39 protein-coding genes and 3 pseudogenes (1 of these 42 running past the window's edge) are annotated in these 57,671 nt (G+C 69.0%); 26 read left to right on the forward strand and 16 right to left on the reverse strand.

All coding sequences use genetic code 11. From position 1 onward, the window contains the following. Positions 1–256 precede the first annotated feature (256 nt). From IE277_RS38155 to IE277_RS38175, 5 genes and pseudogenes are all read right to left on the reverse strand, one after another. On the reverse strand, positions 257–1,003 hold the full coding sequence (locus IE277_RS38155; RefSeq protein WP_189958337.1) for a hypothetical protein: 747 nt from the start codon (positions 1,001–1,003) through the stop codon (positions 257–259). A 275-nt stretch (positions 1,004–1,278) separates the two neighbouring features. Beyond that, positions 1,279–1,856, reverse strand: a pseudogene (locus IE277_RS38160) (transcriptional regulator). Between the two features lie 197 nt (positions 1,857–2,053). Further along, positions 2,054–2,470 (reverse strand): annotated as a pseudogene (locus tag IE277_RS38165) (transcriptional regulator); the annotation flags it as partial. Between the two features lie 792 nt (positions 2,471–3,262). Beyond that, on the reverse strand, positions 3,263–4,246 hold the full coding sequence (locus IE277_RS38170; protein WP_229882278.1) for a LacI family DNA-binding transcriptional regulator: 984 nt from the start codon (positions 4,244–4,246) through the stop codon (positions 3,263–3,265). A 412-nt stretch (positions 4,247–4,658) separates the two neighbouring features. After that, complete coding sequence (locus IE277_RS38175) at positions 4,659–7,526, reverse strand: glycoside hydrolase family 3 protein (protein WP_373310971.1); 2,868 nt, start codon at positions 7,524–7,526, stop codon at positions 4,659–4,661. Between the two features lie 198 nt (positions 7,527–7,724). Here IE277_RS38175 and IE277_RS38180 point away from each other — a divergent pair, with 198 nt between their 5' ends. From IE277_RS38180 to IE277_RS49800, 10 genes and pseudogenes are all read left to right on the forward strand, one after another. Next, positions 7,725–9,407 (forward strand): type 2 periplasmic-binding domain-containing protein, encoded by a 1,683-nt coding sequence (locus IE277_RS38180; RefSeq protein ID WP_189958339.1) that lies wholly within the window; start codon positions 7,725–7,727, stop codon positions 9,405–9,407. Further along, complete coding sequence (locus IE277_RS38185) at positions 9,404–10,351, forward strand: ABC transporter permease (protein ID WP_229882272.1); 948 nt, start codon at positions 9,404–9,406, stop codon at positions 10,349–10,351. The genes IE277_RS38180 and IE277_RS38185 overlap by 4 nt, the downstream gene beginning before the upstream one ends. Continuing rightward, positions 10,348–11,316 (forward strand): carbohydrate ABC transporter permease, encoded by a 969-nt coding sequence (locus IE277_RS38190; protein ID WP_189958340.1) that lies wholly within the window; start codon positions 10,348–10,350, stop codon positions 11,314–11,316. Before IE277_RS38185 ends, IE277_RS38190 begins: the two co-directional genes overlap by 4 nt. 112 nt (positions 11,317–11,428) lie before the next feature. After that, a pseudogene (locus IE277_RS38195) lies at positions 11,429–12,455 on the forward strand (LacI family DNA-binding transcriptional regulator). A gap of 216 nt (positions 12,456–12,671) precedes the next feature. Beyond that, positions 12,672–12,803 (forward strand): hypothetical protein, encoded by a 132-nt coding sequence (locus IE277_RS49015; protein ID WP_268252703.1) that lies wholly within the window; start codon positions 12,672–12,674, stop codon positions 12,801–12,803. Continuing rightward, positions 12,800–14,893, forward strand: a complete 2,094-nt coding sequence (locus IE277_RS38200) for an alpha-galactosidase (protein ID WP_189958341.1) — start codon at positions 12,800–12,802, stop codon at positions 14,891–14,893. The genes IE277_RS49015 and IE277_RS38200 overlap by 4 nt, the downstream gene beginning before the upstream one ends. Before the next feature lie 164 nt (positions 14,894–15,057). Continuing rightward, positions 15,058–16,809, forward strand: a complete 1,752-nt coding sequence (locus tag IE277_RS38205) for an RICIN domain-containing protein (protein ID WP_189958342.1) — start codon at positions 15,058–15,060, stop codon at positions 16,807–16,809. Positions 16,810–17,298: 489 nt separating this feature from the next. Continuing rightward, positions 17,299–17,439 carry a hypothetical protein gene (locus IE277_RS38210; RefSeq protein ID WP_189958343.1) on the forward strand — a complete coding sequence of 47 codons (141 nt, stop codon included), beginning with the start codon at positions 17,299–17,301 and terminating at the stop codon, positions 17,437–17,439. Positions 17,440–17,643: 204 nt separating this feature from the next. Then, entirely contained in the window at positions 17,644–17,946 is a 303-nt protein-coding gene (locus tag IE277_RS38215; RefSeq protein WP_189958344.1) for a hypothetical protein, read from the forward strand. A 564-nt stretch (positions 17,947–18,510) separates the two neighbouring features. Then, entirely contained in the window at positions 18,511–18,660 is a 150-nt protein-coding gene (locus IE277_RS49800; RefSeq protein WP_373310972.1) for a DUF5988 family protein, read from the forward strand. Between the two features lie 80 nt (positions 18,661–18,740). On the opposite strand, the gene IE277_RS49805 is transcribed toward IE277_RS49800, so the two are convergent. Then, positions 18,741–18,983, reverse strand: a complete 243-nt coding sequence (locus IE277_RS49805; protein ID WP_189958345.1) for a transposase — start codon at positions 18,981–18,983, stop codon at positions 18,741–18,743. A 302-nt stretch (positions 18,984–19,285) separates the two neighbouring features. On the opposite strand from IE277_RS49805, the gene IE277_RS38225 reads away from it, so the two are divergent. The 5 genes from IE277_RS38225 to IE277_RS38245 all read left to right on the forward strand — a co-directional run bounded on the left by IE277_RS38225 (position 19,286) and on the right by IE277_RS38245 (position 25,634). Beyond that, positions 19,286–20,665: a cytochrome P450 gene (locus IE277_RS38225; protein ID WP_268252702.1), complete on the forward strand. Its 1,380-nt coding sequence runs from the start codon at positions 19,286–19,288 to the stop codon at positions 20,663–20,665. A gap of 40 nt (positions 20,666–20,705) precedes the next feature. Next, positions 20,706–22,268, forward strand: coding sequence for a prenyltransferase/squalene oxidase repeat-containing protein (locus tag IE277_RS38230; protein ID WP_189958347.1), 1,563 nt, complete (start codon positions 20,706–20,708; stop codon positions 22,266–22,268). Then, positions 22,265–23,347: a terpene synthase family protein gene (locus IE277_RS38235; RefSeq protein ID WP_189958348.1), complete on the forward strand. Its 1,083-nt coding sequence runs from the start codon at positions 22,265–22,267 to the stop codon at positions 23,345–23,347. The genes IE277_RS38230 and IE277_RS38235 overlap by 4 nt, the downstream gene beginning before the upstream one ends. Before the next feature lie 51 nt (positions 23,348–23,398). Next, positions 23,399–24,748 carry a cytochrome P450 gene (locus IE277_RS38240; protein ID WP_189958349.1) on the forward strand — a complete coding sequence of 450 codons (1,350 nt, stop codon included), beginning with the start codon at positions 23,399–23,401 and terminating at the stop codon, positions 24,746–24,748. Positions 24,749–24,833: 85 nt separating this feature from the next. After that, positions 24,834–25,634: a class I SAM-dependent methyltransferase gene (locus IE277_RS38245; RefSeq protein ID WP_189958350.1), complete on the forward strand. Its 801-nt coding sequence runs from the start codon at positions 24,834–24,836 to the stop codon at positions 25,632–25,634. Positions 25,635–25,708: 74 nt separating this feature from the next. On the opposite strand, the gene IE277_RS38250 is transcribed toward IE277_RS38245, so the two are convergent. Continuing rightward, positions 25,709–25,987 (reverse strand): hypothetical protein, encoded by a 279-nt coding sequence (locus tag IE277_RS38250; RefSeq protein WP_189958351.1) that lies wholly within the window; start codon positions 25,985–25,987, stop codon positions 25,709–25,711. Between the two features lie 295 nt (positions 25,988–26,282). Between IE277_RS38250 and IE277_RS38255 the strand changes: the two genes are divergently transcribed. The 5 genes from IE277_RS38255 (at position 26,283) to IE277_RS38275 (ending at position 39,841) form a co-directional block, all read left to right on the forward strand. Further along, complete coding sequence (locus IE277_RS38255) at positions 26,283–27,197, forward strand: alpha/beta fold hydrolase (protein ID WP_229882273.1); 915 nt, start codon at positions 26,283–26,285, stop codon at positions 27,195–27,197. Between the two features lie 185 nt (positions 27,198–27,382). After that, a complete protein-coding gene (locus tag IE277_RS38260; protein ID WP_189958353.1) occupies positions 27,383–34,852 on the forward strand; it encodes a type I polyketide synthase in 7,470 nt (2,489 codons plus the stop codon). 15 nt (positions 34,853–34,867) lie between these two features. Next, complete coding sequence (locus tag IE277_RS38265; protein WP_189958354.1) at positions 34,868–37,789, forward strand: aldehyde dehydrogenase family protein; 2,922 nt, start codon at positions 34,868–34,870, stop codon at positions 37,787–37,789. Continuing rightward, positions 37,786–38,052, forward strand: coding sequence for an acyl carrier protein (locus tag IE277_RS38270; protein WP_189958355.1), 267 nt, complete (start codon positions 37,786–37,788; stop codon positions 38,050–38,052). Before IE277_RS38265 ends, IE277_RS38270 begins: the two co-directional genes overlap by 4 nt. Then, the gene (locus IE277_RS38275; protein ID WP_189958356.1) at positions 38,045–39,841 is read left to right on the forward strand and encodes a fatty acyl-AMP ligase; all 1,797 of its coding nucleotides are present in this window, start codon (positions 38,045–38,047) and stop codon (positions 39,839–39,841) included. Before IE277_RS38270 ends, IE277_RS38275 begins: the two co-directional genes overlap by 8 nt. A 296-nt stretch (positions 39,842–40,137) precedes the next feature. Here IE277_RS38275 and IE277_RS38280 read toward each other — a convergent pair whose 3' ends face one another. Next, positions 40,138–41,313, reverse strand: a complete 1,176-nt coding sequence (locus IE277_RS38280) for an IS110 family RNA-guided transposase (RefSeq protein WP_229882274.1) — start codon at positions 41,311–41,313, stop codon at positions 40,138–40,140. Positions 41,314–42,040: 727 nt separating this feature from the next. On the opposite strand from IE277_RS38280, the gene IE277_RS38285 reads away from it, so the two are divergent. The 3 genes from IE277_RS38285 to IE277_RS38295 are packed head-to-tail and all read left to right on the forward strand — an operon-like array spanning position 42,041 to position 43,984. Beyond that, on the forward strand, positions 42,041–42,271 hold the full coding sequence (locus IE277_RS38285; protein WP_189958357.1) for a hypothetical protein: 231 nt from the start codon (positions 42,041–42,043) through the stop codon (positions 42,269–42,271). A 25-nt stretch (positions 42,272–42,296) separates the two neighbouring features. Continuing rightward, positions 42,297–43,055: a hypothetical protein gene (locus IE277_RS38290; protein WP_189958358.1), complete on the forward strand. Its 759-nt coding sequence runs from the start codon at positions 42,297–42,299 to the stop codon at positions 43,053–43,055. After that, positions 43,055–43,984: a DUF6895 family protein gene (locus tag IE277_RS38295; RefSeq protein WP_229882275.1), complete on the forward strand. Its 930-nt coding sequence runs from the start codon at positions 43,055–43,057 to the stop codon at positions 43,982–43,984. The genes IE277_RS38290 and IE277_RS38295 overlap by 1 nt, the downstream gene beginning before the upstream one ends. A 536-nt stretch (positions 43,985–44,520) precedes the next feature. On the opposite strand, the gene IE277_RS38300 is transcribed toward IE277_RS38295, so the two are convergent. Further along, positions 44,521–45,876, reverse strand: a complete 1,356-nt coding sequence (locus tag IE277_RS38300; protein ID WP_229882276.1) for a cytochrome P450 — start codon at positions 45,874–45,876, stop codon at positions 44,521–44,523. 211 nt (positions 45,877–46,087) lie between these two features. On the opposite strand from IE277_RS38300, the gene IE277_RS38305 reads away from it, so the two are divergent. Both IE277_RS38305 and IE277_RS38310 read left to right on the forward strand, forming a co-directional pair. Next, positions 46,088–46,423, forward strand: coding sequence for a polyprenyl synthetase family protein (locus IE277_RS38305; protein WP_189958360.1), 336 nt, complete (start codon positions 46,088–46,090; stop codon positions 46,421–46,423). Between the two features lie 40 nt (positions 46,424–46,463). Beyond that, the gene (locus tag IE277_RS38310; protein WP_189958361.1) at positions 46,464–47,234 is read left to right on the forward strand and encodes a transposase family protein; all 771 of its coding nucleotides are present in this window, start codon (positions 46,464–46,466) and stop codon (positions 47,232–47,234) included. A 172-nt stretch (positions 47,235–47,406) separates the two neighbouring features. Here IE277_RS38310 and IE277_RS38315 read toward each other — a convergent pair whose 3' ends face one another. Then, positions 47,407–48,189 (reverse strand): S1 family serine peptidase, encoded by a 783-nt coding sequence (locus IE277_RS38315; RefSeq protein WP_189958362.1) that lies wholly within the window; start codon positions 48,187–48,189, stop codon positions 47,407–47,409. A gap of 740 nt (positions 48,190–48,929) precedes the next feature. Here IE277_RS38315 and IE277_RS38320 point away from each other — a divergent pair. Further along, entirely contained in the window at positions 48,930–49,613 is a 684-nt protein-coding gene (locus tag IE277_RS38320) for a scabin-related ADP-ribosyltransferase (protein WP_189958363.1), read from the forward strand. Positions 49,614–49,937: 324 nt separating this feature from the next. Here the strand turns inward: IE277_RS38320 and IE277_RS38325 are convergent, their stop codons facing one another. The 6 genes from IE277_RS38325 to IE277_RS38350 form a co-directional block, all read right to left on the reverse strand. Further along, a complete protein-coding gene (locus IE277_RS38325) occupies positions 49,938–50,225 on the reverse strand; it encodes a hypothetical protein (protein ID WP_189958364.1) in 288 nt (95 codons plus the stop codon). Between the two features lie 437 nt (positions 50,226–50,662). Beyond that, positions 50,663–51,781, reverse strand: a complete 1,119-nt coding sequence (locus tag IE277_RS38330; protein WP_189958365.1) for an oxygenase MpaB family protein — start codon at positions 51,779–51,781, stop codon at positions 50,663–50,665. A gap of 520 nt (positions 51,782–52,301) precedes the next feature. Beyond that, complete coding sequence (locus tag IE277_RS38335) at positions 52,302–53,102, reverse strand: glycine-rich domain-containing protein (protein ID WP_189958366.1); 801 nt, start codon at positions 53,100–53,102, stop codon at positions 52,302–52,304. 549 nt (positions 53,103–53,651) lie between these two features. After that, the gene (locus IE277_RS38340) at positions 53,652–54,053 is read right to left on the reverse strand and encodes a hypothetical protein (RefSeq protein ID WP_189958367.1); all 402 of its coding nucleotides are present in this window, start codon (positions 54,051–54,053) and stop codon (positions 53,652–53,654) included. Beyond that, a complete protein-coding gene (locus tag IE277_RS38345) occupies positions 54,053–56,581 on the reverse strand; it encodes a hypothetical protein (protein WP_189958368.1) in 2,529 nt (842 codons plus the stop codon). Before IE277_RS38345 ends, IE277_RS38340 begins: the two co-directional genes overlap by 1 nt. Continuing rightward, positions 56,578–57,671, reverse strand: the 3' portion of a protein-coding gene (locus IE277_RS38350) for a hypothetical protein (protein ID WP_189958369.1). Its footprint extends 865 nt past the window's final position; the window shows 1,094 of its 1,959 coding nt (coding positions 866–1,959); the start codon falls outside the window, past its right edge; its stop codon occupies positions 56,578–56,580. Before IE277_RS38350 ends, IE277_RS38345 begins: the two co-directional genes overlap by 4 nt.

Consider the following 57,671-nt stretch of genomic DNA (forward strand, 5'->3'; position numbering starts at 1 on the left):
GAGACGACGACCGAACCGGACCAGACCATTTGAGACGTGGACCAGATCGACCGAGACGGGGCACCAGGGAACTGAGCCGAAGCTCAGGAGTTGTCACCGGACAGAACCGGATGAGCTGGTGAATGGGACTGGTCGAAGCAGCCTGGTTGTCACAGAGGAGGCACGCGGCTTGTCACAAATGCTTGTTCAGCAACCTTTCTGTCACAGAAACGAAGATCGGGAGCCCCTGGCTTCCCTGCGGCGATGCCTACGATCGTCATGTGCCGTCCCGCGGGGAGCTGGGATCGACGCTGCCGGTTTCCTTGGTGGCTCGCTGAAGCTCTCGGTCGAGGAGCTGAGCAAGTTCGAGGGCTACGGCGTAGTGCGCCCCCCCCACACACACCTCGGCAAGGTGTCCGTCTGCAGCGTCGGCGACGAGCAGGTCTCGAAAGTCCTCCCGATGACCGGCCAACTCCTGCAAGGACTGCCACGCCTGGAAGCGGGCGTTGACCGCACGCAGCTGAGTGGCCTGGGCTTCGAAGCCCGCCACAAGGCGCTCCAGTGCTGCACGCTCCTGGTCCAGCGCCCGACCGGACTCCTCAAAAGCGTTGGTCGGCAACAGTCCTTGCGGGTCCTGTTTGACCAGTTGCTGATGGACACGCTGCATGCGTGACCACTTGGCGGCGCGACGGGCGAATGTCCAGAAGTCCGAGGCCAGTTCGCTAAGGAGGCGATCGGCGTGCGGCATCAGCCCGGAGCGAAGGACCGGTTGGCAGGTGATGCTGAACCTGACCGTCTCGGCCCGCTCTGCCAGCTGCCGGGCGTGATCGTTCAGGTCGCGGACACTCACATATCTGCGATAGACCAAGTGCCGGTACCGGGCATTGCGGGACGTCCGGCCGACGAACCAGCTCGGTTCCGGAGGGCGCTCATCGTTCCACTTGGGACGACCTTGGATGTAGATCAGGTGCTGTCGCACCTTCTCCGGCAACTCCGGGTCAGTCGCAACGATGTACTTACTCATCGGCCCTCGCCGGAGAGCGCGGCCGCGGTGCCTTCAGCCTTGCTCCACACCCGCTCCGGCTCGTGCGGGTGGATCGGCTGTGTGCTCATCGTGCTGCTTTCCTTCTCTCTGTTGCCGCCTGCGATTCTGTCATTTCCGCCTCTCGCGTCGACCTCCTTGAGCTGTACCGAAGCACCCTGAGATCGGTGCTGGCCTGGTGACAGTAAGCCTGCCTCTGTGACATCTATCGTGCGTCGGCACAGGAACATGCAGAGAGTGGTCGCGAGGGCGCGGACTCAGGCCGCAAAGCCGATGTTGGTGACGTACTCGTACTGGCCCCACTCAGAGCCGAGGTCGACCACGGCGTCACTCACCCAGGCACCGTCCAGTGCCTCATCGTTGTCGTCGGCCCAGGCCTCGACGATGCGGTCCCAGTGGCACACGTTGAGCGTTCGGAAACTGAGTTCGCGTTGCCTCGGCCGCGACACTTGGGACTGGTTGAGCGGATGAATCTCCACTCGGGTGCCCCTGCCCTCACGATTGAGGCGCGCGAGCAGGTAGCGGGAGACGCGTTGTGTCGGCGCACCGCTCGGTAGGCCGTCTCGATGCGCTCCAGGTTCTTCTTCGAGGGAGCGCGCTTACCGTCCTGCCACGCCTTGAGTGTGCGGTCGGTGACGGTGAGGCCGGCCTCGCGGGCCATCTGACGCGCATGGTCGGTGCGGGTGAGGTAGTTCAGACGTGCGAGCAGGCCGCGGCGTGCCGTGATCGGTGTGGCGATGAAGTTGGCGAGCGCATTGAGCTGGCGGGCGACGGCCTGGTGTCCTTTGATGCCGCTCGCACCGTATTTGCCGAACTCGATGTTCCTCTCCGGCACCTTCGTCTCCTCTGCCTGCGCGTAGTTGGCGGAGCCTCACACGCGCGTATCTTCTGGTCAAGAATACCGGCTCTGACGTGCGGAAGTGCAGTCTCACGATTTCTGAAGCCCTGCCGGATGTAAAGGAATTACACCGTGCCCTGCTTCGACGTCGCCCATTTTGAAGCTGCACCTCGTTCGGTCTCTTGCGGCAGTTTTCAGTCGTTCGTGTCGGTGTCCGTCCCGACGGTGTACAGGTCCTTGACCTTCACCTCGGTGACGCCGCGGCCCTCGGGGAACACGGCCCGCCAGTCGCCGATGACGTGCAGCTCGTCGGTGCCCATCGCGCGTACGACCATCAGGCCCTGGAAGATGTGCATCCAGTCGGTGCGGTAGATCTCGCGGTTGAAGTTGGACTCGCCCAGGGTGGAGACGAACTTGGAGTACATCGCCTTCACGTACGCCAGCGTCACCTCGTCGTTCTCGGCGATCGCCTTGTCCCGGGCGTCCTTCATCGCCACGCGGAACTTCTCCAGCAGGCCTTCCGTGGCTCCGGAGGTCCAGGATTCATGGATCTCCGGCGGCTCGCACAAGCCGTACTTCGGGCCGGACAGGCGCAGCAGCAGGCGCAGCGTCGCGCTGTCGGCGGTGTCCACCGCCACCGTGCCCACCGGAATTGACCTCTGGCTCGGCCGGGACGCCGTGGTGCAGGCGCCCGCCGCGGGGAAGGTCCTCGCTGCGGCGCCGGGCCACGTGGAACTCACCTACGGCGCGCAGGCGCTGTCGCTGACCTTCCCCCGCACGGTCCAGCCCGCGGTCACCACCGGTGCGACAGTGCAGGCGGGCGAAGACATCACCCACCTCGGCTCCGGTGCCTCCATCCACGTTGCGCTGCGCGACGCCGGCAGCCCCGCTGCCCGCGCCTGGTCCGTCCCGAGTACGCCGCCGGCTGCCTCGCGCTCACCGCCGACCCCGCCCCGCTCCTCGGCCTCCCGGCCGACTCCGGCCCTGCGCGCGCGAGGGACCTGCTCGACCGGCGTGACGCCGCGTTCGCCACCGTGCAGGAGCTGGTTCCGGCTCGTTCTCCGCAGCGCTGTTCTGCCTGATCAGAGCATGTGCGGACAGTTGCGCTGTGAGCCCAGTGCCGTCGGGTCCGAAGGCGTCCGGCCACACTCGGGCGCACCCTGCGGGGTCACCGTGGTCCGAGCCTCATTGTCGCTCACCCACAGCGTGGCCGCCGTGGCCCCGCCGCCCTTGTGCACGGTTGGGACAGTTCAAACGGCAAAGCAGCACTGATCAGGTTCGGCGAAGATCGGCTTCGACTCTCGAACCGGCACTTTAAGTTCACCCCGGATTAAACCATTCCGGTTTTGATGGTGCCTCTAGATCTCCTGGCCAACTGGCCCCGCGGTCCGGCGGCGGAGCCATCAGTCCTTCGGTGGCGCCGTGCTCTCCCGTACGGTGAGGGTCGTCGCGATCTCCAGCCCGGTCTGGGGTGCCTGCTCACCGCGGCCGAGGGTCAGTGCGAGTTCGGTCGCCGCGATGGCCATCTCGGTCAGCGGCTGGTGGACGGTGGTCAATGGCGGGTCCACCCAGGAGACCGCCGGCAGGTCGTCGAAACCGACCACGCTCAGGTCCTCGGGGATGCACAGGCCGGCTTCGCGCGCGGCCTGGTAGACCCCGAGCGCCAGAAGGTCGTTCGCGGCGAAGATCGCGGTGGGGCGGTGGGGCCGGGACAGCAGGTCGCGCGCCGCGGTGTAGCCGTCCTCCCGGGTGAGCTTGGCGTAAACCACGAGGTCCGGATCGGCCGACAGACCGGCGGCCTGCAGCGCCGAGCGGTAGCCGTCCAGCCGGGCAACGCAGCACAGCACGTCCTGCGGTCCGCTGATCATCGCTATGCGGCGATGGCCCAGCTCGGTCAGGTGGCGGGTCGCGGCCCGGCCGCCGGACCAGTTGGTGGCGCCGACGAAGGGGACGTCGTCCGGCAGTTCACGGGTCGGATCGAAGACGACGAACGGAATGCCCTTCGCCTGGAGCTGCTCGCGCTCGGCCTCGGAGAGCTGCGCCACCGACAGCACGCAGTTCGGGCGGCGGGCCACGGTGTCGTCCCAGGCTGGAGCGGGTGAGTCGTGCAGGCCGAAGCGCGAGACCATCAGCCCCACGCGGTGCTTGCTGGCCACCCGCTCCACGCCGCGGATGATCTCCACGGCCCACATGCTCTCCAGCTCGCGGAACACCAGCTCCACCACGTTGTTGCGGTTGGCCCCCGAAAGCTTGCGGTAGCCGTACCGGTCGATCAGCTCCTCGACGCGGGCACGGGTGCCGGGCGACACCCCCGACTTGCCGTTGAGCACCTTCGAGACGGTCGGAACCGATACGCCCGCCGACTCGGCGATGTACGCGATCGTCACCGGCCGGGAGGCGTCACCCCCGGGGCGTTCGCCACCACCCGCCGGTCCTTCCGCTGCGTCGTCAGCCAAAGCCGCCTTCCGATCCTTCGCGTCCTCGCCGCCCCCCATGGCCGGCCGAGCGACCGGCAGCCCTGCCCGACGTGTGCGGCACCTTGGAGGTTGCCGCACAGCCGGACCAGGCACCGGCCCGCGTCATATTAGCTCTCTCCGCCTGCAAGCGACGAAACTTTCCTGCGGCAGCCCGACGCGGCCCGCCTCGCCGGAGGCCGGGATCGCGCCGCAGGATGCGTGCAGCGGCAGCAGCACGATCCGGTGCATGGCCACGGAGCAAGCCAGCGCCACGGTCGGGCCCGGTCGTTCCCGGGTCGGCACGGGCGCGGCCCGCCCCTCGGGGGGGGCGGGCCGCCCGGTCTCAGTCCGCGACTGCGCGCGATGAGGCGCAGCGGAAAGCGGCCAGCCGGAAGTCCCCGTGCAGGGTGAGGTGCAGGTCGTGCACGCCGTCCAGCAGTGCGGGGAACTCCTGGGTGACGGTCGTCCACGTGTAGCGGCTGCCGGTGATCGGTACGGGGAGGGCCGCGAGGAGGCGTTCGTCGGCCCTGAGTTCCAAGAGAGCCTCGCCCGGCCCGGTGTCCGCGCGCGCGACCTCGGCTTCCAGGCGGACCGCGGAGGTCAGGTCGGCGGAGCGGAAGAGGGCGGTGGCGGGTCTTGTGGGGTCCGTGGGGGTGATCGCGTCGTCGTTGGTGCGGGTGGCATCGACGAGTGTGAGGTTCTCGTAGTCGTCGAAGTCGGCGGCCCAGGTGCGATGATCGACAACTGCCCGTGGTCCGGGAGCGGTTCCGGTGACGGTGAGGGGCGCGGTGAGGACGACGTCCTCGGCGGACCGGGCGATGAGGACCTCGTACGTGCCCGGGTCGGTGGTGAAGGCTCCGGTGGTGACGTCCCAGTGGGCGAGCTGCTCGGCGGTCAGGTGGAAGGTGGCCTCCTGGCTTTCGCCCGGGGCGAGCCGAACCTTGGCGAAGTCGGCGAGCCGCAGCCGGGGCGCCTCATAGCGGGCGTCCGTCGCGCGGACGTAGAGCTGGACGACTTCGCTTCCGGGGCGGGTGCCGGTGTCAGTGAGGGTGACCGAGATGTCGACCGTGCCCTCGGGGTCGATGGACGCTGCGGACAGGCGCAGGTCGTGGTAGGTGAAGTCGGTGTAGGACAGACCATGGCCGAAGGGGTAGAGGGGTGGGGTGCGGTGGTACTGGTAGGTCCAGCCGGCTTTGACGATGTCGTAGTCGAGTGGGTGGGGCAGTTCGTCCTCGCCCCGGTACCAGGTCTGGGGCAGGCGCCCGGAGGGGTCGGTTTCGCCGAGCAGGACGGCGGCCAGCCCGTGGCCGGCCTCCTGTCCCGCGTGTGAGGTCCATAGTACGGCGGGCAGGTGCGTGTCGGCCCAGTCCAGGGCGTAGGGGTAGCTGCTCATGACGACCAGCGCGGTCTGGGGGCGGACGGCGGCGACCGCCCGCAGCAGCTCCTGCTGTCCTTCGGGCAGTGCGGTGTTCGCCCGGTCCTGGGTCTCGCGGCCGCCGATCAGGGGGTGGTTGCCGAGCACGACGACGGCGACGTCGGCGCTCTGGGCGGCGGTCCGTGCTTCGACGGTGCCGTCGCGGAGCAGTTCGCGGTGGAAGGTTTCGGCGGCCTGCGGGGTCTCGGCCGTCATCCTCACCGCGCCGTCGGCTGGATCGATGGCGGCGTAGCGGCCGGTGAGGACGTTGCGCAGCAGCACGGCGTCGGGGCCGCTGGCAGGGTCGGGTTCCAGGCGGAACGTTTCGTGGATGAACCAGGACTTGAGCTGTTGCTGGTCGGCCTCCAGGTGGCCGTCGTCCTTGACGCTCAGGTAGCGGCCGGTGTCGGCATCGCGCAGTGTCAGTGCCCCTTCCCCCCAGTCAGTGGTGTCGAAGGAGGTCTTGCCGAGCAGTTCGCCGGTGGTGCGCAAGCGCAGGGCGATGCGGTCGCAGCCCTCGACCCGGACCACGTGTCCGCCCTGATCGGCGAGTGCTGCTTCCAGCCCTGCGGCGACGGTGACCTGGTAGGGCAGAGTGCCGCTGTACCAGTCCTCGAACAGGGTGTCGGACAGCAGGCCGATGACGGTGATCGTCGGGGTGCGGGCTGCGTCCAGGGGCAGCAGTCCGTCGTTCTTGAGCAGCACCACCGACTCGGTCGCGGCGAGCCGGGCCAGCTCGCGGTGGCGGGGGTGGTCGATGGCGTCGGGGCCGATGCCGGCGTACGGATCGAGGTGCTGGTCGAACTCGCCGAGCCGGAAACGCAGTTCGAGTTGCCGCCGTACGGCGCGGTCGACGTCGTCCTCGGCGATCAGGGATCGCTCGATGGCCTGACGCAGCCAGCCGGTGACGGTAGCGCTGTCCTGTTCGTGGTCGGTGAAGCTGTCGATGCCGGCCTTGAGGGCGGCGGCGAAGGCCTGGGGGTGGTCGTCGAAGTAGTGCTCGGGGTCGACGAGGTTGCAGGGTGCTTCGGCGTCGCTGACCACGAACAGCTCGTGGCCGGTGGAGACGGCCCAGCGCCGCAGTTCGTCCTCGATGAGCGGGCTGACGTGGCACGGGCGGCCGTTGACCAGGTTGTAGGCGGCCATGGCGCCGGTGGCCGCGCCGGAGGCGACGACGGGCCGGAACGCGGCCAGGTCGTATTCGTGCAGTACGCGCGGGCGCAGCCCGGAGGAGGTGGTGCAGCGGTCGTCCTCGTTGTTGTAGGCGAGGAAGTGCTTGAGGACGGGGGCAACGCGCAGGTAGTGCGGGTGGTCGCCGGCCAGGCCCCGGCAGTAGGCGGTACCCAGCCGCGCGGTGTGCACGGGGTCTTCGGAGTAGCCCTCCTCGTTGCGGCCCCAGCGTGGGTCGCGCAGCGGGTTCACCACCGGGGCCCACGCCTGCAGGCTGTTGGTGCCCGGGCCGGAGGCGGGCGGGCGGTGGTGGTGGAAGGCTCGCAGCTCGACCGAGACGGTTTCGGCAACCCGGTGCACCAGTTCCTCGTCCCAGGTCGCGCCCAGCCCCACCGCCTGCGGGAAGACGGTCGCCTCGCCCAGCCAGGCCACGCCGTGCAACGCCTCGGTCCCGGTGCGGAACGCCGCGACGCCCAGACGCGGCACCTCGGGAGCGTACTGGTGCAGCATCGCGAGCTTTTCGTCGAGGGTGAGTCGTTCGAGCAAGTCGCCGACACGCGTCCGCAAGGACAGCGCCGGATCCTGGAACGGAAAGTTTTCGACAGCGGAGAGGGATGGTGGACTCACGCAGCTGACCCCTAGCAAGTGGGATGGAACAGAAGGCGAAGCGCATCGACGCTGCCACGCGGCTGTCCGGGCCGTCAACGAAAGTGGAAACGGTTTTTTGCTTTGGTTTCTCCTCTTGTCTGACAGGAGAACGGTCGATACGGTCGCCGCCAATCGTCTAAGCGCTTCGACGCTTCTCAGGGGAAGGGCCGCCTCCACATGAGCAGTCAGCTGAATCGCAGAACCTTCGTCAGTGCGGCCGCGTCGGTCGCGGGAGCCGCCGCGATGGCGCCGCTGCTGTCCGCCTGCGGAGGCGGCTCGCACCAGAAGACCGGTGCGAACACCAAGGCGGGTCTGAAGGCGGCGCTGCCAGCCTACGTGCCCAGCACGGCCGTGAAGCCGGACATCCCGTCCGTGTCAGGTGGCGGCAACGGGGCGGCGACCGACCCGGCGTTCCTGCACTATCCCACTGACCAGGTCGCGACGGTCTCCGGAGTACCGGGCAAGGGCGGCAGCTACACCGCGGTCACCCCGTTGTGGGGGACCATCCCCCCCGCGGGGAACTCCTTCTATCAGGCCATGAACAAGGCCCTCGGCGTCGACCTGACCGTCAAGCCGGCCGATGGCAACAACTACAACACCATCGTCCCCACCATGACCGCCGCGCGCCGCCTGCCCGACTGGATCCAGTTGCCGGCCTGGTGGAACAACGCCTTCAACACCGGCGAACTGGCCGGGACCCAACTCGCGGACCTCACCCCCTTCCTGGCCGGCGACAAGGTCAAGAAGTACCCGAACCTCGCCGCCCTGCCCACCGGCGCCTGGCAGACCTGCGCGTGGGGCGACAAGATCTACGGAATCCCCTGCGTCTCCACCAACTTCGCGCTCGCCGGCGCCATCTTCTACCGCCGTGACAGCCTGGAGGCCAAGGGGATCACCGCGGACCAGGTCAAGTCCGCCGACGACGTGTGGAACCTGGGCAAGGAGCTGACCGACGCCAAGCGCGGTGTGTGGGCCTTCGACGATGTGTGGACCTACCTCTCCCTCTTCTGGGGCGTGCCGCAGCAGTGGAAGCTGGTGGACGGCAAGCTGATCCATAAGTACGAGCTGCCGGAGTTCCTGGAGGCCATGGACTGGCACTACCGCCTGGCGAAGTCCGGCTTCATGCACCCCGACGCCCTGGCGGGGAACAACGCCGGCCAGGGCACCCGGTTCTACTCCGGAAAGGCACTGATCGCCGGCGGGGGCCTCGGCGCGTGGAACCTTGCCGACTACCAGTCGGGCACCGCCGCGGACAAGAACTACCGCCGCGGCTCGTTCAACGTCTTCGCCGCCGACGGCAAGAGCACCCCGAGCATCTTCCTGGGTCCTTCCGCCAGCATGATCAGCTACCTGAACAAGCGCCTGAAGCCGGCCCAGATCGAGGAACTGCTGTCGGTGGCCAACTACCTGGCCGCGCCCTACGGAACGCGCGAGTACACCATGGTCGACTACGGTGTCGAGGGCGTCCACTACACGATGAACAACGGTGTGCCGACGGCGACCAAGGAGGGCCAGAAGTTCGTCCAGGCGACCACCTACCCCTTCCTGGCCTCGCCGACCTCCGTGATCAGCAACCAGGGCGCCGACGTCGTCACCAAGGACTACACCGCCTGGGCGGCCGCGAACGTGAAGTACGGGTACGAGCCGCTGTTCTGGAACGTGAACATCAGCTTGTCGCAGTCGCTGGCGACTGCCGCCGCCGCGCAGTCGGTGGAGGACACCATCAAGGACTGCTACCACGGCAAGAAGAAGGTCTCCGACGTCCAGGCGGCCATCTCCAGCTGGAAGTCCAGCAGTGGTGACCGCCTGACGCGCTGGATGACCACGAACGTCCTGGACAAGGTCGGGACCGGCCAGTGAGCGTCCAGCAGTCGCAGGACACGGGACGCCCTGTGCGGCTGAACTGGCGGATGAGGATACGGCGCGACAAGACGCTGCTCATGATGACCGTGCCCTCGATCGCGCTGCTGCTGGTCTTCAACTACGCGCCGCTGTTCGGCCTGGCCACCGCGTTCCAGGACTACGACCCGCTGATCGGGGTCTGGCACGGCCAGTGGGTGGGATTCGACCAGTTCCGCCAGCTGTTCCACGACCCGCAGTTCTGGGACTCGCTGAAGAACACGATCTATCTCAGTTTCGTCCAACTGATCCTGTTCTTCCCGATCCCCATCGTGCTGGCCCTACTGCTGAACACGGTGCTCAGCATGCGGGTGCGCAACTTCATCCAGTCCGTGGTCTACCTGCCGCACTTCTTCTCGTGGGTGCTCACGATCACCATCTTCCAGCAGATGCTCGGCGGCGCGGGCCTGCTCAACCAGTACCTGCGCTCGCACGACATGAGCACGTGGGACATCATGACCAACCCGCACACTTTCGCCCTGCTGATCACCGGCCAGGCGGTGTGGAAGGAGGCCGGCTGGGGGATCATCGTCTTCCTGGCCGCACTGGCGGGCATCAACAGCGAGCTGTACGAGGCCGCCGCAGCCGACGGCGCGGGGCGCTGGCGGCGGATGTGGCACATCACCCTGCCCGGCATGCGCGGAGTGATCGTGCTGATGCTGGTCCTGCGGCTGGGCAACGCGCTGTCGGTGGGCTTCGAGCAGTTCCTGGTCCAGCGTGACGCGGTGGGCCACTCGTCCGCGGACGTGCTGGACACCTTCTCCTTCTACTACGGCATCACTACCAACAACTACAGCTACGGAGCAGCTGCCGGGCTGTTCAAGAGCGTGATCTCACTGCTGCTCATCTGGGGTGCCAACAAGCTGGCGCACGCCTTCGGCGAAGACGGATTGTACCGCAAATGACCAACACACTCACCATCAGCCCCACCCGCGCCGGAGCGGCGGCTCAGGCCCGCCACAGCAGGGCCGGATCAGCACGCCCGCCGTGGGAGGAACAGCCCACCGTCGTCGGACGGACCGTCAAGGGACTGACCCTGACCGGGGTCGTCGCGGTGGTGTTGGTCCCCATCTGGATCATCTTGGTGACCAGCTTCTCCACTCCCGGGGCGATCAACCGGGCCGGAGGCCTGGTGATCTGGCCGGACGGCCTGACCGTGGAGCCGTACCGCGAGATGCTCTCCGACCCGACCGTGCGGACCTCGCTGCTGGTGAGCCTGGGCATCACCCTGATCGGCACCGCGGTCTCGATGGCCGTGTCGGTCATGTGCGCCTACGGCCTGTCCCGGCCCCGCTCCTTCGCACACCGCTTCCTTCTGTTGCTGCTGATCGTCACGATGTTCGTCAACGGCGGCCTGATCCCCACCTTCCTGGTCGTCACCGACCTCGGCGGCTACGGCAAGTACTGGGCACTGATCCTGCCCAGCGCGGTCTCGGTGTTCAACATCCTGGTCCTGCGCGCCTTCTACTCCGAGACCTCCGGCGAGCTCATCGACGCGGCCCGGCTCGACGGCGCAGGCGACTGGCGGATCCTGTGGTCCGTCGTCCTGCCCACCTCGCGCGCCGTGACCGCCGTGGTCGCCCTCTTCTACGCAGTGGGCTACTGGAACGCCTTCTTCAACGTGATGCTCTACATGCCCACCGACAGCCAGAAGTGGCCGCTGCAGTACGTCCTGCTCACCTACGTCAACCGCGGCGTCGGCCTGCCTGGCTCGGTCAACGCCGGCTTCGGCAGCGCCCACGCGCAAACCGCACCGCTGTCCCTGCAGATGGCGGTCGTGGTACTGACCCTCGTCCCGCTCCTGATCGTCTACCCGTTCGTCCAGAAGCACTTCCGCACCGGCGTGCTGACCGGCGCGATCAAGGGCTGACGTGATCGGCCGCCGTACCACCCCGCAGACCGGAAGCGGCTCCGCGCGCCCAACCCCGCCGCGTGGCAGGGGCCGCTTCCCACATCCGAGGAAATGGGAGCAGGACACCACGATGGTGACCATCGCCGACGTAGCCCGGCATGCCGGCGTGTCGACCAGCACTGTCAGCTACGTCTTCAGCGGCAAGCGCACGATCTCCGCCGCGACCCGGCGCCGTGTCGAGCGTTCCGTCATCGAACTCGGCTACCACCCCAACGCCGGTGCCAGAGCGCTGGCCGGACGCCGCTCGTACGTCCTGGCCCTGGTCGTGCCGCTGCGCACCGACGTCTACGTCCCGATCATGATGGAGATCGCCGTCTCCGTCACCATCCAGGCCCGCAGGCACGGCTACGACACCCTGCTGATCACCAACGGCGAAGGCCCCGAAGGCGTGCAACGGGTCGCCGCCAGCGGACTGGCCGACGGGGTGATCCTCATGGACGTCCAACTCGGCGACGCCCGCATCCCCCTCGTCCGCGGCCAGCGCACCCAGGCCGCCCTGATCGGCCTGCCCGACGACCCCAGCGGCCTCTCCTGCGTCGACCACGACTTCGCCACCGCCGACGCACTGTGCGCGGACCACCTCGCCAACCACGGCCACCACGAGATCGCCTTCATCGGCTACGGCCCGGGCATCTACCAGCGCCACGCCGCATACGCCGAGCGCACCCTGGCCGGATTCCGCGAACGAGCCGCACAACGCGGCCTGCGCTTCCTGCACCGCCCCTGCGAGGGCACCTACGAAAGCACGGCCGGGACCTTCACCCGCATCCTCGGCGACCGGCCCGGCACCACCGGCTTCGTCGTGCAGAACGAGGCGGCGATCGGACCCCTGCTCACTCAACCTGCTGCGAACCAGCGGACGCACCGTCCCCGAGGACGCCTCCGTCGTCGCCCTGTGCCCGGCACACCTGGCCGAACAGTACGTGCCGACCCTCACCGCCGTGACCGGCCCGGCCAGGAAACTCGGCCAAGTGGCCGTCGAACAGCTCATGCGCCGGATGACCGCGGCCGAACGCGGCGAACAACCGCCCGACGAACGCGTCCTGCTGACACCGACCCTGACCGTCGGCCAGAGCACCGGCCCCGCGCCGCGGTAGCACCGGCACCGGCCCGAACCCGGCCCACCGCACCCGCGCGGTGCCGGTCGAGCGCGCCTGCGGCAGCAGGCCTTCCCCGGCCCCGGACTTGAGGAGAAGCCCTGTATGTCCCCGCACTTTCACGACCTTCACCCCCCTGTGGGACCAGGGGCTCCCGCTGTCCCGCCCGCACGTCCGCACGGCTTGCGCGGCCCCGAGCGGACACCCGAGCCGGCGATGACCGGCCTGGACAACGAGGTCTGGTCGTACGGCGAGGAGGCGTACCCGATCCCGCGCGACTACCTGCACGTGCGCGAGCGGCCGCCTGTCCGCAACGCCGCGGATGCCGGGGCGGAGGTGGCGCTGTGACCGCCACGCCGACCCATCAGACCCTCAGCTGGGGCCACGACACGTTGCGGCTCGACCTGCGCATTGCCGCCGACGGCACCGCCCGACTCGGCCTGGGCGCGCCCTCCGACCCATCCTGGGACGGCGCGCTGCCACTGGTCGAGGTCACCGCCACCGGCCACGGCCAGTTCTGGTCCAGCCACCGCCTGGTGGACAGCACCCTCGGCACGCAGCTGCGGCACCGCGCGCACCACGCCACCCGCGAGGGCGGGTGGCATGTGCTCACCGTCGCGCTTCACGACCCGGACACCGGGCTGGTCGCCGAGGTGGTGTACCGATCCCCGGACGGCGTGCCGGCCCTGCGCGCCGAAGTGACGCTGCGCAACGAGGGCGCCGGCACCCTGCACCTCGAGTCGGTGACTTCACTGGCCCTCGGCGGCATCACCGACGTCGACCTGGACACCGCCGACGTGTGGTGGGCCAGCAACGACTGGCTCGCCGAATTCCGCTGGCAGCGCCGCCCGCTGCGCACGGCGTTGCCCCAGCTCAGCGGGCGGGTCCGGTACGGGTACGGCAAGGGCTCGTTCGCGCTGGCCGGGCAGGGCACCTGGTCCAGCTGCGGACACCTGCCGATGGGCGCGCTGTCCGACCGTGCGGCCGGCCGCGCCTGGGTGTGGCAGGTCGAGCACAACGGCGGCGGCTGGCGCTGGGATTGCGGCGAACGGCACGACACCGCCTACCTGGCGCTGTCCGGCCCCACCGACGGCGACCATGGCTGGCGGCACCCGCTGGAACCGGGCGGCGAGTTCCACGCGGTGCCGGTGTCGGTGGCGCTCGGCGACCGGCTGGACGACGCATTCGGCGCGCTGAGCAGCTACCGCCGCGCGACCCGCCGCCCGCACGCGGATCACGAGAACCTTCCGGTGATCTTCAACGACTACATGAACTGCCTGATGGGCGACCCGACCACGGCGAAGCTGCTGCCGCTGGTGGACGCCGCCGCCGACGCCGGCGCGGAGTACTTCGTGATCGACGCCGGCTGGTACGACGACAGTGCCGGCTGGTGGGACAGCGTCGGCGCGTGGGAGCCTTCCACCACCCGGTTCCCCGGTCCACGCGGCATCCACGAGGTGCTGGACCGGATCCGCGAGCGCGGCATGGTACCCGGCCTGTGGCTGGAACCGGAGGTGGTCGGGGTGCGCAGCCCGATCGCCACCGCACTGCCGGACGAGGCGTTCTTCCGCCGCGACGGCGTGCGGGTGGTGGAGACCGGGCGGTACCAGCTCGACTTCCGGCACCCGGCGGCCCGCGCGCACCTGGACGCGGTGGTGGACCGCCTGGTCGGCGAATGGGGCGTCGGCTACCTGAAGCTGGACCACAACATCGACGCCGGCACCGGGACCACCGGCCACCGCGCCGAGGTCCCGGCGGCCGGGGCGCTCGGCCACCACCGGGCGCACCTGGCCTGGCTGGACGGCGTGCTGGACCGGCACCCGCACCTGGTGCTCGAGGACTGCGCGTCCGGCGGCATGCGCGCGGACCACGCGTTGCTGTCCCGGATGCAGCTGATGTCCACCAGCGACCAGCAGAACCTGCTGCTCTACGCGCCGATCGCGGCCGCCGCACCGACCGCCGTCACCCCCGAGCAGGGCGCCGTGTGGGCCTACCCACAGCCTGAGGACACCCTGGAGGAGGTGGCGTTCACGCTGGTGAGCGCGCTGCTCGGGCGAATCCACCTGTCCGGGCCGCTGGTCGGCCTGGGCCCGGAGGCGCGCGCCCTGGTGCACGAGGCGGTGGCGGTCTACCGCGACCTTCGCACCGACCTTCCGGGCGCGCTGCCGATATGGCCGCTGGGCCTGCCGGCCTGGGACGACCCCTGGGTGGCGCTGGCCCTGCGCACCCCGACCACCACCTATCTGACCGCGTGGCGCCGCCCCGGCGCCGACCCGACCACCACCCTGCACCTGCCGCACCTGCTGGACACCCCGACAGTCGCGACACCGGTCTTCCCCGCCAACACCCGCGCCACCACCGCCTGGAACCCCGGTGCGGCGGAACTCACGCTGGCCCTGCCCGCGGTCCCGTCGGCCGTCCTGCTCCGCCTGAGCTGACCCGCGCCCACCCCCGCCCCACCTCCCGGGGGCCGCCCCACAGTGCGATGAGGGCTCCACCCCCCACCCCTGCCTGCCGTGCCTGAGCGCACGGCTGGAAACCCGCCGTTCACGCAGACGGGAGCACCACATACCTGCCCGAACACGACCCAATGGAGGGTTTCGTGAAACGGTTCCTGCGCGCCGGACGCGATCGCCTGCTCGCCCTGTCCGTCGGCGCGTTCACCGCCGCCGCCCTGTCCGTCGGCGCGTTCACCGCCGCCGCGCCGGCCGCCGCCGCCACCTCCGCGACGGTGACGGTCGACAGCACCCACTGGCTGGCGAACTACTCGTCCACCACCCCCGGCCTGAACACCCAGGTCTACGACGCCAACATGAACCGCTCGGACATTCCCGGCCTGCTCAACAACGCCGGTATCGGGATGATGCGCTACCCGGGCGGCAGCTACGCCGACGTCTACCACTGGCAGACCAACACCGCCGACGGCAACTACGTCGCCCCGAACACCGACTTCGACACGTTCATGGGCACCGTCCGGGCGGCGAACACGCAGCCGATCATCACCGCGGACTACGGGTCGGGCACGCCGCAGGAGGCGGCGGACTGGGTGCGGTACGCCAACATCACCAAGGGCTACGGCGTCAAGTACTGGGAGATCGGCAACGAGATCCCCGGCAACGGCGAGTACGGCGCGCAGTGGGAGACGGACAAGCACTCCAGCCACAGCGCCACCACCTACGCCACCAACCTCCTGCAGTTCGTCTCGGCGATGAAGGCGGTCGACCCCAGCATCAAGATCGGGGCGGTACTCACCACACCTGGTAGCTGGCCCGACGGCATCGTCGGCCCCGGCGACACCCAGGACTGGAACCACACAGTCCTGTCGATCGCCGGTCCGAAGATCGACTTCGTGATCGTGCACGACTACCCGACCAGCACCAGCGAAGCCGACCTGCTGGCCAAGCCGCAGACCAACGTGCCGAGCATGGCCGGCACGGTGCGGTCGCTGATCAACCAGTACGCCGGCAGCAACGCGCCGAACGTGAGCATCGCCATCACCGAGACGAACGCCGACAAGTACAAGGACACCGCCCCGAACGGGCTGTTCGCCCCGGACCAGATGCTGACCTGGGCGGAGCACGGCGCGTTCACCGTCGACTACTGGGCCATGCACAACGGCACCGACTGCTCCCACGTGACCACAGTGGACGGTGCCACCGACTACGACGAAGGGGGCGTGCTGGCCAGCGGCCCGTCCTGCGAGCCGGCGCTGGACACCCCGTTCGCGCCCTACTACGGCATCTCGATGATCAGCAAGCTGGCCCAGTCCGGCGACTCGCTGATCCAGGCCAGCAGCTCCACCTCGCTGATCTCCGCGCACGCGGTGCACCGCGGCAACGGCGACGTGAACGTCATGCTGATCAACAAGGACCCGAACAACAGCACCACGGTGTCCCTGTCCTACACCGGGTTCACGCCGTCCTCGGCCGCCCCGACCGTGTACACCTACCTGAAGAACGGCACCTCGATCACGTCGTCCACCACCGGCAGCGGCACCACCCAGACCGTCCCCGCGTACTCGGTGGTCGTGGTGCAGATGCACCCGAGCAGCGGCGGCAACACCGGCGGGTCCTCCGGCGCGCTGCACGCCGTCGGCTCGGGCAAGTGCCTGGACATCGCCAACAGCAGCACAACCGCCGGGACGCAGGCCCAGATCTGGGACTGCAACAGCGGTACGGCCCAGACCTTGACGCGCACCTCCGCCAAGGAGTTCCGCCTCTACGCCAACACCTCCACCCCGATGTGCCTGGACGACTACGGCAAGAGCACGAGCAACGGCATCGGCGTTATGAACAGCTCGCATGTCTCAGACCTTCTCCTGTCTCACCAACAACCAGGTGAGGCACAAGGATGATCGTCTCTGGACGAACCTGGTGAATGTCTCAGCGGCGGACGGGGACCGTTGCGCTTTCGTGACCTTCGGGCCTCGCTCACGGCGGCATTCCGCTGGGCTCGGATTGGATTGCTGGCACCAACCGGTCGGAGGACCTTCTCGGCCGCCAGAGGGTGGGCATGCTGCACACGGTGACGCCGTTGCTCGCATTCCCGCCTCCTAAATCACGCCCCGCATATTTGCCAGGACTCTGCGTGAACCGTAGGCGCGGCGATCTGTGGATAAGTTCTGAGAAACGGTGCCGCCTTGGGTATGCGATGCCCAGATAGACAAGAGGTGCCGGGAGGTAGGAAATCGACTTGGGGCTCCATCGAGGAGCGATCAATTTCAGTCGTTCGCACCGGATTGCCGGATGCTCAACTACGTTGGCCAACATGACTGATCATCACCCCGCGCCGGCCGACCCGGGTCGACCTCACCGGCCCTGGCGGCGGAACCAGCCCAGAGCTGATGGAACGGCTCACCCGGCAGGTTCTCGACCCCGCCGCCGACGAAGTGCCGCACACGCTCGTTGAACAGACCGAGGACAGGACGAACGACGTCGTGGCGGCGCTGCTGGCGCAGGCCCGGCACAAAGGGGAGGACGCGTGATCCCGACGCCGCACCGTACGAAGGGCCCCGGTGTACTCGGAGCCGAAGGCCCTGGCTGCATCGGACCGTTCGGCCGCTGGCCCAACGAGAAAGACCAGAGCGAGCCCGACGAGGAAGATCCTGCCGGAAACCGGCGGTAGGCCGCCCGGCCGCCGGACAAGATCCATCCATCACGCCCGATCGAATCGAAAGCAGCAGCACGTGATGGACCAAGCACAGAAGTCATGGGCCAAGGCCCTGGCCGAGGATATACGGACCAGCTACCCGGGCGTGCGCCTTGAACTCGGAATCGATCACGATGGTGTGAAGTGGAATGGTCTGCGTGATCTAACCGGTACGCGTGTCAACTTCGCAGTGTTCTCCGAGTTCAATGGCGACCAGGAGGGCAAGCTCTTGGACGTTGAAACGCACGGGTCTATTCCGAGCGACTTGGTTGCGAGCATGGCGGTCGAGTTCGACGGTGGCTTGTTGGGCTCGTCCAGCTTGTATCTGCTGAGAATGTCGTGACCGTCGGGCTCAGCATCGATTCGGCGCCCTCGGCGTGCCTGCGCATTCCAGTTCATATGCCCGGTCGAGTCTTTCAGCCATCGAGCGGCGACAAGCCCAATGCCATACCCGGAGTCTTCGGGCTCACCGATCCTACGAATGGCCGGCGTGGACCCGCGCAAGAACAGTAGAACAAGTTTAAACGACCTGGCCTTGGGGACGCCTCAGCGCCCCGCTGCACCCCAGCACCATGGTGTGCAGCCCCCAGGCGCTCAGAAGGCGCGGGACACCGGCGGACTCGCGCACAGAAGATCTACGAAATGCGCCGCAGCGTGCAAGAGGGCAGCAACATGACACGCTGGCCCTGCCGGCACGAAACACGCTCTTTGTCCTCTCGCGCGCCCCTTCCCGCGACCTTGCCCCCACTCGGCATTTCCCGCTTAGTTGGTCAGGAGACCTGCTGGGCAGTGGACGTGAGACCCCTGTCAGGCACCCCTGTGAGCCGCGTCCGCCTGTCCGGAACAAGGGAGGCACCCATGGTCCAGGACGCCGACCCCCTCTACCTGTCCGGCGGCCCCGGCGAATCTGGCCGAGGCTCCACCCACCCCCGTCCATCAAGATCTCACCCGCCTCACCATGCGCCGGCGTAACGGCTACGAACACTACGAAGCCGCCTCCCGCGCATCAAACCGCCGCGTCTACCGCTGGATCTACCAAACCAAGACCGCAGAGTGATGAGGAGCCCGGGTTTCCCGGACAGGCGCCTGACCGCTTCTTTCGTGACGGATCGCAACTTCTGGTAATCGGCGTGGACTTCAGGGGAGGTCCGGTACGCAGCTTGAATCCATGGTGTCCGGGTGGTCGTGACGGATCGTGAAGGTCTCCCACGAGCCATACCGCGCGGGCACATCCCGCCACGGCGAGTCGGTCCGGGCCCGCCACCAGATCCCATCGAAGACCTGCCGCCGATCCCGAGGCTTGCGCCCCATCACCGGCAACCCGGGCAACACCACCTCTAGGCACACCCATTGTGCCTGCGTCAGATCTCCACGAGCCACCCCAGGATTATTTCACGACCTTGATCAACATCTCAAACACGCCCTAGCCGCACGGGCAGTGGGGGCCGGAGAGTGCGAGATGGCGCTGGCCGGTACCTCGATGCTGATGACCGGGCCGCAGACGCTGCATTACGAGGCCGGGCAACTGACCTCGGGCGAGCGGACACTGCTTCGCATTCGATGAGCGCGCGGACAGGTACGTACGGCCTGTGGTGCGAGGACGGGCTCTCGGCCAGCAGATCCAGGAACTCCTGCACTGCCAGGTGTTGGACACGTTAACAACTCAGTCTGAGGAGAAACTGATGCCCCTTTCTGCTCCCCCTCCGGCCGTACCTGGCGCCGTGCCCTTGCTGGGGCACTCCATGGCACTACTGCGCCGCCCCTTCCCATTCCTCGCCTCACTGCCCGACTTTGGTGATGTGGTGCGCGTCAGGCTGGGCCTCAAGGACGCCTACGTAGTGTGCACGGCAGAACTGACCCGTCAGGTCTTGGCTGACGACCGGACTTTCGACAAGGGCGGACCCCTCTATGAGAAGGCAGCGGAGATCTTCGGCAGTTCTTTGGCGACTTGCCCGCATGCCGCTCATCGTCGGCAGCGACGCCTGATTCAGCCCGCCTTCCACGCCTCACAGTTACCTCTTTACGGAGCCGCGGTGGTCGATCAAATCGACAACGTCATCGACACCTGGCGCTCAGGCCAGCCCTGCGACGTGCTGGCCGACATGACGACCATCGCCTCCCGGTCCCTCATGGCAGCGATGTTCACCGACCTTGAACAAGACACATTGGAACAGATGCGCAGCGACTTCCGCATCATGGCCAGCGACATGCAACGGCGGGTGCTCATACCCCCGTTGCTGAACCGCCTCTCGGTAAGGAGTAACCGGCGATACTGGCAGGCGAAGGCCCGGCTGGACAATGAGGTCAGGCGCCTGATCAACAACCGTCGGACGGACGCGGTCGAACACGCGGACCTGTTTTCCATGCTTTTGACTGCGCGAGATCCCGACGGCACCAGCGGTGACGACACAGATCACTTGTCGACCACCGAACTGATCAACCAGGTCCTGACCTTCTTTTACACCGGCATCGAGAGCACATCTGCCACCTTGGCCTGGGCAATGCACCTCCTGGCCACCCACCCACCAGTCCAAGGAGCCCTGCACGACGAAGTCAACAAGGTCCTGGCCGGTTCCCCAGCCACCTACGACGACCTGCCCCGACTTCCACTGACGGAAAAGATCATCGCTGAGGCATCGCGGATGTACCCGACCGGCTACTTCGCAACCCGAGTCACTACGCGCGCAGCCAGGCTCGCCGACTATCCCATTCCCGAGGGCGCCACCGTCATCTACAGCCCCTACCTGCTCCACCACCAACACTCAGTGCACGCCGACCCTGAACGCTTCGATCCAGAACGGTGGAACGGTGCCACCGCCCCCTTCGGACCTCACGGCACCCTCTTCAGCTTCGGCGCCGGCCCCCGCAAATGCATCGCCGACACTCTCGCCCTGACCGAGACCGCCCTGGTCCTGGCAAGCATCGCCTCCCGCTGGCACCTTGACCCTGCACCCGGCACCCACGTCCGCCCAGCACTCGGTATCACCCTTGTCCCCCACGGACTCCGGCTCATCCCACAGCTCCGCAAAGTTGAGGTTATGGAGCGTCATTCTCATAAATGACCATCTATGCGACTTCTGCGACAGCCCCCCGGGAGAGGCCATGACTTCGCTGACGGGTAAGAAGCTGTCCGAGCCAAGCGAGCTGATGGGGCGAGCCCACGAGGCGTTGGATGCCGCACTGGACGTCGTACTCCGTACCCAACGGGCCGACGGCTCCTGGGCGGGCACCGCGGACCCCCGGATATTCGACACCGCGGTCGTTGCCTGCGCCCTGGGCCCGGGGACGTCACCGGAGCGCGAGGCACGCACCCGGGCGGTCGCCTGGCTCCTCGACGCCGAACCGCAGCGCCATCACCGCGGGGTGGAGGACATCGAGCGGTGGCTGCGCCAACTGCTGATCGTCCCGCATCGCTGCGGGACACCACCGCTGCCCCTGAACAGCCGCTTCGTCGGACGAGTGGTCCTGCTGCACGCCCTCGCCGTGGCGGCCAACGCTCCCGGCGGAGACGCCGGGGCCTTGCGTAGCGCGATACGACGGATCAGGGACGACGCTGGCGGCAGGCCCTTGCGGCAGTGGCTGCGTGTCGCCCTGCGATCGGCCGAACTCCTCACCAGGACGTCCCCGGCTCCCGCCGAACAGGTCACCGAACTCGCGGCTGAACAGCGTGACGATGGATCGTTCTGCCTGATGCCGTCGGTCACCGCACTGGCCTACCTGGCACTACGCACGACCGCCCCCAGGCACCCCTCGGTCAGACGGAGCCGAGGCTGGCTGCTGGCCACGCAACACGAGGACGGGACGTGGCGATTCGCCGAGAACGACACCTGGATCTCCGCCCTGACGGTCCGTTCCCTACGTGGTATCCCTGCCTTCGACGATCACGCCCTGCCTCCGGCAACTGAGTATCTGGTCCGGGCGCAGTCCGGCGACGGTGGTTGGTCGTACAAGCACGGTCTCGAATCCGACTGTGACACCACCGGAATGGCACTGCTCGCCCTGGCCGATACCCCGGCGGGCCGCTCGGTGGCGGCCGCCGCACAGGACTTCGCCCGCCGTGTCCAACTGCCCGAAGGCTCCTGGCGGACCTGGCAGTCCGTCGACGACCCGGCCTCTCTGGACGTCACCGCGCACATGATCAGTGGGCTCGACGCGGCAGCGCCGGGCCACCGGATCGACACCGCACGCGCCAGGGCCTGGCTCGCCGCCCAGGGACGCGCGCCGGGCGGCTGGGTAGCCGACTGGTACTGTCCGTCGGCTTACGCCGTCCACGAGATTGCTGCGGCCCTCGGCCGGGACCACCCGGTCAGCTGCGATGCTGCGTCGCGCCTGGCCACACAGCAGAACTCGGACGGCGGCTGGTCCACCCACCCCGGCGGCCCGTCGGGAGCGGCCGCCACCGGTCTGGCCCTGTCTGCGCTGGCGCACCCCGTGTCCCCGCTGCCTGAAGCGGCGGTGATGCGCGCGCTGGAGTACCTCGTCGACCGCCAGCGTAGCGACGGGACCTGGCCGGGGCTTCCCTTCATGAGCGGGCCCCGCCCGCTCCTGGTCCACTATCCGCCGGACACCCATGCCTTCACGGTCGCGGGCCTGAGCGCTGCGTGCACCAGGTACGGCGACGGTCGCGTCTCCCCCGGCCTCCGCACCTCGGGAGCGGATGCATGAGCGCGGTGCGGCTTCCTCCCTTCTACCTCCCCGCCCCCGAGCTCCTCTCCCCGCACGCCGAAATGGTGGACCGGGAAGCAGCGCGGTGGCTGGACCGGTTCGCGCTCGGCCCGGACCGCTGCGACGCGTTGTCCCGGGCCGAGGTCGGATCGCTCGCGGCAGCGTTGGCCCCCTGCGGAGAGCTCGCTCCCCTGCAACTCATCGCGGACTTCCTGATGTGGAACATCGCATTCGACGACGAATGCTGCGACGAGGGCCCGCTCAGCTCCCGCCCGCTAGAACTGGCCGACATGATGATCAGGCTTCTTCGCGTGGTGGAATCCCCTGAGATCCCTCCGTCCGGCCACTACGACGAGGCGCTGTACGACCTGCGAACACGTCTGTCCAAGCACGGCTCACCAGCGCAGGTCGCACGCTGGACCGAGGCCGTGCGCGCCTGGTTCTTGGCGGAGCTGTGGAAGGCGGGCAACGTCGCACGGGGCGTGGTGCCCACCCTCAGCGACTTCCTGGTGCAGCGCCTGTACAGCGGCGGCGGATTCGTCTGCACCGTCATGGTGTCCATCGCCGAGGGCTACGAGGTCCCCGAACAGGTGATGGCGGACCGCCGGATCCGCGCCCTGACCGAGATGGCGATCCTTGCCGGCAACGGCTACACCGATATCACCTCCCACGCCCGGGAACGCCACGACGGACAGGGCAGCCACAACCTGGTCGACGTACTGTGCCGGGAACAGGAGTGCGGTCCCGAACGGGGGCTGGTGCTCGCCGCTGACCTGCTGAACCGGGTCACCGCCTTGTTCGTACGGCTGCGCGACGATGTTGCGACGACCGCCGACGACACTCTGCGGCGTTACCTGGCATCGCTGAGTTGCTACGTCAGCGCGGCAGCCCGGTGGACGCTGACGTCCGCCCGCTACCGCTACCCCTCCCAGCAGGCCTTGGGCCCCGCCTTCGAGCCCGGTGGCTGGGTGGGCGCTCCCGAGGACACCACTCCGCTCCCCATCCCTTCAATGGCGTGGTGGTGGCAGCACGACCCGCTCTCAGAGCCCGCCCCGAGAGCGGCCCCGCCTCCCCAGTAATCACGGAAGCAGCCTCCGCCCCCGAGGCGGCCCTCTCGAAAGGCATGTCACGTGACAACCACCACGGAGTTCACCTTCGCGACCGCTCCCGGGGCCCTGCCCATCCTGGGACACGCTCCGCACCTGATGCGGGACCCCCTGGGCTTCCTGGCCTCCCTACCCGCCCACGGGGACCTGGTCGCCATCCGCCTGGGCCCCCAGCATGCGTACGTGCCGTGCCATCCCGAGCTGCTGCGCCAGCTGCTGGCCGACGACCGCACCTACGACAAGGGCGGACTCTTCTACGACCGCCTACGCGACATGTTCGGCGACGGTCTGGCCACTTGCCCGCAGGCCCATCACCGACGCCAGCGCCGCGCGCTCCAGCCGGCCTTCCGCACGGCCAGCCTCAGGAACTACATCGGTGGCATGGAAAAGGAGACCGACGCCCTGATCTCCCCGTGGCACGACGGGCACACCTTCGAGGCGTTTCCGTCCTTCCGCCACCTGAGCATGCGCACCGTGATGCGCACGCTCTTCGGCACCCTCTGCACCGACGCGCGAGCCACTGCCGTGCAGGCAGCCGTGAACCCCCTCCTCGCAGGGCTCGTCCCTCGCACCGTCCTTCCCGAAATCGTCACCCGGTTGCCCCTGCCCTCCAACCTCCGCTACACCAAGGCACTGGACGAACTGCCGGCCGTCGTGGACCGGCTCGTCGAGGACTTCCGCCACGCCCGCCCCGAAGAAGCGACCCTCATGTCGCTCATGCTCGATGCCAGGGACGAGGACGGACGGCCCCTGTCCGCCCGGGAACTGCGCGACCAGGTCGTTACGCTGCTGGTCTCCGGCACGGAGACCACCGCGTCGGCACTGACGTGGGCCTTCCTGCTACTTGCGGAGAACCCGCAGGTCCGCGACCAGCTGGAGGAAGAGGTCGACCGGTCCCTGGGCGACGGCCCCGCACACCTGGCGCAGCTGCCTATCGTGCGCCGGGTTCTCCTGGAGACCCTTCGGATGCGACCGTCGGCCTGGCTATTCACCCGGGTCACCCGCACGCGGGTCACTCTCGCCGGGCACGTCCTGGAATCCGGCGCCACCTTGTTCCTCAGCCCGCACCCCATCCAGAGCCGACCGGATCTCTTCGACTGGCCGGAGCGGTTCGCCCCAGACCGGTGGGTGCCGGAGCATGGCGCGGCCCTGCCGCACTCCTCGTCCTTCGTCAGTTTCGGCCACGGTGCACGCAAGTGCATCGGCGACGAGTACTCCCTGCTCGAGTCGGCCTTAGCACTGGCGGCTGTCTCGGCTCGCTGGCGGCTCGAGGTCGAGCCAGGCAGCGACACCCGCCCCGTGTCGACGGCGACCCCCCTCAGGCCTCGAAGCCTGCGCCTGCGCGTGACCGCACGCCATGGAGCATCCGCTTGACACGTCGTAGGAGGCCGCCATGCAAAACGACCCGCCGCCGCTCCCGGAGTCGTGCCCCGGCGGTGACGGACAACCGGGCCGCCGCATGGGGGCGGAGGCGTACCGTCAGGGCACCATCAGCCATCGCGTCCCGGAAGAACTCCACCGCCTCCACCTGCTGGAACAAGTCCTGGACCCCGGCACCATCGCCATTTTGGACCGGCTCGGTGTCGCTCCCACGTGGAGGTGCGCGGAGCTCGGAGCAGGCGCAGGGTCGGTAGCCGGCTGGCTCGCGGACCGCTGTCCGGACGGACGCGTCGTCGCCACGGACATCGACACCGATTTCCTTCGACGGACCAACGGCCCAGAGAATCTGGAGATCCTCCAGCATGACGCAGCCGTCGACGATTTCACCCCGGGATCTTTCGACCTCGTCCACGCCAGGGCGCTGCTGTCTCACATCCGCGACCGCGACGCGGTGCTGGCCAAAATGGCCGCCTGGCTGGCACCGGGAGGATGGCTGGTTGTGGAGGACGCTGTGTTCCTCCCTGCGGAAGCTTCCCCGTATCCCGAGTTCAGGGAGCTGCTCTGGGCGATCGAGACGCTCTTCGCCCAGGTCCAGGGCAGCGACGTGCGGTGGGGGCGCCGGATCCCGGCGGCGCTGGCGGGGTGCGGCCTGGTCGACGTGGGCCTGTCCGTCACGCCGTCGGTGTGCGGGAACGGAGGCATCCACCAGGAATTCTGGCGGGCGAACTTCACCCAGGCAGCCGCCGCCATCGTCCAGACTGGACTCCTCACGACCGTCGAGGTGGACACCGCCGTGAACTGCTTGGAGGATCCGGGGTTCTCGGACCTCGCTTGCTTGTTCGTCTCCGGTTGGGCCCGCAAGCCTGAACTTGTTCCTTAAGTGTCTGAACGGAAAACCCCCCAGTTCAAGGGCATGCTGACGCGTTCGTTGGCCTGGGCTTTGGGGTTGGCTGGTCAGGCTGCGGGGGCGAGGGTGACGTCGTGGCCGAGGGCTTTGAGCTGGCGGACAAGGTCGCGAGTGCGGCGGGTGGGGTCGACGAGGTGCTGGTGGTAGTCGGAGCCGAGGTCGGTGTACGGCATCTCGGGTTCGTTGAGCAGGCGCCAGATGATGACCAGGATCGAGTGGCCGACGGCGACCAGCGGTCTCTTGTGGCCGCGGCGCTTGACGATGCGTTCGATGAGCGCCCACTCGTCGTCGAAGGTGTCGGGCGGATAGCAGCGGGGCCGCGGCAACGTGAACCTCCCCTCGGGAACGGGGGTTGGGACGGCCGCTTATGTGTTCAGATCCTTCACGCCTCCGGGGCTGCCGTGGGTGATGTGTCAGGCCGACGCCCGGAGGGTGGCGGAGGGGTGGGTGTCACCTCTTCTGGAAGGAGCGCGGCATCCGGTGGCCTTCTGAAAGGGATCCTTCAACATGCCCAAACAGGCGAGAAGTTACACTTAGCCCTTTTGATCGCATCTTCCTTCGTTATGGCGAAAAACAGTGTAAAGGGGGCTTGTTGACCTTTTCGGCTCTACCGTGATCAGTGTGCCTTCTGCTGTAAACGTCCATGCCCGAGCACTTCCGGGCTACCCCGGCCCTCGCCACTGGCGGCAGGTCCCCGTCACAGGCCAGCACTACGTCGACGTCGGCTCGGGTGACCTGGTGCTCTTCCTTCATGGCAACCCGACCTGGAGCTACCTTTGGCGGAGCCTGCTCGGCACCCTGTCATCGGACTTCCGCTGCATCGCCCCCGACCTTGCTGGATTCGGCCTGTCACCCCGCTTCCTCAAACCTCAGCGGGGCGCCGACTGCCTCGAGCAGCAGCTCGCATGCCTGGATCACCTCTTCCACCACCTCACCGACGTTCAGGGGTTGCCGGCCTGCCGGTGGACCCTGGTGGTGCACGACTGGGGAGGTCCGATCGGCATCGCCTGGGCACTGCGCCATCCCGGCGTGGTGGCACGGTTGGTCGTCCTCAACAGCGTCGCTTTCCCGTGGCCTGCCGGTTACCGGCTGCCGATGCATATGAGGTGGATCAGGGATAGTGCCCCGGCCGCCGCCCTCGCGCGGGCCGGCAACGTCCTTCCCCGTGCCGCCGTACGGCTGAGAGTCGTACGGCGGCTCAGCGAGGCCGAGCGGATGGCGTACCTGCTGCCCTTCGCCGACGCGCAAAACCGTGGCACCGTCGTGGAGTTCGTCCAAAGCATTCCCCAAGGTGACGGCGATCCAGTCTGGAGACTGCTCAAGGCCCCGGACGCTGAGAGCAGCATCGCCCGGCTGCCGATATTTATCGGGTGGGGCATGCGGGACCGTCTGTTCACGCCAGCGGTACTGGACGAATGGATCCGCCGCTTCCCGCAGGCTCGGGTACGGCGCTATGGCGACGCCGGCCACTTCGTGATGGAGGACGCGGGCGGCGAACTCGACCGTCATGTCCGCGACTTCCTGCTGGGGGCGTGACGCGTGGAGGATTCCGGCCTCCGCGTGTGCGACTTCTTCCAGATAGTCCTGCCGATGGTGGCCGTCGGCTTTCCGAGCTGACGCCAACAACGCACAGGCATCCGGCAGTTGGCGGTGATCTGTGTCGATAACGGTCTCGTAGTTGCTCGATCACACGCAGGGTTTCAGGAATGGGGTGTGGGTTGATGGGGGTTTCGTGCGCCGCGGATGCGTTCGCGATCGTCGGGCTGGGGTGTCGGCTGCCCGGCGGGATCGTGGATCTGGCCGGCTTGTGGGAGGCGCTGGAGGCCGGGCGTGACCTGGTGGGGACAGTCCCGGAGGATCGGTTTGAAGCGGCACGGTTCGTCGACACCGAGATGGCGCGGCCGGGGAAGTCGTACACCGCGCGAGGTGGGTTCCTTGCAGACATCGCCGGGTTCGATGCGGACTATTTCGGGATCTCGCCGCGGGAGGCGGCGCAGATGGACCCGCAGCATCGGCTGCTGCTGGAGACGACTGTCGAGGCACTAGACGATGCGGGCATCGACCCCGCACTGTTGGCGGGCTCCGACACCTGCGTGTTCATCGGCATCTCGGACTTCTCCTACGCCGGACTTCAGATGACCAGGGCCGGGCAGCTGAACGCCTATTCGATGGCGGGCGGTGCGCATTCGATCGCGGCGAACAGGCTGTCACACTTCTTCGACCTGCACGGGCCGAGCATGGCGATCGACACGGCCTGTTCGTCGTCGCTGGTGGCGGTGGAGCGCGCCTGCCGGGAGCTGGCGTCGGGCGGCAGCCGTGTGGCGCTGGCGGGCGGGGTGAACGTGCTGCTGAACCCGAACGGGTTCGTCGGGTTCAGCCAGGCGTCGATGCTGTCCAAGCGAGGCCACTGCGCGGCGTTCTCGGCGGATGCCGACGGGTTCGTCAGGGCCGAGGGCGCGGGCGTGGTGGTACTGAAGCCGCTTGCCGATGCGGTGGCCGGCGGGGACCGGATTCATGGGGTGATCGCCGCGGCCGGCAGCAACTGCGACGGGCGTACCGCCGGGCTGGCGCTGCCCAGTGCGCGGGCGCAGGAGGACCTGCTGCGGCGGGTGTACGAGCGGGCGGGCATCGCGGCCGACGAGGTGGTGTACGTGGAGGCGCACGGCACCGGCACGCAGGCAGGCGATCCGGCTGAGTGCACGGCGCTGGGCCGGGTGCTGGGCGCCGCGCGGTCGGTGGGGCCGCTGCCCATCGGGTCGGTGAAGTCGAACGTGGGGCACCTGGAGCCGGCCTCGGGCATGGCGGGGCTGTTCAAGACTCTCGCGGTGCTGCGGTATGCCACGATCCCCGCCTCGCTGCACCTCGAACCCCTTAACCCCGCCATCGACTTCGCCGAACTCGGGCTGGAGCCCGTCGACCGGGCACGTCCGCTGCCGTCGGGAGAGAGGCGGCGCTTCGTCGGCGTCAACTCCTTCGGGTTCGGTGGGGCGAACGCCCATGTGGTCGTCGGCCCTCCGCCGGCCACCCCGCCGGGGCCGGACGTTGAGGTGGCAGGGGAACTGCCGGTGATCGCTTCCGGGCGTACCCCACAGGCGGCCGAAGAGGCGGCGCGGCGGCTGGCCGCCCGGCTGATGAGTGTCGCATCGGAGGAGTTCTACGACATCGCGGCCACCACCGGGGGCCGCCGTGCCAAGCACCGCTACCGCCGGGTGGCGCTGGCCTCGACGCCGCACGAGGCCGCGCGGATCCTGTCCGACGAGAGCGTGACGGGCGAGGCGGCCGCGCAAGGCCGGCTCGGGCTGGTCTTTGCGGGAAATGGCTCGCAGTGGGCGGGAATGGCCGCTGACCTGCTGGACGACGCGGTGTTCCGCGCCGAGGTAGAGGCGGTCGACGCCGCGCTGGCGCCCCGGCTGGGCTGGTCGGTCGCCGATGCTCTGCGACGGCCGACGGACGAGTGGGGGCTGGAAGCCACCGAGATCGCTCAGCCGCTGCTGTTCACGGTGCAGGCCGGGATCACCGCGGTTCTGCGCGCGCAAGGCGTGACGTGGACGGTCGCCCTCGGGCACAGCGTCGGGGAGGTGGCGGCCGCGTACGCTGTCGGCGCGCTGACGCTTCAGCAGGCGGCGTGGGTGGTCGCCGAGCGGAGCCGGGTTCAGGCGCTTACCGCCGGTCAGGGCCGGATGGCGGCGGTGGGGTTGCCCTCGGTCGAGGCTGAGGAAGTCCTGTCGGCCTTCCCCGGCCTGGTCGTTGCCGCCGTGAACAGTGCCAGGGACGTGACGGTCGCCGGGCCTGTGAACCAACTCAAGTCGCTGGGAGAGGAGTTGGTCGCACGGGAGGTGTTCTTCCGGCTCATGGATCTCGACTACGCCTTCCACAGCCCGGTCATGGAGCGGGTCCGCGGCCCGCTGACGGCCGGTCTCGACGGGTTGGCCCCGCAGGGGAGCACCGATGCTCTGATCTCCACCGTGACCGGTGGGCCGGTGCCCGCGAGCGGCCTGGACGCCGATTACTGGTGGCGCAACGTCCGCGAGCCGGTCCGATTCGCCGCCGCCGTCGAACACGCCCTGGACACGGGCGTCGACGTCCTGTTGGAGGTCGGCCCCCATCCCGTCCTGCGCACGTATCTGCGCCGGATCACCGCCGGACGCGACCGGGTGGGCGTACTGGCGACCCTGCGTCGCGACATCGCCGGGCCGGCCGCGCTGCGCCACTCGGTGGAAGCCCTGTTCGCCGCCGGGGCAGAGATGGACTTGGCACGCTGGTTCCCCCGCCCCGCGCGGGTGGCGGAGCTGCCCGCGTACCCGTGGCAGCGGGAGCGGCACTGGAGCGGCCCCCCGCACCATTGGATCATCAGCAGCGGACCGGGGCGGCTGGACCACCCCCTGCTGGGCGAACGGCTGCCGACGGCGGAGCCCTCGTGGCAGGGGCCGGTCGAACCGGCGCTGGTGCCCTGGCTGGCCGACCACAAGGTGGCCGGATCCGTGGTGTTCCCGGCGGCCGGTCACATCGAGCTGGCCCTGGCCGCCGGGCGGCGGGTGCTGGACGGGCCGGTGGAACTGGCATGGCTGGAGGTGAGCCGCCCGCTGGTCATCCCCTGGGGCCGGGCCGGAGACGTCCGGATGCAGGTCGCGTTCTCACCCGACGACGGCATGGTCTTCATCACCAGCACCGAGACCACCGACGGCGCCGAAGGCGATGCCCCACCGCCCCGCCCGCACGCCCGATGCCAGGTCCGCGACCTGATCGGCCGCCCGCCCGCGCGGATCGACCTGGCGGGCGTGCGCGCCCGCTGCCCCCGACGCGGTGACGCCGACGCCCTGTACCCCGCACTTGCCGCGACCGGCCTGGACTACGGGCCCGCCTTCCGGCAGCTCACGCGGCTTCACATCGGCGAGGGGGAAGCCCTGGCCGCCTACCGGCACACCACGGACCCGACGGACACCGCGCACTACGTGGCGCATCCGGCACTTCTCGACGGCGCACTCCAGGCGTGCGTGCCGCTCGTGGCCGCCCGGGTGGGCGCCGGGCAGGCATGGCTTCCGGCCTCGATCGGGGCCGTACGGGTGTGGCGGAGCCCGTCCCCGACGGGGATGGTCCAGGTCCGTGATCGCACGCGTGGGACCAGCGAACTCTGCTTCGACATCACCGTCACCGACCCGGACGGCAGTGTCACCGTCGAACTGGCCGGTGTCCGCATGCGGCGCGTGCCCAGCCCCGCGGACCGGACACCGCAGCGTTACGAGACCGTGCTGCGCGCCGCGCCCCATCTCCATCTGCCGGCCGCGCCCTCGCCGCTCGGCACCAACGACAACCTCTCCGGGGCCGTCGCGGGCAGCGTCGATGCGGCGGGGGCCGATGCGCGCTCCGTACGCTTCGCGGACTTCATGACGCGGATCAGACTGCTGACCGCTCATGTGGCCGCCGCCGCGTTCGCGGACCTGCTGCCCGCAGACGCATCCGAGTTCACGCCTGCCGACCTGGTCCAGCAGGGCATGTTGCCCGGACACGACCGGTTGGCGCAGGCTCTGCTCGGCCTGATGTCCCGGCACGGCCTGGCCGCCATCGGCGACGATGAACGTTGGCGGCTGACGGGCACGCCGGCCCCAGCACCTCATCTGGCGCGGCTGCCTCTGGACTTCCCCGCCTTGAGTGCCGAAGTACAGCTGGCCTTCCGTCAGTTGTCGCATCTGCCCCAGGTGCTCCGCGGCGAACAGGAGGCACTGCACCTGCTCACCGGCCAGGGCTCCCAAGACGCCTTCGAGCAGTTTTACGACGTGGCGCCGACCTGCCGGTTCCACAACCGGATCGTCGCGGCGCTCACGGCTCAGATCGTGCGGGCCTGGCCCGAAGACCGGCCCTTGCGGATCCTGGAGATCGGCGCGGGCACGGGTGGCACGACCGCCTCGCTGCTCCCGCTGCTGCCGCCGGAACGGACCGTTTATCACTTCACCGACGTGTCCGCGGGCTTCTTCGCCCGCGCCAGGCACCGTTTTGGCGACTACCCCTTCGTCGACTACCGCCCGTTCGACCTGAACACCGACCCTGGCGAGCAGGGATTCACCGACGCCACCTACGACCTCGTCGTCGCGGCCAACTCCCTGCACACGGCGGCCCACCTGCGCACGGCCCTTGGCCGGGTGCGGGAGCTGCTGGCCCCGGGTGGTCGACTTGTGGCCTTCGAGACTCACGACACGGACTATCTGCTGCCGTTCTTCGGCGCGCTGGGCAGTTTCTGGGGTCACGAGGACGAACTGCGGCCGGATTCGCCCTTGCTCGGCCGTAACCAGTGGCTCGATGTGCTGCGCGAGTGCGGTCTGTCCGACGCCGTCTGCCTGGGGGACACGATCGGGTCGGCGGACAGGGAGATCTCCTCGGTGCTGCTGGCCTCGGCACCCGCGAGCGAGACCGCCCCGCCCGCGCCTGCCCGGCCGGACGACGACACGCGGTGGATCGTGGCCACCGAGAGTGAACCGGAGACGCCGCTGGCCGAGCACGTCGCCGCACTGCTCGCCGGGCCCGGTACACAGTCCGTGCCGGTGGCGCCCATGCCCCTCGACCCGGCGGCCTGGACGGCGTCGCTCGCTGGTGACGGCGATCCTGGCGTGGTCGTTCTGCTCGGGGACTCCCCGGCGGACCCGCAGGCGATGCTCGACCAGGCCGTACGACGCGCTGCCGCGCTGCGCGCTCTGGCCACGGCCTGCCGGGACCTCCCGGAGGGCCTGCACCCTGCCCTGTGGCTGGTGACCCGGCCCAGCGGTGCACTACCCGCGCCCGAACGAGCCGCCCAGCCGCAGGACGCCGCCGCCTGGGGGTTGGCGCGCACCCTCGCCAACGAACACCCCGGTCTACGGGTGACCAGGCTGTCGCTGGAACGCCTCGACGACCCGGCCGCCGACGCGCACCGGCTGGCCCACGAGCTCCTGGAACCCCTCACCTCGTCCGGCGACGACGAGGGCGCGGCGGCGCGTGAGGACGAGATCGTGCTCACCGCGAACGGCCGTTTCGTGCCCCGTGAAGGCGCGTTCCCCTCCGGCGAGTACATCGAGTCAAGCGGCGACGGGCCCTTCGCCCTGGAGATCCCGGCGCCCGGTCTGTCGTTCGAGCCGGTCTGGACGCGGATCAGTCCCGTCGCTCCTGGGGCCGGTGAGGTGGTGATCGCGGTGCGTGCCGCGGCGCTCAACTATCGGGACATCATGCTGGCGACCGGCCTGCTGCCGCCCGAAGCCGCCGAGGGCATGTTCAGCGAGAACAGGCTCGGCTTCGAGTGCGCCGGGATCGTCACGGCCATCGGCGACGGCGCCGGCGACCTGACGGTCGGGGATCGGGTGTACGCGGCCGTCCCGGGCAGTCTGGCCTCGCACACGGCGGCTCCCGCGCAGGCCGTGGTGAGGATTCCTGACGGGCTCGGCTTCGCGGAGGCCGCGACCCTTCCGGTGGCCTTTCTGACAGTGCATTACGCGCTGCACGATCTGGCGCGGCTGGCGCCCGGGGAGACCGTGCTGGTGCACGGGGCCGCCGGTGGGGTGGGGCTGGCCGCCGTCCAGTACGCCCGTCTGGTGGGCGCCACCGTGATCGCCACCGCGGGCAGCCCGGCCAAGCGCGACCTGCTGCGCGCGCTGGGCGTCGAGCACGTACTGGACTCCCGCACCCTCGACTTCGCCGACCAGGCACTGCGGATCACCGGGGGGCGCGGGGTCGACGTGGTGGTCAACTCGCTGGCCGGGCAGGCCATCGACCGGGGCCTGGAAACCTTGCGGTCCGGCGGCCGGTTCATCGAGCTCGGCAAGCGTGACATCTACGCCAACAAACCGCTGCTCATGCGGCCCTTCAACCGCAACATCGCCTTCTACGGCGTCGACGTCACCGCCCTGCTGTTCGACGAGGCCGGGCTCGCGAGCGGCCGGCGCCTGCTGGCCGCGGTCGCCGAACGAGTGGCGGACGGCCGGTACCGGCCGCTGCCGCACACCGTGTATCCGGCCGCGCGGGTCAAGGAGGCGTTCACGTTGCTGCAGCACTCGCGGCACATCGGCAAGGTCGTCGTCAGCCTCGATCCGCAGGACGGCCCGGTTCCCGTCCGCACCCGGACCGAGCCGCCCCGGCTCGACCCAGACGGCAGCTACCTGGTCACCGGCGGGTTGAGCGGGTTCGGTGCCGCCACCGCCCGCTGGCTCGCCGAACGCGGGGCCCGCCATCTTGGCCTGGTCTCCCGGCGGGGAGCCGACGGCCCCGAGGCGGCCGAAGTGCTGGCCGACCTGTCTGTGCGGGGCGTGACGGCCACGCCGTACGCCGCCGATGTCACCGACGCCGCCGCCATGGCCGAGGTGATCGGCCGGATCGACGCCACCGGACACCGGCTCACGGGTGTCGTGCATGCGGCCATGACGCTGGACGACGCCCCGCTCACCGAACTCAACGACGAGCGGTTCCGCGCGGTCCTGGCGCCCAAGATGGCCGGGGCGGCGGTCCTCGACGCCCTGACCCGCGAGCGCGACCTGAGCCTGTTCTGGCTCTTCTCCTCGTTCACCACCTCTGTCGGCAACATCAAACAGTCCGCCTACGTCGCCGGGAACTCCTACGCCGAAGCGCTGGCCCGGCGACGGCACAGCCCCGGCCTGGCCCTCGCCGTCGCCTGGGGCGCGATCGGCGACTGCGGCCATGTCGCCCGCGAGGGCCTGGCACCGTCCATGGAAGCATTCGGCGCCATCCCTATCAGCTCTCACGAGGCACTGGCCGCCCTGGAGACGCTGACGGCATCTGGCGCCACTGTCACCGGTATCGGCCGCTACGACTGGGCCCGGCTGCGCCCCCTTCTGCCCACCCTGGCCGCGCCCCGCTTCGCGGCGCTGCTGCCCGCCGACTTCGAGCTCGGCGGGCACACGCGTCAGGATTTTCTGGCCGCGCTCGCCGGCCTCAACACGGACGAGGCGCTGGCCACCGTCAGCGGCGCGCTCGCCGAACTGCTGGCCCGCATCCTCCAGACCGACGTCGCCCGCCTCGATGCGCGGCTGCCGCTCCAGGACTACGGCGTCGACTCCCTGATGGCCGCCGAACTGCTGATCACACTGCGGCAGCGCCTGGACGTCGAGATCCCGCCCATGGAGCTCCTCCAAAGCGGCATCACCCTCACCGACCTGTCCCGCCATGTGCTGCTGCGCCTCGGCGTGCGCACCACCGGCACCACCAACGGCTGAAGGAGAGGCCCCGTCATGGTGACCTGTCAGGAATCCGATGGCCCGGCGGTGGAGGACGCAGAGGGCTTCCTCAGCTTCGGGCCGCTCATCGGCGGCGCCACCGTCGCCGACCGGACCGAGTGGGTCCACGCGATCCGCGCGAGCGCACTGATCGATGATCCCATCGGCGCCACCTGCTACCGCAACGCGCTGAACGCCGGACGCATGGGCCCCGACGCCCATCCCGAGACGATCCTGGGGCGCTGCGCCCTCGCCGGGCCTGAGGACATGCAGGCCGCGCTGCGCACCGCGCGGCAGGCGACCGCCGAGTGGGGTGGCAGCGCCCCCGGTCGGCGTGCGTCCCTCGCCGAGGCGTTCCGGACGCGGCTGCGGGAGCACGCCGACGCGTTGACCGGGCTCCTGGTCGAGGAGGGACATCCGGTACGGCTGGCCCGGATGGAGGTTGCCAACCTGCTCACCTTCTTCGGGCCGGAGACCACCGAATGGTGTCTGCGGCAGATGGAGACACAGCACACCGCCGACGGCCGGGCGGTGTCGTTGCGCCGGGTGCCGGACGGCGTGGTGTGCGTTCAGCCGCCGCAGAACACGCCGGCGCTCAGTGTCGGCGCGGCCTTCCAGTCCGTACTGGCCGGCAATGCACTGGTGGTGCGGCTGTCCCGGCACTCGCCGATCGCCGCCATGTATCTGCTGGAGCGGGTCGCCGTGCCCGCGCTCGCCGAAGCAGGCGCTCCGCCCGGCGTCCTGTCGGCGCTGTGCACGGACCCGACGCAGGCGCTGGACACCTGGCTGGAAAGCCCGTTGGTGGACGACGTGCTGTACTTCGGCGACTCGATCCGCGGCGAGCAACTCGAGAAGGCGTGCCTGGCAGCGGGCAAGAGGCCGATCCTGGAACTCGGCGGCAACGACATGGTCGTCTTGTGGCGTGACGCGCCGCTCGACCAGGCGGTCGAGACGCTGCTGGAGTCGTACCACGGCAGCGGCCAGATCTGCTGCGCGCCCAACATCGCGCTCGTCCATCCCGAGATCGCCGACTCGCTCACCGACCGGCTGTGCGAGCGGGTCCGGGCGCTGCGGCCCGGCTTCCCGGACGACCCGGGGGTGATGCTGGCCGCCACGCCCCACACCGCCGGATACGACGCCACGCTCGCCGACGCCCGGCGGGCGGGCGCCCAGGTCCTGACCGGCGGACGTCACCTGGACGTCCACGGCCAAGACAGCGACGTCGCCGTGTTCGCGGAGCCGGCGCTCGTCCGGGCCGACGGGCTGTCCTTCGCCCGCAAGCTCCGCTCGGTGCGGTACGAGACATTCTTCCCACTGCTCACTCTGGCGGTCCCCCACCCGGCCCCCGACGGCGAACTTCTGACCGAGATGCTGTCGTTCATCGCCTCCGGCGCCTACGGCCTGCGCAACTCGCTGTGGACACGGACCCCGGAGGTCATCGACCGGTTCATCCGCGACGTCCGCTCCTGCGGCCAGCTTCGGGTGAACGACTCCCACCTCGCCGGGGTGCCCTACCTGTCCAATCACGGTGGCCCGGGCCTGAGCGGCGACCGGTTCGCTGAGCTCAACTACCCGATGCTGCGCACCAGCCGGCTCCAAGGCGTGTCCATCGCGCAGGACGCTCCGTCACCGGCCGAGGACCCCAGCCCGTACGTCCCCGCGCAGCCAAGGCCCCGGGTCGAGGCGGTCCGGGAATACCCGCCGGGCTGGCCCCCCGATCAGCTGCCCGGCGGACTGCCCGCCCCGTTCACCGAGGCGTTCCAGCACGACCCCTACCCGACGCTGCACTGGCTGCGCGAGCACCGGCCGGTCAGCCGGATCGTCAGCCCGGACGGTCCGGGCTGGCTGCTGACCCGCTACGACGACGTCCGCAAAGCACACACCGACCCGCGCGTGACCTGCAACAGCAAGCGCATCCCCGCGGGCGTCATGTGGCTTAGGCACTGGCCGTCCGAACTGCGCGAGCGGCTCTTCGTGCACCTGCTGGACAGCGACGACCCGCGTCACGGCGAACTGCGCCGCATCATGCAGCCGTTCTTCACACCCGCCCGGCAGGAGCAGTGGCGCTCGCGGGTACAGCGCCTCGTCGACAACCGCATCGACCAGATCGTGGACCGCGGCCGCGGCGACCTCATGGCGGCCGTCGCCTATCCGCTCGGCGGCAACGTCCTGTTCTCCGTGCTCGGCGCCACTCCGCCGCAGATGAACCACCTGCGGGCGATGATCTGGCGTACCGCAGAGTGGAACAACGACGTGCCCTACGTGGCGGCGCTCGCCCACGAGGTCGACGCGTTCGTACGGGCGGCCGTCGCCGAGAAGCGGCGCGCCCCCGGCGACGACCTGATCTCGCTGCTGGTCCGGGCCCGGGACGAGGACGGCCTGCTCAGCGAAGACGAACTGCACGGCCAGGTGATGATGATGCTCGTGGCCGGCCAGGACCCCAGCATCAACAGCGTCGGCAACAGCCTGCACGCCCTGCTCACCCACCCCGGCCAGCTCACCGCGCTCCGCGACGACCCGTCCCTGATCGCCACTGCCGTCGGCGAACTGCTGCGCCACGAAAGCCCCCTGCCCTTCACCAGCTGGCGGGGCACCCTCAAACCGGTGGAGTTCGGCGACGTGACCGTCCCGGCGAACGAGTCCCTGTTCCTGTGCATCGGCGCGGCCAACCGGGACCCCGCCCGCTTCCCCGAGCCCGACCGCCTCGACCTGCGCCGCCCGACACCCGGTCACCTCGCCTTCGGCCACGGCGCCCACTACTGCCTCGGCGCCCACATCGGCCGGATGACGGCCGAGGCCGCCGTCACCGGCGTCCTGCGCCGACTGCCCGGACTGCGCCTGGACGGCACGCCACGGTGGCGGCCCAGCATGTTCGAACGCGGACTCAGCGTCCTGCCCGTCGCCTGGGACGCCACGCGGAAGGAGGCGGCGCGGTGAACCGGGCCGACATCCTCGCCGAACTCAAGGCCATGCTCGCCGAGTTCGGCGACGTCGACCCCGAACACGTCGACGAACAGACCGCGTTCATCGCCGACCTCGGGCTGGACTCCCTGGTCCTGGTGCGGATGACCGTCGTCGCCGAGGAGCGGTTCGGCGTGCGCATCCCCGACGAGGTCGCCTGGGAACTGCACACTGTCGGCGCCGTCCTCAACCATGTAGAACACGCCCTGGCCGGGCAGATCGGAGCCGGCGGTGAGTGAACTCGTCCGGTTCCTGCGCGAGAAGATGTGGATTCTCGGCGACACCCGCTGGTACGCGCGCGTGGACAGTGTCCGCGGCGAGCTCGTCGAGGTGGAACGCCTCGGATACGCCCAGCTCGACGCACGAGCCCGCGCGGTGGGAGCCTGGCTCACCGACCACACGCCGCCCGGCGCGCACGTCATGCTGATGTACCCGGCGGGCCTGGAGTTCTTCACGGCCTTCCTCGGCTGCCTGTACGCCGGGCGGATCGCCATCCCCGCCCCGCTGCCGGACACCGACCGGCGCGCCCTGCAACGCGCCGAGGGCATCATCCGCGACGCCGACGTCGGCCTGATCCTCAGCGACACCGCACACCAGCCGGCACTCGGCTCCTGGCTGGATGGTCTCAGCCCGGAACGGCGGGCCGAGTGCGTCGCGACCGACGGGACCGTCCCGCCGGCCCCGGACACCTGGTCCCCGTTCTCGCTGCACCTCTCCGCCGCCGCCTACGTCCAGTACACCTCGGGATCGACCAGCGAGCCGCGCGGCGTCGTCATCAGCCACCGCAACCTGCTGCACAACCTGCTGTCAATCAGAGAGAAACTGCTCACCGAGGAGATCCTGGACGAGCTGCGCCACGACCCGTCGCCGCCCGGCGCCGGATGGCTCCCGCACTACCACGACATGGGCCTGGTCGGCATGCTGCTCAGCCCACTCGCCTGCTATGGCAACCTCGTCTTTTGCTCCCCGGTGTCCTTCATCGCCCACCCGCTGCTGTGGCTCCAGATGATCAGCCGGTACCGGGCCTTCTACACGTTCGCCCCGAATTTCGGCTACGACTGGCTGCTGCGAAGCCTCAAAGCCGGGCAACTCACCGAACTGGAATCAGATCTGGACTTGGGCAGCCTGCGGTTCGCGCTGAGCGGCGCCGAACCCGTCCGCGCCGAGACCCTGAACGCGGTCGCTCGCAGACTCGCCCCCATCGGCTTCCGCCCGGACATCTGGGCCCCCAGCTACGGCCTGGCCGAAGCCACCCTCATGGTCACCGGCACCCCCTGCGGCCAGGGACCGACCATGAGACGCTTCGACCGGGACGCCCTGGAAGCAGGTGCAGCCGTGCCCGCACCGGACGGCATCGAACTCGTCGCAAGCGGCCGACCCGCCGGAATGGACATCAGGATCGTCGACCCGGCCAACTCACATCCCGTCAAAGACGGGCAGATCGGCGAGATCTGGGCACGCGGCCCCAGTGTCGCCCCCGGCTACCTCGGCAACCCACAAGCCACCGCCGAACACTTCGCCGCCCGCACCGCCGACGGCGACGGCCCGTACCTGCGCACCGGAGACCTCGGCTTCCTCCAGGACGGCGAACTGTACGTCACCGGCCGCGCCAAGGACCTGATCATCGTCAACGGCCGCAACATCCACCCCCAAGACATCGAACGCATCAGCGAAACGACCGACCCCGCAACCGGCCCCTGCGCCGCCTTCGCCCTGCCCGACGCCACCGGCCGCGAACACATCGTCCTGGTCCAGGAGATCCGCCCCCTCCACCTCAACGGCCGCGCTCCCGCGGGCCTCGCTGAACTCATCAGAAAACGCCTCGCCCAAGAACTTCGGCTCGCTGTCCACGTCGTCATCGTCGGACCGATGAGCGTGCCCCGAACCACCAGCGGCAAGATCCAGCGCTCGCGAACCCGGGAGGAACTCCGCGCGGCCCGCCTCGACCCGCTTCACTCCGACATCCCCGCCCAGAGTCCCCTCGCGAGTCCGACGGGAGGCCATGAAGCCGGCCGCCCTGGGAGCTGACGGGCACCGCAGCCAACACGGTGTCCTCATCGACGTGCCGCTCGGATACAGGCCGCCTTCACATCCCTCGTCCCTCTGGTCGACCAACTCGGCGGTAGCTGACTTCGCCCTCCAGCGCGACGGCGAGCGCCCACGAGCTATGCCGCCGATAGTGGATTCGGCGGTAGAGCTGCGCCTTTGATCACGGTCGGAGAGACAGGCAGGCCCTCGTTCATCCCTGAGAAGCTGAACGGAAAATTCCCCAGGTTACGGGCATGCTGATGCGTTCTTTGGCCAGAGCTTGGGTGTGCTGCGGTTCAGGCTGTGGCGGGGGTGAGGGCGACGTCGTGGCCGAGGGCCTTGAGCTGGCGGACCAGGTCGCGGGTGCGGCGGTTCGGGTCGATGAGGCGCTGGTGGTAGTCGGAGCCGAGGTCGCTGTATTCGGTGTCGGGGTCGTTGATCAGGTGCCAGGCGATGACGAGGATCGAGCGGGCGACGGCGACCAGGGCCTTCTTGCGGCCGCGGCGTTTGACGATGCGTCTGTAGCGGGCGCCGAGGAAGGTGTCGGTGCGTGAGGCGGCGGTGGCGGCCTCACCGAGGGCGCCCTTGAGCCAGGGGTTGCCCCGGCCGGTGGGGCTCGCGCCGCGCTTGGCGCCGGACTGGGTGGTGCGCGGGGTGAGCTTGGCCCAGCTGGCGAGGTGGTCGGCGGTGGGGAACACTCCCATGTCCGGGCCGAGTTCGGCCAACAGGACGTGGGCCGTTGTGATCCCGACACCGGGGATCGCGTCGAGGCGTTCGACCAGCGACGGTCCCGGACGTAAGGCTGAGGTTCCTTCCGGGCCGGGCAGGTCGCGGACGACGGTAGTGATCTGTTCGGTGAGCCGGGCGATCTGGGCGGTGAGATGGTCGATGCTGTCGAGCAGGGTCTGGCAGAGGAAACCGTGGTGGTCCTCGAACTTCCCGTTCAGGGCCTCGGCGAGGGCGGTCTTCTTGCGGACCAGGTTGCCGCGGGCGAGGTCGGCCAGGGTGTGCGGGTTGTGTTCGCCGGCGATGAGTGCGGCGAGCATTAACCGGCCCGAGACGCCGAACAGGTCGGTGATCACGCTGGTCAGCTTGATCTGCGCGTCCTCCAGGACCTTCTCGACGCGCTGCTTGTGCCGGGCGCGTTCCTGGTTGAGGACCGTCCGCAGCCGGGTCAGGTCACGCAGCTGCCGCACCGGCTTCGGCGGCACGAATGAGGGCCTGAGCATGCCGCGCTCGGTGAGCTTGGCCAGCCAGACCGCATCCAGTTTGTCGGTCTTGGGCCGGCCCGGCACGTTCTTCACGTCGCGGGCGTTGACCAGCCAGCAGTCCAGGCCGCGGGCTTCCAGGAGGAAGAAGTACGGTTTCCAGTACGTGCCGGTTGCTTCCATGACCACCCTGGTGACGCCCTGGCAGACCAGGCGGTCGCCCAGTTCCAGGATCGCGGCGGTGGTCGCCGGGACGTTCCACACCTCCTGCACCCCGCCGCCCGGCACGGCTGTCGTGGGGCAGGCGCATACATACCATCCCCGACGCCTTCGCGACGTCGATCGCCGCGACCCGTTCCACCATGTCCTCGGTCCGGCCGAGTTCTTCCGGCTCCGGCACCGTGCTCACCTCGCTTCTTCCGGGCCAGGCGGCGGCTGCCCGTGGAGCGGGAGGGGACGTCGGAAAGCTGAACGGTGTGCTCGAAGGCAACAGTGCATGGCCCCTCAGGCCGGCTCCGGCGTCAGACTGTGTCGCGGGATCGCTCCCCCAAGTTTCTGCCGACGTCGACGGACAGCCGCCGACCCAATTTTCACGCCTGGCAAGGCGTCACAAGGAGGGATACGGCAACTGTGTCAGAACCGGTGATCTGTGACGCTCGGCGATTGGCTGCAAGGTCGCTTTGTTGTGCGCCTGGCCGGAGATGCGCTGCGGCCGGAATCGGCCTACTCGGTACAGCGGTTGATGCTGAGATTGATCACGGTCGGCTTGGTACGCCGGACGCACGATCGTCGGCCGTGGGGACCAACGGAACAGCAATTGAGGCGCTGAACCGACGCCTTCCGGCCGGTCCCCAAACCCCGAAGACGCGCTGGATGTGTGTTCGGTGAGGGTCACCTTTTCGGTGGGCGGTGAGTGCAGACGCTAGCGAGGGGGGTCCGGTGTTCCGACACTGGTTGTGTACGTGTTCCCGTACACGATGAGGTGATTGCCATGTCTTTGTCCGAAGCCACAGTCATGGGCGCGTATCGCGCCGCCGTCGTCGAGCTGGTGGCCCCCGAGCGGGCCACGGCGCTACCGTTGGGCATCGCCGACCCGCAGGGCAACCCCATGCTGCTGCTCGCCGCGCATGCGCAGCTGGACGCGAACCCGACCGAGAAGGAGCCCCTCGAGGACGCCTTCGAAGGTGTGATGCAGAGCCTTTCTTGCGCCAGGGCCTTCTGAGCAGGGGAGAAGTCACACCTTGCCGGTGATCCATGCAACGGTCGCTGCCTCGGTGGAGGCGGCTGCGCAGCAGCTGACAGACGGCGTCGCCCGAGCTCTGGGGGGCGCGGGCGGTACCGTCTTCTGTCTCCATGACCACGTCGCCGGCGGACCCGACGTGGTCGCCGGACTCGGCGCGGTACGGGTCCTGGGCGCCGATGTGCTTGCGCCGTTCGTGCTGGGCGGCGCGGCACTGGGCTGCGACGACATCGCCCTGCTCTGCGACTCCGTGCGGGCGTTTCCCGCGCCGACCCCGACCGCCGACGATCCGGAGACGGTCCGGCTGTGGGGCCTGCGCGACTGGGCGCTCAGCCACACCCTCGCCGGGCTGGGCGTGGACGTGGGGGGCTGGATCGGTCTCGCAGAGGGCGCCGATCCGCACACCGAGATTGATGACGGAGCGTCAACGCATTGGGCTGCCTGGGCGGTCGAGCTCTCGCAGCTCTCCTCGCTGGCCTTCCCCCAACTGCACAGCCCCCTGCGTTCGGGGGCCCGAGAGCGCCGGCTTGACCTGGCCCGGGGCGTCACCCACGCCCTGCTCCGTCGCGACCACCTACGCGCCGCCCGACTCGCCCGCTGGCTCGCGCTGAGCGCCGCCGAGGACCGGGGCGCGGCGACGGAGCCGGCCGTCCGGCAGGTGCTCGCCCCTGCCCTCGACCACCTCGACGCCATCGCCGTCGACCAGCCGCGGACCCTGATGGAGGCCGCGCTGGCCCGGTGCTTCCTTCCGGAGGTCGTTCGCTGATGGACGTGGACCCCGCCGCGCTGCAGATCCCGCACCGGGTCAGTGCGCGCGCCCTCGACTGGCTGGAGTCCGTGCGCTCCTGCTTCGCGCTCGATGCCGACCTGCCGGTGCACGAGATCGACGGGCCCAGCCTCAAGGCGCTGAGTGAACTCGCTCTCGCCGCGGGCATGGTGATCCGGGAGGCGGTGGCCGCCCCGGAAGAGGCTCGCAAGGCGCAGTCCCTGATGGACTTCGCCTGGCAGCAGTTTCGCGAGGGCGACGTTCTCTACGAACTGCAGCGGCACACCCCCGCCGCGACGCACTGCACGGAGATCTACTCCTTCTTCGCGGCGACCGGATACCGGCACGCGCGGCTGGAGCAGCTGCTGGAGCACCTGGTTGGGATGCGAGCGGCGCGTGTTCCCGAGCATGTGCCCAACCGTCAACTTGCCGTGGTTGCTGCAGTGCGAAGGATTGGGCTGCCCGACCACAGTGACCTTGAGGAGCTGATTGGGCGGACCTGGCTCGGGGGGATGCCGGAGCCGTGGATGCTGGACGCCTTCAACGGCTACGGCATCACGCACACGGTCTTCCATCTGACCGATTGGTCCGCCGAACCCGGGCGACTGCCGGGCAAGTTGCAGCACTATCTGCGAGCCTGGCTGCCTGCCTGGGTGGAGGTGTTCGCGGAGACGCGGGGGTGGGATCTGCTGGGCGAGTTGCTGGCGGTCGGGATGTGCCTGGAGGAGCCGATGTTCTTCCCGGCGGTGTGGGAGCAGGTGGCCCAGGCGCAGCGCGCGGACGGGATGCTGCCCAACGGGGTGACCCGACCGCCGGACGATGCGGTGCTGGCCTTCCGTAACCACCACCATCCCACGATCGTGGCGGTGGTGGCCGGGACGCTGACCGCGTCCAGGGCGCTGACCGTAGCGGCCGGGATGCCGGCGTGAGCATGAAAGGCCCGGGGCGTGGGTCCGCCGGGGCAGAACCTGCAGAGGCCGTGCGCCACCCACCGCGCTGTTGCCCCAAATCCACTGTGAGTGACGCGAGTTGGGTACCGGTCGGCTCCGGTCGCTGAAGAATCGAGTGTGGGCTGAGCCTGCTGCCGGGTGGGCGGATCATGCATTTGGTGCGGTTTCTTCCGGTCGCTGCTGGTGATCTGGGCTGGTCGGCGCGGGCGGTGCTGGTACTGGTACTGGCGGGGCGGAGCCTGTGTCGTTGGCGAGTGCCGCGTCTTCGTCTTGCGGGTGGGTGGTGATCCGCTGTGGCCGTGATCGGGAACGTGGCCGCGAGCCGCTACCACGAGCTGGTGGCTTCCTCGCTGTACCAGGTCGAAGTCCATTCCGCTGCCCAGTGGGCTCTTGCTCGTTTCACCATCGAGTCCCGCCCGATGAATGTGAGCGGAACGATGGCCGCGGGCACTTGGGTTCGCAGCGATAGGGCATGGCTGGAGCTGATTGAGGCCGTTGGCACCCCGCACCGGGCTCTACAGCATGCGTAGCGTCGCTTGCAGTCGCTCGGCCGGTTGGAGCAGGAGGCCCGGTCGGGGGACGGGCTCGTCGGGGTCGAGGTGGAGGTGGAAGCGCTGCGCGAGGGTCGCCAACAGCAGCGTCGCCTCGACCATGGCGAACCGGGCACCGAGGCAGGCCCGTTGTCCACCGCCGAAGGGGAACCAGGCGTGTTCGGGCACCGCCGGTTGCGCGTCCGGGTCCCACCGCTGGGGGCGGAAGGCCTCCGGGTCGGGGAACCAGCGCGGATCGCGATGGGTGGTCCACGGACTGCACCAGACCGTCGTTCCCACAGGGACGGGGGCACCTGCGAGCGTCGCGCCCTGGCGGGCTGTGGCGGGCAGGACCCAGACGGGTGGGTAGAGGCGCAGGGCCTCCTTGACCACCTGGCGGGTCCAGTCGAGCCGCTCGTAGTCGTCGAAGACGGGAGGGCGGCCGCCCAGTACCCGCGCGAGTTCCTCGGTCAGACGTCCGCGCGCCTCGGGGGAACGTGAGAGCAGGTACCAGGTCCAGGTCAGCGCGGTGGAGGTGGTTTCGTGGCCGGCGGCCCAGAACGTCACGGCCTCGTCCCGGACTTCCTTGGGCGACAGCGGACAGCCCTGCTCGTCGCGGGCCTCGAAGAGGCGAGTGAGCAGGTCATCGCCCGGCGCGGGGCCGGTGCCGGCCAGCCGGTCGGCGATCAGCTGGTTCACCTCGGCGTCGATCGTCGCGACGGCCTTGAGCAGGCGCCGCCGGGCGGGCGTGCGGACCCATCCGGGCAGGAACTGGGAGACGCTGCGCAGCTCGGCGCCGATCTTCTGCTGAGCCATGGCCATGGCGGCTGCGAGTACCCGGCCCTGGTCCCCGAGGTCGCTGCCGAAGAGTGTGCGGAGGACGATCCGTTGGGTGAGGGCGGTCATCTCGTCCAGGACGTCGATGCGCTGGTCGTCGCGCCAGCGATCGGCGTGCGCGATGCCGCACTCGACCATGGTGGCTGCGTACTCGCGGACCTGGCGCGGGCGGACCGCCGGCTGGACGAGCGAACGCTTGCGTTGCCAGTCGGCCCCGCGGCTGAGGACCACGCTCTCACCGGCCACCTGCCTGAGCATCCAGCTGAGGTCGACCATCTCGAAGGTCCGCTCGACCGCGCCCAGAAACTCCGCGATGTGCTCGGGCCGGGAGATGAACAGGCTGCGGCGTGGACCGAGCGACCAGCGGGCGAAGTCGCCGTGGTCGTCCCGCAGCTGGGCTAGGAACGCCAGCGGGTCGCGGCCGAAGGCGAGGAGATGCCCGAGGAGTGGAAGTCCGGGCGGTCCGGATGCGGGGAGCACCGGTGTGGCTGCGGCAGAACCCATAATGGACATCCTTCGGACTGATCGGCACCAGTGCGATGGCGCGGGGACCCGGTCCTGCACCGCGCTTGCCGCTCCTGACCGTGGACGAGGTCCGTTTAAACTGCGCGACCCGCCCGGCTTGCTGACGGTGCGTTGTCAGCCCGGCCTGCCGCTTTGAGTCCTCCTCGGACGATCGAAGGCCAGAGCCAGTCAACAGCCGCACCAGCATCCATTGTCGATCATCAGCAACCGAGTCACCCGAACGGCCCAGCCCCCGCCTGCGGGTCGCCCCCTGCACATCGGCGCGGCCCTGGCCGGTGGCAGCGCCCGACTGCGTGCGGACCTGAGTGCGTACGCCCTGCCCGTGGGGGAGGCTTTCCAGCTGCGGGATGACCTGCTGGGGACGTACGGCGACCCGGAGATCACCGGCAAGCCCGCTCTGGACGACATCCGGCAGGGCAAACACACCGCACTGTTGGCACTGGCATGGCGGCACGCCACCCCCGCCCAGCGGCACCAGCTGACCGCCCTCATCAGCGACTGGGACATGCGCGAGGAAGGCGCCTAAAGCGCGTTGCAGAAGGCCGTGGTCAGGGCATTTCCCTTGTATGCGTGGGGTGTTGAGGGCTGAGCCGTTGTGGGTGGAGACGTTCACGGGGCTGCGGATGGCGCAGTTCGAGCGGTTGCTGAAGGTGGTGCGGGAGCGGGGTGGCGATGGGCCGCGGATCGGGCGGCCGTGGTGTCTGCCGCTTGCCGATCGGGTGCTGATGGTGGCGGTCTACTACCGGACCAACCTGACCATGCGGCAGCTCGCGCCACTGTTCGGGGTCTCGCCGGCCACCGTGTGCAGGGTCATCCAGCGTCTGCGGCCGCTCCTCGCACTCGGGCCGGTCTCCCGCCCCGTCGATGCTGCGGACCGGCTGTGGATCGTGGACGGCACGCTGGTCCCGGTCCGTGACCGTACGGTCGGCGCCTCGAGCCGCAACTACCGGTTCTCGGCAAACGTGCAGGTCATCATCGACGCCGACACGCGCCTGGTCGTGGCCACCGCCCGTCCGGCCCCGGGCAACAAGGCCGACGCCCATGTCTGGCGCAACTCCGGCCTGCCGGAGCAGTGCCAGGGGGTCACGGTGCTCGGCGACGGCGCCTACATCAACACCGGCCTGGTCGTCCCGCACCGCAAACGACCCGGCCGGGCGCTGCTGGCCGGCGAGGAAGCCGACAACAAGGAGCATCGCCGGGTCCGTGCACGGGTCGAGCATGCCTTCGCCCGCATGAAGCACTACAAGATCCTCCGCGACTGTCGACAGCACGGAGAAGGCCTCCATCACGCCGTGCAAGCAGTCGCGCACATGCACAACCTCGCCCTGGCTACGTGATCAGCACAGCCGTAAGCGGGCCCTGACCTGCAAAATCACGGCCTTCTGCAACGCGCTTTAGATCGTCCGCGGCATTCTGACCGCCACGAGTGCCCGCGACACGGTCGAGCGCATGATCACCGAGCGCCGCACACAGGCCAGGGGCGACCGTGGCGTGGCGGCTCGGGCCGGTCTACTGGGATTCGGCCCAGGACTTGACCTGGGCGACGTCCGTGAACACGGAGGGCGAGCCAGGTTCGCCGCAGCCGCGGCTCCAGGAGGCGATCCCGACGACCATTCCGTCGGCCGTCAGGGGATCGCCGGAGTCGAGCGTGCAGATGCCGGAACCGCCGTCGTCGCTTCCCGCGCACAGCATGCCGGAGCCCAGGACCGGGTCCGGGCTGGTGGGGGCCGTCTGCGGCCCGGGGTAGGCGGCCTGGCACGCGGCGAAGGTGCGGATGGGCAGTTGCGTCTCCTGAAGGGCGTTGGGGAGGGATGGATCATCTGCCTGGGTCCTGCCCCAGCCGGTGACCGTGGCGAGCGTATCCGGGGCGGGGGCACTGCTTGCGAGCTTGGCGAAGCGGACGGTGCCTGTCTCCGAAGCCGAGCCCGACAGCTGGAGAATTCCGACGTCGTTGGCGAAGGTGTTCGCGTTCCAGCCGGGATGGACGACGACCTTGCTGACTCCACTGCTGTGGGGCAGCTTGCCTTTCTCCAGGCCGCCCCACCGGACCTCAATCTTGCTGGCGGTCGCGCCGGCGATGCAGTGGGCACTGGTGACCACCCTCTTCGCACCGATGAGGAAGCCGCCACAGGCGTGGGACTTGCCAACCCAGCCCTCCATAAGAACGGAGACCTGGTAGGGCGCGGTGTCGGTGGCGGCGGGGGATCCGCCGACGATCGCGGCAGCGGGCACCGTAGTGGCGAACGCCAGTCCAAACGCGATCCCGGCGGATACGACAACCTTGCGGAGCATGCGGCCTCCTGGGGTGAAAGAGCGGCGTAACGGCTGATGCGGCCCGGAGGCGGCAGTGCCATTACTCCGGGTGACTTGCTGGTCCAAGTCACGAACACCATGGTCATGTCGGCCGGAGCCCCGGGTCCCCGGCTCGTGGCGGATTCACTCGAAGTGTCCAGCCGACGCCCCGCCGATTGCCATTAATTCCACGATCCACGCCACACGTATGCAAGATCCATGTGATCTGTGCAGATACAGACGCAAGGAGCGGCTGACCTATGGAAGGCCAGCCGCTACAGGACACACCCGCCCTGCGCAACCTCCGATGCAAGGTAGAGCTGCAAAGTGCAAGGTTCAGCGGCACAGGACAGATGTCGTCGGGGCTGACAGCTGTCAGCCCCGACGACATCACGTCCGGAAGGTCATTAACGGCACCCCATAGGCTGCGAACTCCTCAGCCTGGGGAACTCGTGTGCCGCGGTCCATAATCGACCGGAGTGGCCTTCGTGTTCCCTCACCAACCACTGCGAGATCCTGCGAACCCGTCGGCTTCACGGCCGTACTGGGTGGACCGGCGAGGGTCACCCCGTCATGGAGCCCGGCCCCCAAAGCCCTACGTCAGAGGGGCCGGCGGGCCGAACAGGATCGGTATGACTGTTTCCCTCTTGGGGGTGACCGCGGCGCCCATTCCTCCGATGTGAGTTCTGCGCCCGTTAGAAATGATCCGTCCTGCTGATCAACAGATGGGCTGATCCAAGATGTTGAAGACCGCTCTGCGTGTCCTCGCCGCGACATCCCTGGCCACCGCCTCGCTGACTGTCGCCGCTCCCGCCGACGCGACCGTCCACCGCTCCACGACGGCGCGGGCGCAAGCCCCTGACACCGGACCCTGTGGGCCGGTCGGCCTGTTCCACCCGTCGGACTGGTGGCGCACCACCACGTCCCCGTCCATCGCCCCGGCCGTCCGGCATGCCGCGGCGGACGAGAACTGGCAGTGGCGCGACGACACCAATACCCTCTGGCGGGGCGACACGCGGGACAATGTGCAGAAGCTCTTCGGTGAAGGCTTCACCCCGCGAGGCGAGACGGTCACCCCGCTCGCCGAGTACATCGTCAAGGGCGGCGGCCAGAACACCGCGCATGTCAGTACGAGTTGCGAGAAGTGGGTGGCGCAGAAGTCCGCCACATACGGTGCGGCGAAGACAGGGTGGGTCTACGAGATCGAGGCTCCGGGCGGCATCGACGTGAACGCCACCGCCCACCTCAACGGGTATCAGTCCCCGTACCTGTGGAACAAGGAGATCGACTTCCCCGGCGGGATCAAGGGGAGTTACATCAAGGAAGCCTGCAAGTACCGCCTCCTGAAGACCGATCCGGACACCAAGGTCAACACGTACGAGAACCTCGGCTGCCGGACCAACGACCACTTCGAGCCCGCCTAGGCCTGCTGCCGCACGCTGAGGACGGGGAGGGTGCATCGGGTAACCACCCGAAGGAGCTCCTGAATACCCCGGCCGGGTGGCGGGCGACACCGCCGCCACCCCGCCACCCTCAGGAATTACGCTTCCGCCTTACGGGCCAGAAGGCAGGCGTGGCCTCTCTTCACCCGGCCGTCCGGCTCCTGCTCCACGCGCGCGGCGACGACGAAACCGGCCCCACCCAGCAGCTCGGCCGTGCGGTCGAGCGTCCGATCCTCAGAGTCCGGGCCGCCCCGCCGAGTGCTTCCGGCACCCTGTCTCGCATCGCCCCAGGCTACGACTGCCCGGTCAGCCGATGATCGCCGACTTCGCCACGTAAGTGCCCGACTCGCCGGGAGCGAGAACGCCGGACGAATCACCCTGGCAATCCGCGGTCTCGTACAGGGTGATGGCATTGCCGGTGTTGTTCTCGAAGGAATGCGTATCGTCGGCGCCGAAGAAGACGCAGCCAGCCAGATCGTGATACGGCGTACCATCGACAATCAGATCACCGTCGGCGGCGTCGGCGACTGGCGCGGCAACGAACAACATCACCGCGGCGAGAACCCCGGACACTGCAACAACGCTGCGCCGCATGTCATGCCTCCTTGCTGGACCGGAAACCCGGCACGCATCCCCATACCGAGTGGGCACGTCAGCGTACAAGCATGCCCTTATGCTCAGGAATCGCTCCAATGAGTGAAATTGACGTTAAGGGACGCATGCGGCTCCAGCCCATCGTCCAGGTCTGCCCCAGGCTCGACGACCAGCCAGCACCCCGCACACACGACAGAACCGGCCAACCTTCGCGGTCAACGCACTGGCAAAGCCGGGCGTCAGGCCCGGCCTTGTTAGCCGCGCGGCCCGGGACCCGCCACGGCGGACAGTTCCCGGGCCCGGCCATGCGGGGGTGGCGAGGGGATGGTTCGTCGCTGTCTGCCGGGGTCCGAGCCCGCCTCTTAACCCGGTCTACACCCGCACCTGGATCAAGACACCCGGGCTTGTGCGGCTTCGGGGCCCGGCATCGCGGGGTGTCAGGTGCTGGCTGCCGGGAGCAGGCTGGTGTTCATGGGCAGGTCGACGTCGCCGTGTTCGCGTTCCAGCCAGCGTTGGACGAGGCTGAACAGGACGTCGTTGAACTCGCCCCGGGGCAGGCCGGAGGCTCCGACGGTGTTGATGGTGGTGAAGGCTGCCGGGACCGCGACTTTGACGGAGGCGTCCAGGAGAGGGTCACGGGCCAGGTGGATGTGGTCGGCTTCCTCGTCGCCGATGATGTAGCGGACGAAAGCGTTGACAAAGGGCCGGACCACCGGCGATGCCGGTCCGGATACGATTTTGGTCATGGCGTCGATGGCCTGTTGGGCTTGAGCGTTGGCTTTGGCGGAGTCCTGGCTCAGTTGCTGCTTGAGGACCGCGGCGATGTGGAGGGAGTCCGCGACGGTGGTCGGCAGAATGTCGAGCGGCATGCCCAGCATCGCTCCGTACACGCGCCACAGATGCAGGTGGTCAGCCTGTTCCTGGGGCGTCATCGCGGTCCCGAATTTGGGCAGTGTGTCGTAGGCGGCGTTGGTGAACATCGTCCAGTTCTGCAGGAACGTGATCTGGTTGATCGGCGTCCCCCACTGGGCCTGGTCCCAGCCGTCGGCCAGGAGCAGGTGCCGAACCGCCGAGTGCATCATCCGGGTCTTGAGGAGGTCGACGAGCAGGTTGCCCGAGGGCCCGAACGGGTCGGCTTGGTAGAAGCCGACCAGGAGCTGTGCTGCTTTGCCGGCGAACAGTTCGGGGTCGTTCATATCGACGGCGCGGTCGATGGCGCTCATCTCCATCGGCATACGGACCCGGCCGATGGTGGTGTGCAGAGCGGCGGTGATGCCTTCCTCGATGGCGTGTTGCTGCTCGAACCGCTGGCCGCGGCTGATAGCGGCCTGGTCTGCCCAGGCCGGCACCGCCAGACCCGCGGTCAGGAAGGTGACGACCTTGTCCGGCAGGCCGTCGGGCAGAGGCTGCCCGTTGGTCTTCCAGTCGTGCAGGAGCGCGTTGACATGTTCCACCTGCCCGTGTGCGAACAGGTCGTCGACCACCGCGTCAGAGTCCGGGTCGCCGACGTTCTTGAGCCTGTCCAGCAGAGCCAGATCGGCCGGGGTCGGAACCACCGGACCGCCCTCCGCCGATGCCATTACTTTGGGGAGTCGAGGAGTCACCATGAGTAGTGAATGGTCCCTTCTGAATAGGCCGGCGGCCTGCCCGGCAGGGGCGGCCTCGCACAGATCCCGGCGACGTTGTCTGACGGTTGGACGATGTCGTCGGCAGCCTCAGCCGTGGTCAGAAGCCGGTTGTGCTCGCCGTGCGGCGGCACCCCGACGGCCGGCCCGTATATCGGCGGCTCGATCGACTGGTCGGTGGTCACGTTGGGGCTCACTCGATCGCCTGGAGACTTCGACGTTCCGTCGAGATTTCCTGGCGCATGGTCGTTCTCAGTGAGCCGAGGCGTCGATGACGTTGCGCTGCACCGGCACCATCGACCAGCCTGGCCTCATCGAGCACAGCCTGCGTATTGCGGGGCTGGCACGGAGGCCAGGGGTCGAGTGGGAGTGGGGCGCTTCTCGCGCTGGGGATGAGGGTCGGGCTGCTGCCGGGGTGGTCAGCAGGCGGTCATTGCACGCAGGAGGGGCATCAGGCGCTGTTCGTGGTGTAGGCCAGCACGATGCAGCCAGGCTGCCCGTCCACTCCCTTCCATCCGTCGTTGCTGGGGCCATCGGCAACGTCGCCGCCCTTGCCGCCTTCGCCGCCCTGACCCGCCAGGTCGCAAGTCCCCAGCGTGCGGGGGCTGAAGCCGCGCCCGCCGCCCCAGCCCCCGCGGTTGCTGTCACCATTCCCGCCGTCCTTGCCCTTACGACCGTCCAGCAGAGTGGGATTCGACCCGTCACACTCGCTCTTGCGGGCCTCCCCGATGCCCTGGGCCTTGCCACCGTATCCGCCGTATGAGCCGCGATAGGCGCCCTCTCCGCCAAATGCCCAGTCCGCACTGACCTTCCTGGATCCGTCGACGTCGACCGTCGACTTGACGCCGCCTCCTCCCTCACCACCGGCCGTGGGGATCCACCCCCCGGTGCCGCCGCCTCCGCCCTTGCCGCCGATGCCGACGCTCAGGTTCAGAGCGCTGCCGCTGGTGACGTCGAGATCGCAGCTCACTACTGCACCAGCGCTGCCGCCGCCGCCGCCCCCTCCACCCTTTGTGAACGCGGGGGTGTAGGCGCCCCCGCCGCCCCCGCCGCCCCCGCCCCCGCCGACGGCCGCGACCGAGATCTTCGTGACCCCGTCGGGCACCTTGAAGGTGAACGTGCCCGGCGCTGCGTAGGTCTTCGTCTGCTGCTCTCCGGGCGCCTTCGGTTGCGCGTGTGCGTCCGCTACCCCACATACGGCGAGCAACACCGCGCTACTGGCGGCCATGGCCCTGGCCAGGCGTGAATCCATCGCGTACTCCTTCGGCTAGAACATCCGAACCGTTGGCTGCCAGGCCCCTCTCAGGCGCTGGCAGACACCACAGTCCCCAAAACCGACGGGTCAGAGGCGATTTGCTGGCGAAACTCCCCATATCTGGGGAAGCGGGAGCGAAATGGCAAGGAAGAGCTGACCCCGTGGGCCGGGCGCACATCCGGCGAGGGAGCGCCCGGCGCGCGCCGCCGTTGCTCCCTCCCAGCGTTCGAAGACATGTCCGAGATCAGCGCAAGGCGATGAGGCCGGTCGGGTGGACCACGCGCGGCGTCAGCCGCGGGCGTCGGGTTGTCCAATGTCTCGGCGAGCTGGGCCCTCGCCTCGCATGCCTTCGTGCGCAGGTTGACGGTCGTCTCGTCGCGCTGGACCTCGCCGGGCGTACGCAGGACGGCGGGCGACCTTCGAGTCCCCCTCGCCGAGGGGGTGCTGGGCACCCGAAGATGCCCGCGGGCCCTCCCCCTCCCCTCCCAAGTAGCAGCGCACAGTGGCGAGGTCCGGCGGTCCAACTGCCGGGTAGGGCGAAGTCGGCTACTGGTGTTCTTGGGTGGGCAAGACCGTCACCCGCCTGCGTCCGAGGCGCTTTTTCAGTGTGAGGTTCTCGGCGTAGAGGTTCGCTGTCACCGTGGCGAGGGCCTCGAGTTTGCCCTGGGTCTGTGCCGCCTGCTCCGTCGCCTCGCGCAGCCTCTTGCGGAGCACGGCGATCGTCTCGTCGCGCTGGACCTCGCCGGGGGTCCGCAGGACGGGGCGGGCGACCTTCGCGTCCCACTCGGCGAGGATGTCTTCGGCGCGGTGCACGGTCGCGTGACTGACCTGTGCCTCACGGGCGAGGTTCTCCTTGGTGAGAGCGCCGTCGGTGTGCACGGGCTCGCCGGCCAGCAGCCGGGCCATGGCCGCCTTCAGCTTGTCAGCGGACGCTGCGGATACCGGCATCAGGCGCGGCCTTCCTCTTCGAGTGCGCGGGTGATGCGCTGGACGTCGGCAAGCCGTACGAAGACCGACTCTCGGCGCGGCGGTGACAGCCGCGGGTCCCTGGATCGGGCGGTCAGGTCGTCTTCTTCGGCGACCCAGTACGGGGCGTGGGCGCGGGTGATGGTCGAGTTGCGGCAGCGGGCCGGCTGACAGGCGCCGAGCAGTGGGGCGCGTCCGCGCTGGTCTTCGGGGAGTTCGTCTTGGCACTCGGCCTGAGGCGCGTCGAACATGCAGTGGTTGATGGTGCCCAGGTGCAGGTTGGGGAACTCGTCGGCGAGCAGGGCCTCTTCAACCCGCGCGTCGGCGATCTGCGCCCGGAGTTGGGGGTTGCTGTTGATGGTGTCGATGACCTTGTCGAGGCCGGCGTGGAGGCGGGCGGCGCCGGGGCCGACGGCAACGCGTTGGCCCTGACGGCGACCACGGAGCAGGTCCACGAGCTTGCGGGCGGCGGCCTGCTGCAGTTCGGTGTCGAACTCCTTGGCCCAACTCGTGTCCATCTGTGCGTACGCCTGGGTGGTGCGGTTGGCCATCGCCCGGCGGGCGGCGTGCTTGAGCTGCAGGCCGAGCGCGACCTCGGAGTCCGGTTCGCGTCCGGCGAGCTGGGACATGGTCTTGCGGAACATGTGCGAGCGGACGTGGGAGGGCGGGATCTTGGCCAGGCCGTGCCGGTGGGCGATGGTGTTGATGCCGTTGATGAAGAAGTCGATCTCGGCGTCGGAAGAGATGCCGGGCTCCGTGTGGGTCTGCTTGCCGGTGGGCGGGCGTAGGGCTGCGAACAGGTGGGTGGGATGCCAGGCCAGCTTCTCGAGGACCGCGAGTGCCTCGGCGACCGGTTCGATGATCCACCAGTACAGTTCCGGGCGTGTGGGGTCCAGCTTGGTCTTGCGGGAACGGACGGCCGGGGAGCCGAAGTAGGTCCGCACGGCGTCGCGCTGGATCTCCTGAACCTCCGAGTCGCGCATCAGGGTCAAGGCCGCGACGAACACGTAGATCGCGGCTCTGAGCATGTGCAGTTCGAAGGCGACCTCGATGGCGCTGATCTGCGTACGCCACGGCGCTGACGTCCCGTCCGCCCGCGGGATGTGCGCGGCCTCCGGGCTCTGAAGCGGAAAGGCGCGCCAGCCGGCCCAAAGGTCAGAATCGACGGGAATCCCTCGCCCGTCGGCGACGGCCTGCAAGACCAGGCGGGCTCGTGCTGCCCCTGATCGGGTGCGTCGGTGAAATCGCTTCCCGTTCCGGTGCCGGTTGGCGTCCGGCGGGGTTGGCCCCCAGATCATGCGGGCAGTCATCCCCCAGATCGGCTCCCCGGCCTTGCCCTGCTCGTCGGTCGCGTACACCGGCACCACGGTGCCCGGGTCGGCGAGCCATCGTCGTACGTCGTCATCCAGCTCCTCTTGGGTGACGCCCGTACTGGTGCCCGGTGCGATGTAGCGCGGCCCGGCGGGACCCTTGCCCTTGCCCACGGTCGCCTTGACGGTCGTGGCGCGGCCCTCGTTGAGCGCGGCCAGAACGGTGGCCCGCCGTCTGCGGGGCCGGTCGCTCTGGTTGTCGGCGAAAATGTTCATGGTTCTGCCGTCGGTGACCATCTTGCTCAGCGCGGTCCACATAGGAGTGCCGGCCCTGACGCTGATGTAGTCCACCTCATGGACGGGCACCGCGTTGCCCGGCGTCCGCAGCCACTTCTCCAGCAGGGCATCCGTTTCCTGAGGCCGCACCGGCCGGGCCTTGGTAGACCGTGGCTGGTCGGCGGGGACCTCCCGCTGCTGGGCGAAGTGGTCGCGCCAGCGCAAGATGTCCGGGGCGAAGGTGTGGATGTACGTCCACGCGCCGCGCAGCAGCGGCCACCAGGCCTCGGGCGGGATCGCCGGGGTGGCGAGGGTGCCGCGGCTGGGGGCCTCCTCGTCGTACGCCTTGGCGGCCACGGTCGAGGCAGGCTCGTCACCCCAGGGGTCGTCGAAGGCGCTGATTCCGGTGAGGACCGGGGCGAGTTGGCGCAGGCGGCGGATGGCCGTCACATGGAAGGCGACGGTTTTCATGCCGTCGACCTGGGACGCCTTGTGGGCTATCTCCTCGTGCCAGTCCTCCGGGTCCCACAGCCCAAGATCGTCCGGCAGTCCCTGTTGCCGGCCCCAGTCCATGATCTTTCTGATTTCCATCATCGAGGGGCGGATGGTGGCCACAGACAGCGGGACCGCGGACAGGAAGATCAGGGATTGCCGCAGGACGGGGTGGGAGGGGTTGAGGAGGGCGAAGCAGTACTCACGCAGCTGGAGGTTGATCAGCGGGTCGTCCAGGGGGAAGACGAAGCGCCACTCGCCCGGCTTCCTGCTGGCGGGGCGGCCGATGCAGTCTGCCGGCCACCGGTGGGGCTCGCCGAAGAGCGGCACCATGATGTCGTCGAGGAGTTGGTAGCCGCCGTAGCTGAAGACCTTCTCGTCGTCGCGGAAGGCCGACGATGCCAGCGGCAGGGGTGCGGGGCGGGCCATCATCGGTCGAACTCCGTCCTCATGCCCAGGGGGAGGTCGAGGCGCAGGCCGAGCTCGGCGATCTCGCGGCGGGCCGCGGGGATGAGGTCGGCGCATTCCTCGAAGACCTCCGCGAGGGCTGCTGCCTGCCGCCCCCACAGGGCCTGCCAGTGGCGCGGGGTGAGGTTGGCACGCATGTGCTCGATGTGATCGGACAGCAGCAGGAGCCGCGGGATCTGGGAGGTGAACACGACGGCGTTGCGGCACAACATGCACATCGCGGGTGCGACGTGGCAGACCTTGGCGTCGTTGCGGTGTGGCGAGGCCCAGGGGTTACGGCAGTTGACCAGGCCCATATCCAGCTCACCCGTCCGCAGCGCCTTGGCCAGCTCGGCATCCAGGCCGAGGTCCTCGGCGACCGCGGGCTCCTCCAGGTGCTGCTCGGCCTCGGCGGTGACGAGCACCGGCCGTGAGGGTGTGGTCATGCGGTCGAAGACCCACTTCTGAGCTCGGTTGATCGACCGGCCTGCCAGTATGTGCGCGGTCGTGCCGTGCGCGTAGTGCAGGCGGTAGACCTCCACGTGGTGGTCATCGCCCGCCAGATCGCTCACCGTGCCGCCGAGCGCGACCGCCCGAACGACCTTCGTCGTCTTGCGCAGCCGCCTGATCTCATACGGCTCGGAGATCTTCAGCGCCTTCCCTGCAGCATCGCGCTGCGCGGCGATCCAGCGGCCGAAGCGCCGATCGCGATTGGTGAAGTCAGCGAACTCGGCGTCCAGGACACCCCGGCGCCGTCGTTCCACCGCGAGAAACAGCCACGGGTCGGCGTCGGGAAAGACCGTCCGGGACAGTTCCGTGGCGGCCAGCAGACGCCGGAGCAGGCCCGGCACGTCCCAGGCACCGTCCCCGGCGAACTCCTGGGCCTCCTCCTCTGGCTCCGGATCCGGGTGCAGGTCGGCACGGACACGCTGGGCACGCATCTTGCGCTGGACCAGGCGAACGCCGCCGTCAGTGAACTCGATATCAGGCAGCTGGAGAAAGTGGAGTTCCTCCGGGCTCGTCTCACTCATGCCCAGCATCAGCAGCACCCGAAAGGCCTGCAGATCCACTTCGG

Origin of the sequence: Streptomyces alanosinicus (genome assembly GCF_014650595.1) — a bacterium.
GTDB lineage: Bacteria > Actinomycetota > Actinomycetes > Streptomycetales > Streptomycetaceae > Streptomyces > Streptomyces alanosinicus.

Excerpts from the sequence above, each read along its gene's own strand:
- IE277_RS38155 (WP_189958337.1), bottom strand. The coding sequence starts at position 1,003 with ATGAGTAAGTACATCGTTGCGACTGACCCGGAGTTGCCGGAGAAGGTG.
- IE277_RS38180 (WP_189958339.1), top strand. The coding sequence starts at position 7,725 with ATGAGCAGTCAGCTGAATCGCAGAACCTTCGTCAGTGCGGCCGCGTCG.
- IE277_RS38190 (WP_189958340.1), top strand. The coding sequence starts at position 10,348 with ATGACCAACACACTCACCATCAGCCCCACCCGCGCCGGAGCGGCGGCT.
- IE277_RS49015 (WP_268252703.1), top strand. The coding sequence starts at position 12,672 with ATGACCGGCCTGGACAACGAGGTCTGGTCGTACGGCGAGGAGGCGTAC.
- IE277_RS38210 (WP_189958343.1), top strand. The coding sequence starts at position 17,299 with ATGGAACGGCTCACCCGGCAGGTTCTCGACCCCGCCGCCGACGAAGTG.
- IE277_RS38215 (WP_189958344.1), top strand. The coding sequence starts at position 17,644 with ATGGACCAAGCACAGAAGTCATGGGCCAAGGCCCTGGCCGAGGATATA.
- IE277_RS38225 (WP_268252702.1), top strand. The coding sequence starts at position 19,286 with ATGCCCCTTTCTGCTCCCCCTCCGGCCGTACCTGGCGCCGTGCCCTTG.
- IE277_RS38230 (WP_189958347.1), top strand. The coding sequence starts at position 20,706 with ATGACTTCGCTGACGGGTAAGAAGCTGTCCGAGCCAAGCGAGCTGATG.
- IE277_RS38235 (WP_189958348.1), top strand. The coding sequence starts at position 22,265 with ATGAGCGCGGTGCGGCTTCCTCCCTTCTACCTCCCCGCCCCCGAGCTC.
- IE277_RS38245 (WP_189958350.1), top strand. The coding sequence starts at position 24,834 with ATGGGGGCGGAGGCGTACCGTCAGGGCACCATCAGCCATCGCGTCCCG.
- IE277_RS38260 (WP_189958353.1), top strand. The coding sequence starts at position 27,383 with ATGGGGGTTTCGTGCGCCGCGGATGCGTTCGCGATCGTCGGGCTGGGG.
- IE277_RS38265 (WP_189958354.1), top strand. The coding sequence starts at position 34,868 with ATGGTGACCTGTCAGGAATCCGATGGCCCGGCGGTGGAGGACGCAGAG.
- IE277_RS38285 (WP_189958357.1), top strand. The coding sequence starts at position 42,041 with ATGTCTTTGTCCGAAGCCACAGTCATGGGCGCGTATCGCGCCGCCGTC.
- IE277_RS38295 (WP_229882275.1), top strand. The coding sequence starts at position 43,055 with ATGGACGTGGACCCCGCCGCGCTGCAGATCCCGCACCGGGTCAGTGCG.
- IE277_RS38300 (WP_229882276.1), bottom strand. The coding sequence starts at position 45,876 with ATGGGTTCTGCCGCAGCCACACCGGTGCTCCCCGCATCCGGACCGCCC.
- IE277_RS38310 (WP_189958361.1), top strand. The coding sequence starts at position 46,464 with ATGCGTGGGGTGTTGAGGGCTGAGCCGTTGTGGGTGGAGACGTTCACG.
- IE277_RS38315 (WP_189958362.1), bottom strand. The coding sequence starts at position 48,189 with ATGCTCCGCAAGGTTGTCGTATCCGCCGGGATCGCGTTTGGACTGGCG.
- IE277_RS38320 (WP_189958363.1), top strand. The coding sequence starts at position 48,930 with ATGTTGAAGACCGCTCTGCGTGTCCTCGCCGCGACATCCCTGGCCACC.
- IE277_RS38325 (WP_189958364.1), bottom strand. The coding sequence starts at position 50,225 with ATGCGGCGCAGCGTTGTTGCAGTGTCCGGGGTTCTCGCCGCGGTGATG.
- IE277_RS38335 (WP_189958366.1), bottom strand. The coding sequence starts at position 53,102 with ATGGATTCACGCCTGGCCAGGGCCATGGCCGCCAGTAGCGCGGTGTTG.
- IE277_RS38340 (WP_189958367.1), bottom strand. The coding sequence starts at position 54,053 with ATGCCGGTATCCGCAGCGTCCGCTGACAAGCTGAAGGCGGCCATGGCC.
- IE277_RS38345 (WP_189958368.1), bottom strand. The coding sequence starts at position 56,581 with ATGATGGCCCGCCCCGCACCCCTGCCGCTGGCATCGTCGGCCTTCCGC.